This window comes from Pseudonocardia aurantiaca, assembly GCF_039526725.1.
Lineage (GTDB): Bacteria > Actinomycetota > Actinomycetes > Mycobacteriales > Pseudonocardiaceae > Pseudonocardia > Pseudonocardia aurantiaca.
In genome coordinates this window covers 447,459-505,129 of record NZ_BAAAJG010000008.1, presented here as the reverse complement: position 1 = coordinate 505,129, position 57,671 = coordinate 447,459, and the positions used below count along the sequence as shown (strand labels likewise).

At 72.7% G+C, this 57,671-nt stretch carries 50 protein-coding genes and 2 pseudogenes; 31 read left to right on the top strand and 21 right to left on the bottom strand.

What is annotated here, in order from left to right; genetic code table 11:
- Window positions 1-160 precede the first annotated feature (160 nt).
- Window positions 161-1,087, top strand: coding sequence for a heme o synthase (locus ABD143_RS12275; protein ID WP_343977350.1), 927 nt, complete (start codon window positions 161-163; stop codon window positions 1,085-1,087).
- Between the two features lie 188 nt (window positions 1,088-1,275).
- On the opposite strand, the gene fdhA is transcribed toward ABD143_RS12275, so the two are convergent.
- Window positions 1,276-2,496 carry a formaldehyde dehydrogenase, glutathione-independent gene (gene fdhA, locus ABD143_RS12270; RefSeq protein ID WP_343975925.1) on the bottom strand — a complete coding sequence of 407 codons (1,221 nt, stop codon included), beginning with the start codon at window positions 2,494-2,496 and terminating at the stop codon, window positions 1,276-1,278.
- A 188-nt stretch (window positions 2,497-2,684) separates the two neighbouring features.
- Window positions 2,685-4,739, bottom strand: a complete 2,055-nt coding sequence (locus tag ABD143_RS12265; RefSeq protein ID WP_343975922.1) for a S9 family peptidase — start codon at window positions 4,737-4,739, stop codon at window positions 2,685-2,687.
- Window positions 4,740-4,843: 104 nt separating this feature from the next.
- On the opposite strand from ABD143_RS12265, the gene ABD143_RS12260 reads away from it, so the two are divergent.
- The 3 genes from ABD143_RS12260 to ABD143_RS12250 all read left to right on the top strand — a co-directional run bounded on the left by ABD143_RS12260 (window position 4,844) and on the right by ABD143_RS12250 (window position 8,531).
- A complete protein-coding gene (locus ABD143_RS12260; protein ID WP_343975919.1) occupies window positions 4,844-5,896 on the top strand; it encodes an iron ABC transporter substrate-binding protein in 1,053 nt (350 codons plus the stop codon).
- Between the two features lie 107 nt (window positions 5,897-6,003).
- Complete coding sequence (locus tag ABD143_RS12255) at window positions 6,004-7,491, top strand: ABC transporter permease (RefSeq protein ID WP_343975916.1); 1,488 nt, start codon at window positions 6,004-6,006, stop codon at window positions 7,489-7,491.
- Complete coding sequence (locus tag ABD143_RS12250) at window positions 7,488-8,531, top strand: ABC transporter ATP-binding protein (RefSeq protein WP_343975914.1); 1,044 nt, start codon at window positions 7,488-7,490, stop codon at window positions 8,529-8,531. The genes ABD143_RS12255 and ABD143_RS12250 overlap by 4 nt, the downstream gene beginning before the upstream one ends.
- A gap of 19 nt (window positions 8,532-8,550) precedes the next feature.
- Here ABD143_RS12250 and ABD143_RS12245 read toward each other — a convergent pair whose 3' ends face one another.
- Together ABD143_RS12245 and ABD143_RS12240 are read right to left on the bottom strand one after the other, a co-directional pair.
- Window positions 8,551-9,522, bottom strand: a complete 972-nt coding sequence (locus ABD143_RS12245) for a quinone oxidoreductase family protein (RefSeq protein ID WP_343975912.1) — start codon at window positions 9,520-9,522, stop codon at window positions 8,551-8,553.
- A gap of 27 nt (window positions 9,523-9,549) precedes the next feature.
- Window positions 9,550-10,518, bottom strand: a complete 969-nt coding sequence (locus tag ABD143_RS12240; RefSeq protein WP_343975910.1) for a COX15/CtaA family protein — start codon at window positions 10,516-10,518, stop codon at window positions 9,550-9,552.
- 150 nt (window positions 10,519-10,668) lie between these two features.
- Between ABD143_RS12240 and ctaD the strand changes: the two genes are divergently transcribed.
- Window positions 10,669-12,423 (top strand): aa3-type cytochrome oxidase subunit I, encoded by a 1,755-nt coding sequence (gene ctaD / locus ABD143_RS12235; protein WP_343975907.1) that lies wholly within the window; start codon window positions 10,669-10,671, stop codon window positions 12,421-12,423.
- 65 nt (window positions 12,424-12,488) lie between these two features.
- Here ctaD and ABD143_RS12230 read toward each other — a convergent pair whose 3' ends face one another.
- The 3 genes from ABD143_RS12230 to mptB are packed head-to-tail and all read right to left on the bottom strand — an operon-like array spanning window position 12,489 to window position 15,834.
- Window positions 12,489-13,268 carry an ABC transporter permease gene (locus ABD143_RS12230; protein WP_343975904.1) on the bottom strand — a complete coding sequence of 260 codons (780 nt, stop codon included), beginning with the start codon at window positions 13,266-13,268 and terminating at the stop codon, window positions 12,489-12,491.
- Complete coding sequence (locus tag ABD143_RS12225; protein WP_343975901.1) at window positions 13,265-14,191, bottom strand: ABC transporter ATP-binding protein; 927 nt, start codon at window positions 14,189-14,191, stop codon at window positions 13,265-13,267. Before ABD143_RS12225 ends, ABD143_RS12230 begins: the two co-directional genes overlap by 4 nt.
- A gap of 11 nt (window positions 14,192-14,202) precedes the next feature.
- The gene (mptB, locus tag ABD143_RS12220) at window positions 14,203-15,834 is read right to left on the bottom strand and encodes a polyprenol phosphomannose-dependent alpha 1,6 mannosyltransferase MptB (protein WP_343975898.1); all 1,632 of its coding nucleotides are present in this window, start codon (window positions 15,832-15,834) and stop codon (window positions 14,203-14,205) included.
- 352 nt (window positions 15,835-16,186) lie between these two features.
- On the opposite strand from mptB, the gene ABD143_RS12215 reads away from it, so the two are divergent.
- From ABD143_RS12215 to ABD143_RS12185, 7 genes are all read left to right on the top strand, one after another.
- Window positions 16,187-16,927 (top strand): helix-turn-helix transcriptional regulator, encoded by a 741-nt coding sequence (locus ABD143_RS12215; RefSeq protein WP_379659725.1) that lies wholly within the window; start codon window positions 16,187-16,189, stop codon window positions 16,925-16,927.
- On the top strand, window positions 16,927-18,354 hold the full coding sequence (gene sufB / locus ABD143_RS12210) for a Fe-S cluster assembly protein SufB (protein WP_343975895.1): 1,428 nt from the start codon (window positions 16,927-16,929) through the stop codon (window positions 18,352-18,354). The genes ABD143_RS12215 and sufB overlap by 1 nt, the downstream gene beginning before the upstream one ends.
- Complete coding sequence (sufD, locus tag ABD143_RS12205) at window positions 18,351-19,553, top strand: Fe-S cluster assembly protein SufD (protein ID WP_343975892.1); 1,203 nt, start codon at window positions 18,351-18,353, stop codon at window positions 19,551-19,553. The genes sufB and sufD overlap by 4 nt, the downstream gene beginning before the upstream one ends.
- Window positions 19,554-19,581: 28 nt before the next feature.
- Window positions 19,582-20,352 carry a Fe-S cluster assembly ATPase SufC gene (gene sufC / locus ABD143_RS12200; protein WP_343975889.1) on the top strand — a complete coding sequence of 257 codons (771 nt, stop codon included), beginning with the start codon at window positions 19,582-19,584 and terminating at the stop codon, window positions 20,350-20,352.
- Window positions 20,352-21,644, top strand: a complete 1,293-nt coding sequence (locus ABD143_RS12195; protein WP_343975886.1) for a cysteine desulfurase — start codon at window positions 20,352-20,354, stop codon at window positions 21,642-21,644. The genes sufC and ABD143_RS12195 overlap by 1 nt, the downstream gene beginning before the upstream one ends.
- Window positions 21,645-21,646: 2 nt before the next feature.
- Window positions 21,647-22,132: a Fe-S cluster assembly sulfur transfer protein SufU gene (gene sufU / locus ABD143_RS12190; protein ID WP_343975883.1), complete on the top strand. Its 486-nt coding sequence runs from the start codon at window positions 21,647-21,649 to the stop codon at window positions 22,130-22,132.
- Window positions 22,133-22,239: 107 nt separating this feature from the next.
- Window positions 22,240-22,581, top strand: coding sequence for a metal-sulfur cluster assembly factor (locus ABD143_RS12185; protein WP_343977344.1), 342 nt, complete (start codon window positions 22,240-22,242; stop codon window positions 22,579-22,581).
- A 78-nt stretch (window positions 22,582-22,659) separates the two neighbouring features.
- On the opposite strand, the gene ABD143_RS12180 is transcribed toward ABD143_RS12185, so the two are convergent.
- The 6 genes from ABD143_RS12180 to ABD143_RS12155 all read right to left on the bottom strand — a co-directional run bounded on the left by ABD143_RS12180 (window position 22,660) and on the right by ABD143_RS12155 (window position 27,957).
- A complete protein-coding gene (locus ABD143_RS12180) occupies window positions 22,660-23,973 on the bottom strand; it encodes a serine hydrolase domain-containing protein (protein WP_343975880.1) in 1,314 nt (437 codons plus the stop codon).
- A gap of 238 nt (window positions 23,974-24,211) precedes the next feature.
- On the bottom strand, window positions 24,212-24,358 hold the full coding sequence (locus tag ABD143_RS12175; protein ID WP_343975877.1) for a WYL domain-containing protein: 147 nt from the start codon (window positions 24,356-24,358) through the stop codon (window positions 24,212-24,214).
- A gap of 38 nt (window positions 24,359-24,396) precedes the next feature.
- A complete protein-coding gene (locus ABD143_RS12170) occupies window positions 24,397-25,236 on the bottom strand; it encodes an arylamine N-acetyltransferase family protein (protein WP_343975874.1) in 840 nt (279 codons plus the stop codon).
- A 33-nt stretch (window positions 25,237-25,269) separates the two neighbouring features.
- A complete protein-coding gene (locus ABD143_RS12165; protein WP_343975871.1) occupies window positions 25,270-26,259 on the bottom strand; it encodes an adenylate/guanylate cyclase domain-containing protein in 990 nt (329 codons plus the stop codon).
- Window positions 26,260-26,261: 2 nt separating this feature from the next.
- The gene (locus ABD143_RS12160) at window positions 26,262-26,711 is read right to left on the bottom strand and encodes a universal stress protein (RefSeq protein ID WP_343975868.1); all 450 of its coding nucleotides are present in this window, start codon (window positions 26,709-26,711) and stop codon (window positions 26,262-26,264) included.
- A gap of 61 nt (window positions 26,712-26,772) precedes the next feature.
- Window positions 26,773-27,957, bottom strand: coding sequence for a lycopene cyclase family protein (locus tag ABD143_RS12155; protein WP_343975865.1), 1,185 nt, complete (start codon window positions 27,955-27,957; stop codon window positions 26,773-26,775).
- Between the two features lie 107 nt (window positions 27,958-28,064).
- On the opposite strand from ABD143_RS12155, the gene ABD143_RS12150 reads away from it, so the two are divergent.
- Entirely contained in the window at window positions 28,065-29,585 is a 1,521-nt protein-coding gene (locus ABD143_RS12150; RefSeq protein ID WP_343975862.1) for a deoxyguanosinetriphosphate triphosphohydrolase family protein, read from the top strand.
- 87 nt (window positions 29,586-29,672) lie between these two features.
- Here ABD143_RS12150 and ABD143_RS12145 read toward each other — a convergent pair whose 3' ends face one another.
- Complete coding sequence (locus ABD143_RS12145; protein WP_343975859.1) at window positions 29,673-30,497, bottom strand: SDR family oxidoreductase; 825 nt, start codon at window positions 30,495-30,497, stop codon at window positions 29,673-29,675.
- Between the two features lie 124 nt (window positions 30,498-30,621).
- Here ABD143_RS12145 and ABD143_RS12140 point away from each other — a divergent pair, with 124 nt between their 5' ends.
- The 5 genes from ABD143_RS12140 (at window position 30,622) to ABD143_RS12120 (ending at window position 36,095) form a co-directional block, all read left to right on the top strand.
- A complete protein-coding gene (locus tag ABD143_RS12140) occupies window positions 30,622-32,244 on the top strand; it encodes an ABC-F family ATP-binding cassette domain-containing protein (RefSeq protein ID WP_343975856.1) in 1,623 nt (540 codons plus the stop codon).
- A gap of 320 nt (window positions 32,245-32,564) precedes the next feature.
- Window positions 32,565-32,774 carry a helix-turn-helix domain-containing protein gene (locus ABD143_RS12135; protein ID WP_075942968.1) on the top strand — a complete coding sequence of 70 codons (210 nt, stop codon included), beginning with the start codon at window positions 32,565-32,567 and terminating at the stop codon, window positions 32,772-32,774.
- A 40-nt stretch (window positions 32,775-32,814) separates the two neighbouring features.
- The gene (locus ABD143_RS12130; protein ID WP_343975853.1) at window positions 32,815-33,618 is read left to right on the top strand and encodes an enoyl-CoA hydratase/isomerase family protein; all 804 of its coding nucleotides are present in this window, start codon (window positions 32,815-32,817) and stop codon (window positions 33,616-33,618) included.
- 155 nt (window positions 33,619-33,773) lie between these two features.
- Window positions 33,774-35,741, top strand: coding sequence for an ABC transporter ATP-binding protein (locus ABD143_RS12125; RefSeq protein WP_379659727.1), 1,968 nt, complete (start codon window positions 33,774-33,776; stop codon window positions 35,739-35,741).
- Window positions 35,742-35,876: 135 nt separating this feature from the next.
- Window positions 35,877-36,095, top strand: a complete 219-nt coding sequence (locus ABD143_RS12120; protein ID WP_343975850.1) for a hypothetical protein — start codon at window positions 35,877-35,879, stop codon at window positions 36,093-36,095.
- A gap of 22 nt (window positions 36,096-36,117) precedes the next feature.
- Here the strand turns inward: ABD143_RS12120 and ABD143_RS12115 are convergent, their stop codons facing one another.
- A complete protein-coding gene (locus ABD143_RS12115; RefSeq protein ID WP_343975847.1) occupies window positions 36,118-36,690 on the bottom strand; it encodes a TetR/AcrR family transcriptional regulator in 573 nt (190 codons plus the stop codon).
- A 145-nt stretch (window positions 36,691-36,835) separates the two neighbouring features.
- Between ABD143_RS12115 and egtA the strand changes: the two genes are divergently transcribed.
- The 5 genes from egtA to ABD143_RS12090 all read left to right on the top strand — a co-directional run bounded on the left by egtA (window position 36,836) and on the right by ABD143_RS12090 (window position 42,941).
- Window positions 36,836-38,170, top strand: a complete 1,335-nt coding sequence (gene egtA, locus ABD143_RS12110) for an ergothioneine biosynthesis glutamate--cysteine ligase EgtA (protein ID WP_343977338.1) — start codon at window positions 36,836-36,838, stop codon at window positions 38,168-38,170.
- Entirely contained in the window at window positions 38,167-39,519 is a 1,353-nt protein-coding gene (gene egtB / locus ABD143_RS12105; protein ID WP_343975844.1) for an ergothioneine biosynthesis protein EgtB, read from the top strand. Before egtA ends, egtB begins: the two co-directional genes overlap by 4 nt.
- Window positions 39,520-39,526: 7 nt before the next feature.
- Entirely contained in the window at window positions 39,527-40,285 is a 759-nt protein-coding gene (egtC, locus tag ABD143_RS12100; protein WP_343975840.1) for an ergothioneine biosynthesis protein EgtC, read from the top strand.
- On the top strand, window positions 40,282-41,253 hold the full coding sequence (egtD, locus tag ABD143_RS12095) for an L-histidine N(alpha)-methyltransferase (protein WP_343975837.1): 972 nt from the start codon (window positions 40,282-40,284) through the stop codon (window positions 41,251-41,253). Before egtC ends, egtD begins: the two co-directional genes overlap by 4 nt.
- 233 nt (window positions 41,254-41,486) lie before the next feature.
- Window positions 41,487-42,941, top strand: a complete 1,455-nt coding sequence (locus ABD143_RS12090; RefSeq protein WP_343975834.1) for an MFS transporter — start codon at window positions 41,487-41,489, stop codon at window positions 42,939-42,941.
- Window positions 42,942-42,976: 35 nt separating this feature from the next.
- Here the strand turns inward: ABD143_RS12090 and ABD143_RS12085 are convergent, their stop codons facing one another.
- Both ABD143_RS12085 and ABD143_RS12080 read right to left on the bottom strand, forming a co-directional pair.
- A complete protein-coding gene (locus ABD143_RS12085) occupies window positions 42,977-43,402 on the bottom strand; it encodes a hypothetical protein (protein WP_343975831.1) in 426 nt (141 codons plus the stop codon).
- Window positions 43,403-43,756: 354 nt separating this feature from the next.
- The gene (locus ABD143_RS12080; RefSeq protein WP_343975828.1) at window positions 43,757-46,567 is read right to left on the bottom strand and encodes an aconitate hydratase; all 2,811 of its coding nucleotides are present in this window, start codon (window positions 46,565-46,567) and stop codon (window positions 43,757-43,759) included.
- A 532-nt stretch (window positions 46,568-47,099) separates the two neighbouring features.
- Here ABD143_RS12080 and ABD143_RS12075 point away from each other — a divergent pair.
- From ABD143_RS12075 to ABD143_RS12045, 7 genes are all read left to right on the top strand, one after another.
- Window positions 47,100-48,362 carry a C40 family peptidase gene (locus ABD143_RS12075; RefSeq protein WP_343975825.1) on the top strand — a complete coding sequence of 421 codons (1,263 nt, stop codon included), beginning with the start codon at window positions 47,100-47,102 and terminating at the stop codon, window positions 48,360-48,362.
- A 435-nt stretch (window positions 48,363-48,797) separates the two neighbouring features.
- On the top strand, window positions 48,798-49,868 hold the full coding sequence (locus tag ABD143_RS12070) for an AAA family ATPase (protein WP_379659729.1): 1,071 nt from the start codon (window positions 48,798-48,800) through the stop codon (window positions 49,866-49,868).
- Between the two features lie 56 nt (window positions 49,869-49,924).
- Window positions 49,925-50,806 (top strand): DUF58 domain-containing protein, encoded by an 882-nt coding sequence (locus ABD143_RS12065; RefSeq protein ID WP_343977335.1) that lies wholly within the window; start codon window positions 49,925-49,927, stop codon window positions 50,804-50,806.
- Window positions 50,803-51,792: a VWA domain-containing protein gene (locus ABD143_RS12060; protein ID WP_343975821.1), complete on the top strand. Its 990-nt coding sequence runs from the start codon at window positions 50,803-50,805 to the stop codon at window positions 51,790-51,792. The genes ABD143_RS12065 and ABD143_RS12060 overlap by 4 nt, the downstream gene beginning before the upstream one ends.
- A 173-nt stretch (window positions 51,793-51,965) precedes the next feature.
- Window positions 51,966-52,676 (top strand): 3-oxoacyl-ACP reductase FabG, encoded by a 711-nt coding sequence (gene fabG / locus ABD143_RS12055; RefSeq protein ID WP_343975818.1) that lies wholly within the window; start codon window positions 51,966-51,968, stop codon window positions 52,674-52,676.
- Between the two features lie 31 nt (window positions 52,677-52,707).
- The gene (gene fabI, locus ABD143_RS12050; protein ID WP_343975815.1) at window positions 52,708-53,484 is read left to right on the top strand and encodes an enoyl-ACP reductase FabI; all 777 of its coding nucleotides are present in this window, start codon (window positions 52,708-52,710) and stop codon (window positions 53,482-53,484) included.
- A complete protein-coding gene (locus tag ABD143_RS12045; protein WP_343975812.1) occupies window positions 53,456-54,538 on the top strand; it encodes a ferrochelatase in 1,083 nt (360 codons plus the stop codon). The genes fabI and ABD143_RS12045 overlap by 29 nt, the downstream gene beginning before the upstream one ends.
- Here ABD143_RS12045 and ABD143_RS38190 read toward each other — a convergent pair.
- The 4 genes and pseudogenes from ABD143_RS38190 to ABD143_RS12030 form a co-directional block, all read right to left on the bottom strand.
- Window positions 54,474-54,632 (bottom strand): annotated as a pseudogene (locus ABD143_RS38190) (hypothetical protein); the annotation flags it as partial. The gene ABD143_RS12045 and the pseudogene ABD143_RS38190 sit on opposite strands and share 65 nt — an antisense overlap.
- Window positions 54,633-54,713: 81 nt before the next feature.
- Window positions 54,714-55,145, bottom strand: a complete 432-nt coding sequence (locus tag ABD143_RS12040) for a DUF6069 family protein (protein WP_343975809.1) — start codon at window positions 55,143-55,145, stop codon at window positions 54,714-54,716.
- A gap of 73 nt (window positions 55,146-55,218) precedes the next feature.
- Entirely contained in the window at window positions 55,219-55,557 is a 339-nt protein-coding gene (locus ABD143_RS12035) for a dihydrofolate reductase family protein (protein WP_343975806.1), read from the bottom strand.
- Window positions 55,558-55,798: 241 nt separating this feature from the next.
- Window positions 55,799-57,019: a tyrosine-type recombinase/integrase gene (locus ABD143_RS12030; protein ID WP_343975803.1), complete on the bottom strand. Its 1,221-nt coding sequence runs from the start codon at window positions 57,017-57,019 to the stop codon at window positions 55,799-55,801.
- Window positions 57,020-57,168: 149 nt separating this feature from the next.
- Between ABD143_RS12030 and ABD143_RS12025 the strand changes: the two are divergent.
- Window positions 57,169-57,671, top strand: a pseudogene (locus ABD143_RS12025) (response regulator receiver protein); the annotation flags it as partial.

Genomic DNA, 57,671 nt, shown 5'->3' with positions numbered 1-57,671 from the left:
GCATTCGCACCCGTCTACCCGGGAGCGTGGCGCGGCATGCCCCGGGCTATCATCGACAAGCCGTAGAACTCGGGGCCGAACTCCTGTTCGTCCGGGTCCACCACCACGCGGAGAGAGGTCGCCGGTGAGCTTGCCCGTGTCCCAGCAGGGGGCCGCTGAGCTGCCTCCCGCTCCGGGCGGTCTCCGCGCGGTTCTGCACCGGGCGCGCGGCACCGTGCAGGCCTATCTCGGGCTGACCAAGACGCGGATCATCGAGCAGCTGCTCGTGGTCACCGTGCCCGCCATGTTCCTCGCCGAGCGCGGGGTGCCGTCGGTGTTCCTGATCGCGGCCACGCTGCTCGGTGGCGCGATGGCCGCGGCCAGCGCCCACGCCCTCAACTGCGTGGTGGACGCCGACATCGACGCGGTCATGAAGCGCACCGCCAGGCGCCCGCTCGCCAGGGGGCAAGTACCCACGCGCAACGCGCTGATCTTCGGGCTGGTGCTGGGGGCGCTCTCGGCGGTCTGGTTGGGGCTCACCACCAACTGGCTCGCTGCCGGGCTCTCGGTGGCCGCCATCGCCTTCTACGTCCTCGTGTACACCCTGCTGCTCAAGCGCCGCACGTCGCAGAACATCGTGTGGGGCGGCGCGGCCGGCTGCATGCCGGTGGTGATCGGCTGGGCCGCGGTCACGGGCTCGGTGGAGTGGCCCGCGTTCGTGATGTTCGGTGTGATCTTCTTCTGGACGCCGCCGCACTTCTGGGCGCTCGCCATGCGCTATCGCGACGACTACGCGGCGGCCGGCGTGCCGATGCTCCCCGTGGTGGCCCCGCCCGCGCACGTGTCGCGGCGCATCCTCGTCTACTCCTGGGTGATGGCCGGCTGGTCGCTGCTGCTCGTGCCGGCCACCTCGTGGATCTACGCGGCCGTGGCCGCCCTCGGCGGGGCCTGGTTCGTGTTCCAGGCCCACCGGCTGCACCGCGGGGTGCTGGCTGGGGTCGAGACCAGGCCGATGCGGCTGTTCCACCTGTCGAACATGTACCTCTGCGGCCTCTTCGCCGCCATCGCGGTCGACGCGGCGATCGGCCTGCCGGTCCTGCTCCCCTGACTGCCCGCGGGGCGGAACGCGTGAAGGCGGCCGTGGCGGCCGCCGGTCGCCCTACCCGCGCCGGATCTCGTGGCGGCGGTGCGCTACGACCCCGTGGGCGGACCTGAGACGGACGCGGCCCCCATGACGGAACCGGCCACCGGTGGTACCGGTGGCCGGTTCCGTCATCGGAGCCGCGATCGGACTCGCTACGACGCCTGCGGGATCATCCCGTTCGGGTCCAGCACGTACTTGCGCGCCGCACCCTGGTCGAACTCCTGGTAGCCGCGCGGGGCGTCTTCCAGTGGGATCACGGTGGCGTTGACCGCGTCGGCGATGTGGGCCTTGTCGTGGAGGATGGCCATCATCAGCTGCCGGTTGTACTTGAGCACCGGGCACTGACCCGTGGTGAAGGAGTGGCTCTTCGCCCAGCCGAGTCCCAGCCGGACCTTGAGCGTGCCCGTCTTGGCGTCCGCGTCCGGCGCCCCCGGGTCACCGGTGACGTAGAGGCCGGGGATGCCGAGCTTGCCGCCCGCGCGCGTGATGGCCATGATCGAGTTGAGCACGGCGGCCGGAGCTTCGTCCGCGCCCTTCCCGTGCCCGCTGGCCTCGAAGCCCACGGCGTCGACGGCGGAGTCCACCTCGGGCGTCCCGAGAATCTGTGCGATCTGGTCCTCGATTGACGCGTCCAGCGTGATGTCCACCGTCTCGCAGCCGAACGAGCGTGCCTGCGCGAGCCGGTCGGGGATGCGGTCCCCGACGATGACCACGGCAGCGCCGAGCAGCTGCGACGAGTACGCCGCCGCGAGCCCGACGGGGCCGGCGCCTGCGACGTAGACGGTCGACCCGGTCGTCACGCCTGCGGTGTACGCGCCGTGGTACCCGGTGGGGAAGATGTCCGACAGCATCGTGAGATCGAGAACCTTCTCCAGTGCCTGCTCCCGGTCGGGGATCTTCAGCAGGTTGAAGTCGGCGAACGGAACCATCACGTACTGCGCCTGGCCGCCCTCCCAGCCGCCCATGTCGACGTAGCCGTAGGCCGATCCCGCCCGGGCCGGGTTGACGTTGAGGCAGACGCCGGTCTGGCCCTCCTTACAGTTGCGGCAGCGGCCACAGGCGATGTTGAACGGGACCGAGCAGATGTCGCCGATGTCGTGGAACTGGACATCCTCGCCCTTCTCGACGATCTCGCCCATGATCTCGTGGCCGAGCGTCTGGCCGGGCGGCGCCGTGGTGCGACCGCGGACCATGTGCTGGTCGGAACCGCAGATGTTCGTCGCGATGTTGCGCAGGATCACGCCGTGCACGGCCTTCTGGGTCATCCCCTTCGCCTTGGCGACGTCGGCCGGCACCTCGAGCTTCGGTGCGTCGTGGTCCTCGACCTCTACGACGCCGGGCTCCTTGTAGACGACGATCTTGTTGCCACCCATGCGCTCCTCCTCGTATCTCACGTTCCGGCGTACTCGCGTGCGGAGGTGGGCGCAAGGCCGGTCCTCTGGCCGAACGGGTGAGTTGTCGCCCTGATCTGCGACATCGCGGCCTGAGGCGCACGGCCCGGAGCCGGACGAGCGCGGTACGTGCCCGCGCCCTTGGCCAGCGGTGACTGCACTGGGCGGCGCTAGCGCAGCAGGTCGGGTGTCTCCCAGTCCTTGCCCAGCACGTGGTGGTCGAGGAACGCCGTGACCGTCTGGTACCAGACCACCGCGTTCTGGGGGGTGAGGATCCAGTGGTTCTCGTCGGGGTAGTAGAGGAACTTGTGCGGCAGCTCGGCGAGGTCGCCCTCGTGCCGGGACACGAGGTCCCACCACAGCCGCAGGGCCTCTCCGATCGGCACCCGGTAGTCCTTGTCGCCGTGGATCACCAGCATCGGCGTGCTGATCGCGTCGGCCGACGCGTGCGGGGTGTTCCGGGCGGCCATCTCCGCCGTCATCTCCCGCAGCCAGTAGAACGCGGCGTCGGTGGTGGGCCCGAACTGGTCGAGCGCCCACAGGCTCGCGTGCGTGACGATCGCGCGGAACCGGTCGGTGTGCCCGGCGATCCAGTTGGCCATGTACCCGCCGAACGAGCCGCCCATCGCCGCGGTGCGGTCGGCGTCGATGTCCGGGCGGGCGACGGCGGCATCGGTGACCGCCATGAGGTCGGTGAACGGGGCGTCACCCCACTCGCCCCAGCCACGCGCGACGAAGTCGAGCCCGTAGCCGGTGGACAGGGCCGGGTCGGGCAGCAGCACCGCGTACCCGCGGGCGGCCAGGAGCCACGGGTTCCACCGCCACTGCCAGGCGTTCCAGCTGCCCAGGGGGCCGCCGTGCACCCACAGCAGCAGCGGGGCGGGGGAGTTCTCGGACGTGCCCTCCGGCAGCACGAGCCACGCGCGCAGCGGTGAGCCGTCGACGGCGGTCGCGTGCACCTCGGTGAGCCTGCCCGGCAGGGCGGGCGGGTCGGCCGGACCACGCAGCAGCACGGGCTGCTGGCCCGCAGCGGTGGCGTCGAGCCGTACGGGTGCGGGCGGGGCGTCGACTGCGCTGCGCAGCGCGTAGACGTGCGCGCCGTCCGGGCTCACCACCACATCGCTGTACGCCCCGTCGTCGCCGGTCAGGCGAGTGACCGTGGCCTCGGTGGGGCCGTCGGCGAGATCGATGCGGAAGACCGGGCATCGGCCCTCGTCGTCGGCGGTGACGATGAGCGCCGACCCGTCCGGGGTCCAGCGGGCCCCGTTGGGCCAGCGGTCCCACCCCGGGGCAACCACGCTGGGCTCGCCGCCGGTGATCGGAACCACGACGAGCCGCGAGTCCGGCGGGGTGGTCGGGGAGGTGCGCAGCTCCTGCCAGAACGCCACCTGCGTGCCGTCCGGGCTGATGACCGGGCCGCCGAACTCGAGGTCCGGGTCGTCGGCGAGCACCGTGCGCTCCCCGCTCTCGACGTCGATGGCCACCAGCGTCGCGCGGCTGGAGCCGCCGGGCTCGGACACCCGCCAGCCGGTCACGACCGTGCGCCCGTCCGGGGTGATGTCGTAGCCCGCCTCGACGAGCGCGCCGCCCGGCGCCGGGGTGAGGTCGCGCCACTCGACGGTCCCGTCCGCCACCCCGTCCGCCGGCACGTCGCCGACGACCAGCCGGGGCTCGTCAGGTCCGAGGTCGTGGTCCCAGAACCGCACCGGGTAGCCGCTGTGCAGGATCCCGCTGACCTTCTTCTCCCGCCGCGCCTTGCGCCGGGCCTCGTCGTCCGCGGCCGTGACGGCGCCCGGGAGCGTCATCGACATGGCGAGGACGCCTCGGGCGCTGCGCGCGGTGACGGGGCCTGCGACGCCGCCCGGCCGCGACCCCACGACGTGCGCCTCGCCGCCCGCCGGGAGCCGCCAGAGCGCGGCGGGATCGCCCGGCTGCTGCTCGGAGCGGTCGGGGTCGGGGCGCGCTGAGGTGAACAGGAGGTCCCCGTCCGCGGTGAAGGCGGGGGAGGACTCGCCGGTCGCACCGCGGGTGAGCCGCCGGGCAGGCCGCTCGCCGCTCGGGTCGACATCCCAGAGCGCGGGGCGCAGCCGGGTGCGTTCCGGGTTCAGCGTCGCCGCCGTCGTGACGAGGCGGGTGCCGTCAGGGGAGAGCGCGAGCCCGGCGACGCGGGGCAGCGCGACGTAGTCCTGCAGGTCGTGGAAATCGGTGTTCGGGGTCTCCGTCACCTCAGTTGTCTAGCACGCGCCCATCACCGGACTCGTGATGTCTATCGCTCTTGAGAAACTCTTTACGAAGGATAGGCTCAGCTCTTACTCACTGAGGAGGCCCTATGACCGGACGACGCGCCACGACGAGAGCCCGCTGGGCCGGACTGGTGACAGCCGTGTCGGCGCTGGTGCTCGCGGGCTGCGGAGGCGCGCCCGCGCCCCAGCAGCCCGCGGCGGAGCCCGGCCCGGTGACCATCTACTCCGGCCGCAGCGAGGAGCTCGTCGGCCCACTGCTCGCACAGCTGGAGACGGCGCTGGGCACTGACGTCGAGGTGCGCTACGGCAGCACCGGCGAGATGTCGGCGCAGCTGCTGGAGGAGGGCCCGAACTCCCCGGCCGACGTCTTCTTCGGGCAGGACGCCGGCGCGCTGGGCGCGTTGAGCTCGGCGGGGCTGCTCGCGCCGCTCCCGGCCGATGTCGTCGCCCCGCTCCCAGAGCGCTACCGGGCGGCCGACGCCACGTGGGTGGCGACCTCCGCCCGCGCCCGCGTCGTCGCCTACAACCCCGGACTCGTGCCGGAGGCCGACCTGCCCAGCGGCGTCGACGACCTGCTCGCGCCCCGCTGGAAGGGCCGGCTCGGGTACGCGCCGTCCAACGCGTCGTGGCTGTCATTCGTCACGGGCCTGCGCCTGGTGCGGGGCGAGGACGGGGCGCGGCAGTGGCTCACGGCGTTCGCCGCTCAGCAGCCCCAGCGCTTCGACGGCAACGGCCCGATCCTCGACGCCGTGGCCGCCGGCACCGTCGACGCCGGGCTCGTCAACCACTACTACCTCTACGAGAAGACCGCCGAGGTCGACCCGGCCACCTACTCCGTGCGCAACCACTACGTGCCGAACGACCCGCTCGGGCTGGTCAACGTGGCCGGTGCGGGGGTCGTCGCGGCGAGTGACAACCAGCAGACCGCGCAGCGTGCCGTCGCGTTCCTGCTCTCGCCGCAGGCGCAGCAGTACCTCGTGGACCAGACCGGCGAGTACCCGGTGGTCGACGGGATCGCGCCGACCCGCGCCTACGAGCTCGTCTCGCTGGGCTCGCTGGCCCCGCCGGACGTCGACCTGGCCGACCTCGCCTCGCTCGAGCAGACCGAGGCGATGCTGCAGCAGGTCGGGCTGCTCTGAGCGTCCCTTCGATCGCCACGGCCCGGCGCCCCCGCGCGGCGCGCCACCGCCGGGGGGCGCCGGCGTTCCTGGTCGCCTGGGCGGTTCCCGCGGCCGTCGTCGCACTCGTGCCGCTGGTGTACCTCGTGGTCCGCGCCCTGGACTCGGGCTTTCCGGCGTTCTTCACCGTGCTCACGCGGCCCCGGACCGCCGAGCTGCTGGCCCGCAGCGCGGGGCTCGCCGCCGCGGTGACGGCCGCGTGCGTCGTCGTCGGCGTGCTGGCGGCGTGGCTGGTCGTGCGTACGAACCTGCCGGGCAGGCGGCCGGCAGCGGTGCTCCTGGCGCTGCCGCTGGCCGTCCCGTCCTACGTCGCCGGCTTCACCTGGATCTCGGAGGCGCCGGCGACGGCGGGGTTCTGGGGAGCGTTCGGCGTGCTCGCGTCGGTGAGCTACCCGTACGTGATGCTGCCCGTGGCAGCGGCGCTGCGGGCGGCCGACGGCGGCCTTGAGGAGGTGGCCCGCTCGCTGGGGTACGGCCGCGCGCGGGTGTTCGCCGGGGTGACCCTGCGCCAGGTGTGGCCCGCGGCGACCGCGGGGGGACTCCTCGTGGCGCTGTACGTGCTCAGCGACTTCGGGGCGGTGTCCCTGATGCGGTACGACACGTTCACGCTGGGCATCTACACGAGCTACCGCGGCACGTTCAACCGGACGCCTGCCGCCGTGCTCGGGTGCGTGCTCGTGGCGCTCGCCGCCCTCGTGACGTGGGTCGAGGCGCGGGCGCGGGGACGGGCGGCCCGGCGCGTCGGGCGTGGGGTGGGGCGGGCGCCCGCGGTCGTGCGGCTGGGCTGGACGCGCCCGTTCTGGGCGGCGGGCACGCTCGCGGTACTCGCTGTGTCGCTGGGCGTTCCGGCCTACAGCCTCACGCACTGGATGGTCGTGGGCTCCTCGCTCGGCGTCGATCTCCCCGACCTCGCCGCGGCCGCCGCCGTGACCCTGCAGGTAGCCGGGCTCGGCGCGGTCGTGACCACCCTGCTCGCGGTGCCGGTCGGCGTGCTCGCCGCCCGCCACCGCGGGTGGGGGACCGCCGCGTTGGAGAACGCGGCGTACGCGGGGCACGCGCTGCCGGGCATCACGGTGGGGCTGGCCCTGGTGTTCCTCGGGGCGCGGCTGCTGCCCGGGCTGTACCAGCAGGTCCCCCTGCTCCTCGCGGGGTACGCCGTGCTCTTCCTCCCGCTCGCCGTGGGCGCCGTGCGCACCGCGGTGGCCGCCGCCCCGCCGGAGCTGGAGGAGGTGTCCCGGTCGCTGGGCCGCGGCCGGGCCGCGACAACGGCAGCCGTCACGCTGCCGCTCGCCGCGCCGGGCCTCGCCGCGGGTGCCGCGCTCGTCTTCCTGACGATCGCGAAGGAGCTCCCCGTCACCCTGATGCTCCGGCCCACCGGCGTCGACACCCTCGCCGTGCGGCTGTGGAGCCACACCGGCGCCGGGCAGTTCGCTGCGGCGGCGCCCTACGCGATCGCGCTCGTGATCCTCGCGGCCGTGCCCGCGCTGGTGCTCAACCGCGTGCTGCGTGGATCCACGACATTGCGATCCGCAGACAATTCCGGAGGTGGTCCGTGACGTCCTCATCCGCGCTGCGCGTCCGGGGGGTCGTGGCCGGATACCCAGGCCATCCCGTCCTCCATGACGTCCACCTGGACGTGCCGGTGGGCTCGCTGCTCGCCGTGCTCGGCGGGTCCGGCTCGGGCAAGACCACCTTCCTGCGCACGATCGCGGGCTTCCACCCGGTCGAGGCGGGCACCGTCGAGCTCGCGGGCAGGCTCGTGGCGGGCGATGGCGTGGACGTCCCGGCAGAGCGCCGCCGCGTCGGGCTGGTGCCGCAGGACGGGGCGCTGTTCGGGCACCTCACGGTGGCGGGCAACGTCGCGTTCGGGCTCGACCGGGCCGCTCGAAGAGGGCCGCGGGTCGGCGAGGTCCTGGAGCTGGTGGGCCTCGCCGGGTTCGAGCGGCGGATGCCGGCCGAGCTGTCCGGGGGGCAGCAGCAGCGGGTCGCGCTGGCGCGGGCGCTCGCGCCCCGCCCGGCCCTCGTGCTCCTCGACGAGCCGTTCACCGCGCTCGATGCGGGCCTGCGCGCCGAGGTCCGCGAGCAGGTGCGGGCCGCCCTGCGCGCCGCGGGGGCGAGTGCGGTGCTCGTGACGCACGACCAGCAGGAGGCCCTCGGCTGCGCCGACCTCGTGGCTGTGCTCCGGGACGGCCGCGTGGTGCAGTCCGGCCCGCCGCGCACGCTCTACGACGAACCCGTGGACGTGGGCGTGGGCACGTTCCTCGGCGAGGCAGTCGTGCTCCCGGCGACGGCACGCGCCGGGTGCGCGGCCACCGTGCTCGGCCGGTTCCCGGTGAGCGGGGCGGACGGGCCGGGTCACGTCCTGCTGCGGCCGGAGCAGCTGCGGATCGGCCCGCCCGGCGACGCGCCTTCCGGGCCCGTCGCCACCGTGGCGGAGGTGGTCTTCCACGGCCACGACACCACCGTGCTGCTCGCCCTCGACGGCGCGCGCGACGGCATGCTCGTGCGCTGCCGCACCGCCGACCGGAACACGCACGGGGTGGGGGAGCGCGTCGGTGTGGCGGTGCGGGGGGACGCCCGCTTCTACCCGGCCTGAGCTCCCGGCCCGGCGGCGCTCAGGGCAGCAGGAGCAGCTTTCCCGTGGTGCGGCGGGACTGGAGGTCCTCGTGCGCCGCGCGCGCGTCGGCGAGCGGGTAGCGCCCGCCGATCCGGACGTCGAGCGTGCCCGCGGCGACCTCGCCGTAGACGGCCGCGGCCCGGGCTGCCAGCTCGGCCGGGGTGACGATGTGGTCGAAGAGCTTCGGCCGCGTGAGGAACACCGAGCCCGCGGCGTTGAGCCGCTGCGGGTCCACCGGCGGCACCGGCCCGCTCGACGCGCCGAAGAGCACGAGCAACCCGCGGCGGCGCAACGCGGCGAGGCTCGCGTCGAACGTCGTGCGGCCCACGCTGTCGTACGCCACGGCCACACCGGCGCCGCCGGTCAGCTCCCGCACCGCGGCCGCCAGGTCGGACACCTCCGTGTAGCGGATGACCTCGGCGGCACCGGCGGCCCGTGCCAGCTTCTCCTTCTCGGCCGTCGACACGGTGGCGATCACCCGCGCGCCCTTCGCCGCCGCGAGCTGGGTGAGCAGCAGGCCGACCCCGCCTGCGGCGGCGTGCACGAGGATCTCCTCCCCAGGCCGCAGCGCGTGGGTGTCGTTGACCAGGAAGTGGGCGGTCATGCCCTGCAACAGCGCGCCCACCGCGGCCTCGTCCGACACCCCGTCCGGCACGGGCACGGCCTTCTCGGCAGGCACCGCGGCGCGTTCGGCGCAGCTGCCCAGTGACTCGGCCCACGCCACCCGATCACCCACGCTGTAGCCGGTGACGCCCTCGCCGACGGCCCGCACCCGGCCGACGCCCTCGAGCCCTGGGACGTAGGGCATCTGCATGGAGTAGGTGCCGTCGCGCTGGTAGGTGTCGATGTAGTTGACGCCCGCCGCGGCGACGTCGACGACGAGTTGCCCGGGCCCCGGTTCCGGGTCGGGGAGTTCAACGGGGGTCAGGACGTCGGGGCCACCGGGCTCGGAGATCTGGATTGCACGCACAGCCAGATTTTGCCCTCGCGTACCCGATCACGCCCGTTCGGCCAGCGCGGGCTCCGGCGCCGGGGCGGCCGCGGGCACCGCGAGGTGCGGGCGCTCCGTGAGACCTGCCCACAGCGCGGCGGCGGCGACGGTGGCCAGCCCCGCGCCCAGCACGTGCAGCGACACGAGCACCTCCGGCACGCCGAGCGCGTACTGCACGCCGCCGAGCGCGCCTTGGGCCAGCACGACCGCGACGAGCACCAGGTAGCGCCGCCACACGCCCGCCGGCGCGGCGACGGCGCGCAACATGAAACCCAGCCCGACCAGGAGGCCGAGGTAGGCGAAGAGGATGTCGGCGTGCAGCTGCGCCACCGACGCCATGTTGACGTCCAGGCGCGGGGTGGCGGCGTCGCCCGCGTGCGGTCCGCTGGCCGTGACGAACGTGCCGGCCACGAGCAGCGCGGCGAGCACCGCCGTGCTCGTGGCCACGAGCCCCCGGACCGGGCCGCCCACGAGCCGCCGCGGTGGGGCGTCGCCGTCGCCGGCTGCCGCCACGAGCTGCATCGCGAGCCAGACCAGCACCATCGAGACGGCGAAGTGCACCGCGACGCTCCACCAAACGAGCCCGAGCCGGACCACCATCCCGCCGATCACGGCCTGCGCGACCACCCCGAGCGGCTGCACCAGCGCGAGGGCCGTCAGCCGCCTGCGGCGGGGACGGGTGGTGAGCGCGGCGACCAGGCACGCGCCCGCGGCGAGCACCACGACGAACGTGAGCATCCGGTTGCTGAACTCGATCCACTGCGTGATCGGCTCGACCTCGGGGTGCGGGGTGGGTACGAGGCTCCCCGGGAAGCACTCCGGCCAGGTGGGGCAACCGAGACCGGAACCGGTGACCCGCACGACGGAACCGGTGACCGCGATCCCGCCCTGCGCGACGACGGCCGCGATGGCGAGCGCCCGCATCAGCGACGGCGGCGCGGCGGGCAGGCGGTGCAGGAACGCGGGTTGAGCCACCTGGCCATGGTAGGGACCTGGCTCGACCCCGCTTCCGTCACCCGGACGGACGATGACAAGGAGGGCGGACAGCGACGAAGGGGGGCTGACAGCGCGTCCCGATCCTCCTACCGTCCCTCAGATACGGGCCGTGCCACGAAGGAGGCACCCATGACCGCCGTTTCACCGAAGCCGATCACCTCGCGGCCGTACCCGGTGCGACGGACGGGCAAGGGCTCGATGTTCGTGCGGATGCTGGGGACCACCGACCCCAAGGACATCGCGATCCTCTACCTGGTGACGTCGTTCGGGTTCTTCATGGCCGGCGGGTTGATGGCGCTGTTGATGCGCGCCGAGCTGGCGCGGCCGGGCATCCAGTTCCTGTCCAACGAGCAGTACAACCAGCTTTTCACCCAGCACGGCACGATCATGCTGTTGCTGTACGCCACGCCGATCCTGTTCGGGTTCGCGAACTACATCGTCCCGCTACAGATCGGGTCGCCGGACGTGGCGTTCCCGCGGCTGAACGCGTTCTCGTACTGGCTCTTCCTCTTCGGCGGGCTCACCGTGCTCTCCGGGTTCCTCACGCCGGGCGGCGCCTCTGACTTCGGCTGGTTCGCGTATGCACCGCTGCACAGCGCCGAGTTCTCGCCCGGCGTCAGCGGCAGCCTGTGGGCCGCCGGGCTGATCGTCTCCGGACTCGGGACGATTCTCGGTGCGGTCAACTTCACCACCACGATCGTCTGCATGCGCGCCCCCGGCATGACGATGTTCCGGATGCCGATCTTCTGCTGGAACATCCTCGCCACCGCGATCCTCATCCTGATCGCGTTCCCGGTGCTGACCGCGGGGCTCTTCGCGATGCTGGCCGACCGGCACCTGGGCACCCACGCGTTCGACCCGGCCAACGGCGGCGCCATCCTGTGGCAGCACCTGTTCTGGTACTTCGGGCATCCCGAGGTCTACATCGTGGCGCTGCCGTTCTTCGGCATCGTCACCGAGATCATCCCGGTGTTCAGCCGGAAGCCGCTGTTCGGCTACAAGGGGATGGTCTTCGCGACGATCGCCATCACCGCCCTGTCGGTTGTGGTGTGGGCCCACCACATGTACGCCACGGGCGCGGTGCTGCTGGCGTTCTTCTCGCTGACCACGTTCCTCATCGCGGTGCCGACGGGGATCAAGTTCGTGAACTGGATCGGCACGATGTGGCGGGGGAAGCTCACGTTCGAGACCCCGATGCTCTTCAGCATCGGGTTCCTGGCCACCTTCGTGTTCGGCGGCCTCACGGGTGTCCTGCTGGCGTCTCCACCGCTGGACTTCAACGTCTCGGACACCTACTTCGTGGTGGCGCACTTCCACTACGTGCTGTTCGGCACGATCGTGTTCGCCACCTATGCCGGCATCTACTTCTGGTTCCCGAAGATGACCGGCCGGATGATGGACGAGACGCTGGGCAAGGTGCACTTCTGGCTGACGTTCGTCGGCTTCCACATGACGTTCCTGGTGCAGCACTGGCTGGGCAACGAGGGCATGCCGCGCCGCTACGTCGACTACCTCCCGACCGACGGGTTCACGGTGCTGAACTCGATCTCCTCGATCGGGGCGTTCGTGCTGGGCGCGTCGACGCTGCCGTTCGTCTGGAACGTCTTCAAGAGCTACCGCTTCGGGCGGGTCGTGACGGTCGACGATCCGTGGGGCTTCGGGAACTCGCTGGAGTGGGCCACGAGCTGCCCGCCGCCGCGGCACAACTTCACGGAGCTGCCGCGGATCCGGTCGGAGCGTCCGGCGTTCGAGCTGCACTACCCGCACCTGGTGGAGCGCTTCCGCGAGGAGGCGCACGTCGGGCAGCGGGCCGGCGCCTCCGAGCAGATCGCGCAGCAGGTCGGGCCGGAGGACCCGCCCGAGGCGGACCCGCGCTCCCGCTGACCAGGCCCTCGTTCAGGGCCCGGCGCAGGTGCCCGCCGGCTGACCGCCGCTCGCCGAGGCGCCGCTCAGCGCAGGCGCACGGTCCGGACCGCCAGCGCGGTGGCCGCGGCCGTCCAGCCCAGGAGCACGAGCACGTACCCGACACTCGGCGGCTCCCCGGTCGTCAGCGCGGCCCGCAGTCCTTCCGCGAGCGCCCCCGAGGGGAGGGCGGCGGCGACCGCCGCCAGCGGCCCGGGGAGCTGGTCCAGCGGGATGACGATCCCGCCCGCGAGCAGCAGCACGAACCACACGAGGTTGGCGACGGCGAGTGTGATCTCCGCCCGCAGCGAGCCGCCCAGCAGGATGCCGAGCGACCCGAACGCCGCGCACCCGAGCAGCACCAGCAGGACCGCCCACCCGACGCCCGCCGGGGCGGGACGCCAGCCGAGCGCGAAGGCGATCGCGGCCAGCACCACGATCTGGATCGCCACCACCCCGAGCACGGCCACCAGCCGCCCCGCCACCAGCAGCCAGCGGGGGAGCGCGGTGGCCGCGAGCCTGCGCACCACCCCGTAGCGGCGGTCGAAGCCGAGTGCGATGGCCTGCCCGGTGAACGCCGTGGACATCACGGCCAGCGCGAGGATGCCCGGCGCCACCGCGGCGACCCGCGGCTCGGGCAGCGGCACCACCCGCAGCACCGCGAGCCCGACGAGCAGCACCGCCGGGATCAGCAGCGTGAGCAGCACCTGTTCGCCGTTGCGCAGCGCGAGCCGCATCTCGGTGCCGGCCTGGGCGGCGAGCATCCGGCCGGGGGAGCCCGGCCCCGGCTGCGGCGTGAAGGTGCCGTCCGGGAACGTGCCGCTCATGACCGCAGCTCCCGTCCGGTCAGGTCGAGGAACACGTCCTCGAGGCTGCGCCGCGCCACCTGCACGTCGTCGGCGAGGGCGCCCTGGCCCGCGCACCACGTGGTGATCGTGGACAGCACTGTGGGGTCGATGCGGCCCTGCACGACGTACCGGCCCGCGACCGGTTCGGCGGCGCCGTAACCGGCGGGCAGCACGGCGGCGAGGCCGTCGACGTCCATGCCGGGGCGGGCGCGGAACCGCAGCTCCTGCCCTCCGCTGGCGGCGGTGAGCGCCGCAGGCGAGCCCTGTGCCACCACACGTCCGTGGTCGACGATCACGACGTGGTCGGCCAGCGCCTCGGCCTCCTCCATCAAGTGCGTGGTGAGCAGCACGGACACCCCGTCGCGGCGCAGCGCCGCCACCAGCTCCCACACCAGCCGCCGGGCCTGCGGGTCCATCCCGGCCGTCGGCTCGTCGAGGAAGACCAGCTCGGGGCGCCCGACCACCGCGCAGGCGAGCGCGAGCCGCTGCTGCTGGCCCCCGGACAGGCGCTTGTACGGCGTGCGTGCGCAGGCGGTGAGCCCGAGCACGGACAGGAGCCACTCGGGGTCGAGCGGGTGCGCCGAGCACGCCGCCACCACCCGCAGCATCTCGGCCGCCCGCACACCCGGGTAGGCCCCGCCGCCCTGCGGCATCACCCCGATGCGGGCGCGCAGCGCGTCGGGTGCGTCGGTGGGGTCGGTGCCGAGCACCCGGACCTCGCCCTCGTCGGCGCGCAGGAAGCCCTCGCAGACCTCCATGGTGGTGGTCTTCCCGGCGCCGTTAGGCCCCAGCAGAGCGAGCACGGACGCAGCCGGCAGCTCCAAGTCGAGTCCATCGACCGCGGTGGTGCGTCCGTAGCGCTTCACCAGCCCGCGGACAGCGACGGCGGGCGCGGTCCTCACGGCTGGGGATTCTAGTGAGCGGTCGATGGTGGTGCGGGGACCGGCGCCCGTCCGGGGAGCGCGTCGATGTCGGGACCGGTCTGTCCGGCGAGCTGGCGGCGCAGGACCAGCAGCACGAGCACGAGGATGACGATCGCGGCGATGATCGCCATCGGCAGCTGGAATGCCCGGAACTGGAAGTCGGCCCCGGTCGGCGGGACGACGAGGGCGAGCACGCCAGAGGCCGCGAGCGCCAACCGCCGGTACTTGGGGAGCCCCTTCGTCGCGGCGAGCGGGATGGCGGCCCAGAGCAGGTACCAGGGGTGCACGATCGGCCCGAGCAGCACGACGGCGCCGAGCGCGGTGCCCATGCCGGTGATCGCGTCGACGCGGCCCCGCAGCACTGCCAGCAGCAGCATCCCGGCCACGACCGCGGATGCGGCGAGCCCGATCCCGCGGGTCAGCGCGAGCACCGAGTCGGTGTGGTCGCCCAGGCCGCCGAGGATGCCGATCTGCCCGCCCAACAGGCCCAGGTCGGTGGACACCGACAGCCAGCTGCGTATCAGCCCCGGCGTGTCCAGCGTGGTCGCCCAGCCCAGCCCCAAACCGGTCGCCAGGTCGAGCAGCCCGTAACAGAGGACCGTGATGGCGGCGAGCAGACCGGCGGCGATCGCAACGTCGCGGACGCGCCCCCCGCGCCGGCGCGCCCACTCCATGCCGAGGAACCCCAGCGCGAGCAGTGCCGGCACCTTGATCGCCGACCCCGCGACGATGAGCAGCCCGCCGGTGAGGAAATGGATGTCGAGTAGCCGGTCGCCGGCGCGCAGCCCGATCTCCATGCCCGCGAGCATCAGCCCGAGCATCAAGGCCTCGTTGTGGATGCCGCTGACCAGGTGGAACAGCACCAGCGGGTTGGCGGCGCCGAGCCAGAGCGCGAGGCCGGGCTCGAGCCCGCAGCGCCGGGCGAGCCGGGGTATGGCCCAGATGATGAGCGCGAGGCCGCACAGCGCGAGCACGCGGTGGGCGAAGATGCCGAGCACGACGTCGTTGCCGCTGATCGCGGTGATCCCGCGGCCCATGAGCAGGAACAGCGGTCCGTACGGGGCGGGAGTGTCCCGCCAGATCGTCGGGATGCTGCGGGTGAGCGGGTCGTCGACGCCGAGTGCCTCGGCCGGGCCCAGGACATAGGGGTCGAGGTGGCGGGCGAGGATCGCGCTCTGGGCGAGGTAGCTGTAGACGTCGCGGGAGAACAGTGGCGGCGCGATGGCCAGCGGGATGGCCCACATCACGCCCGTCCTGGCCAGCTGGGCGCGGGTGGGGGCCGGCGGGACGGCGCCGTTGTTGCGCAGCATCTTGCCGATCCAGAGCCACGCGAGCACCAGCATGCCGATCCCGGCGTAGGTGACCGCGATGGCGATGGTCGCGTTGCGGCTGGGCAGGCCCAGCAGGCGCAGCCCGAAGACCGGGTTCGGGACGGGGAGCGCGCCTGCGCCGAGCCCGCCCGCGGCCATCAGGAGTGTGCCCATGAGGCCCAGCCGACGAGCGACGCGGCTCGGGTCGCGCTGCACCGATTGCCCGGCGGGCACCGCCAATTGCCCGGCGGGCGCCGCGGGGGGAGCCTCGTCCACCTCCGGGCGCGCGGAATCCAGCTCCCGGGCGACCATGGCAGAAGACTAGGCCGTGGCCTGTGAAACGTGCGCGAGGGCCTTCTCCTGGTGCCTTCCGCGTACCTCCGGGTTCCTGGAAAGCCACATTCCGACGCGCGCGAACGCAGCACATCTGCGACGTCCGACGTCCCTGTCACTGATCGCCTGTCACTGATCGCGTTCTGTCACGCTGAGCGAGCCTGCCGGCCGTGCCGCCGGGGGTGGTCGAGGTGACGAGGCCTGTTGTCGCACCCCTGGCCCCGGGTAGTGACTCACGGCCGGAGAGCGGACCGGGTGGGGCAGGGTGAGCGTGGTCACCCCGTCGGGGTGGCGCTTTGCCGTCGCGGCGGAAATAGGCAAGACTGGTGTTGTGAAAACCGCTGGGCCTGCCGACCTGGTCGACGTGCGTCCCCTCGAGGGCGCGTCGACCGGTGACGGGCGCACGCGCGAAGCCGTCGCCCGCCTGCTCATGGAGCAGGGTCCGGTCACCGCCGCCGCGGTGGCCACGGCGCTGGCGCTGTCGGGTCCGGCGGTACGCCGCCACCTCGACGCGCTCATCGCCGACGGTGAGGCCGAGGTCCGCGACGCTCCCCGGCGGGGTCGCCGCGGTCGCGGCCGTCCGGCGCGGGAGTACCTGCTCACCGACGCCGGCCGGGCGCGCTTCGGCCACGGCTACGACGAGCTCGCCGTCGCAGCGCTGCAGTTCCTCTCCGAGCACGTTGGCGAGTCTGCGGTGCGCGAGTTCGCGCGCAGCCGGGTCGACGACCTGCTCGCCGGGGCACAGCAGGTACGCGCGGCCGACGGCCCGGACGCGCGGGCGTCGGCGCTCGCTAGCCTGCTCACCGATCGCGGCTACGCAGCGCAGGCCCGCGAGGCGGGCACCGGTGTGCAGCTCTGCCAGCACCACTGCCCCGTGGCTCACGTGGCAGCGGCGTTCCCCGAGCTGTGCGAGGCCGAGACCCAGGCCTTCGCGGCGCTGCTGGGCACGCACGTGCAGCGGCTGGCCACCATCGCGCGCGGGGACTCCGCGTGCACCACCCACGTCCCGCTGGACGCTCCCGAAATCCGGCGGCACGACACCACCACGATCCCGACAGGGAGGCAGTCCTAATGACGACCACTCCTGAGGCACTCACCCAGGAGGAGACGCTCGCGACGCTCGGCCGCTACGACTTCGGCTGGGCCGATCCCGACGTCGCAGGCGCCTCCGCCCGGCGTGGCCTGTCGGCCGACGTCGTCGCCGACATCTCCGCGCTGAAGAACGAGCCCAAGTGGATGCTGGACTTCCGGCTGAAGGCTCTGGAGCTGTTCGACCGCAAGCCGATGCCACGCTGGGGCGCCGACCTCTCGGGCATTGACTTCGACAACATCAAGTACTTCGTGCGCTCCACGGAGAAGCAGGCGTCGTCGTGGGAGGAGCTCCCGGAAGACATCAAGAACACCTACGACAGGCTGGGCATCCCGGAGGCGGAGAAGGCCCGGCTGGTCGCGGGTGTGGCCGCGCAGTACGAGTCGGAGGTCGTCTACCACCAGATCCGCGAGGACCTGGAGGAGCAGGGCGTCATCTTCCTGGACACCGACACGGGCCTGCGTGAGCACCCGGAGCTCTTCCAGGAGTACTTCGGCTCGGTCATCCCCGCAGGCGACAACAAGTTCTCGGCACTCAACTCGGCCGTCTGGTCGGGCGGGTCGTTCATCTACGTGCCGAAGGGCGTGCACGTCGACATCCCGCTGCAGGCCTACTTCCGGATCAACACCGAGAACATGGGCCAGTTCGAGCGCACGCTGATCATCGTCGACGAGGGTGCCTACGTGCACTACGTCGAGGGCTGCACTGCGCCGATCTACAAGTCCGACTCGCTGCACTCGGCCGTGGTCGAGATCGTGGTGAAGAAGGGCGGGCGCTGCCGCTACACCACCATCCAGAACTGGTCGAACAACGTCTACAACCTGGTGACCAAGCGGGCCAAGGCCGAAGAGGGCGCCACCATGGAGTGGGTCGACGGCAACCTGGGCTCCAAGGTCACCATGAAGTACCCGGCTGTCTGGCTGATGGGCGAGCACGCCAAGGGTGAGGTGCTCTCGATCGCGTTCGCGGGCGAGGGCCAGCACCAGGACGCGGGGGCGAAGATGGTGCACCTCGCACCGCACACGTCCTCGACGATCATCTCGAAGTCGGTGGCGCGCGGCGGTGGCCGCACGTCCTACCGCGGCCTCGTGCAGGTCAACCCGCGCGCGCACCACAGCCGGTCCACGGTGAAGTGCGACGCGCTGCTGGTCGACACGATCAGCCGCTCCGACACCTACCCGTACGTCGACGTGCGCAACGACGACGTCTCGATGGGCCACGAGGCCACGGTCTCGAAGGTGAGCGGCGACCAGCTCTTCTACCTGATGAGCCGCGGTCTCACCGAGGACGAGGCCATGGCGATGGTCGTGCGCGGGTTCGTCGAGCCCATCGCGCGCGAGCTGCCCATGGAGTATGCGCTGGAGCTGAACCGGCTGATCGAGCTGCAGATGGAGGGTTCCGTCGGATGACCGTCCCCGACACGGCACCCGAGGTCGCAGGCCTCGCGCCGGAGCTGGCTGGGGCCAAGAAGGGGCAGGGTGAGGTGCCGATCGCTTCGGCGAGCGAGCGCTTCACCTCCTACGACGTCGAGGCCTTCGAGGTCCCCGGTGGCCGCGAGGAGAACTGGCGCTTCACCCCCATGCGGCGGCTGCGCGGCCTGCACAACGGCACGGCCCGCTTCGATGGCACCGCATCCGTCTCGGTGTCCGAGGCGGAGGGGGTCACGGTCGAGACCGTCGGCCGCGACGACTCCCGGATCGGCGAGGGCGGCGTGCCGGCCGACCGCGTGGCCGCTGCCGCTTGGTCGGCGTTCGGCAAGGCCACCCTCGTCACGCTGAGCGGCACGCCCGCCCCGGTCACGGTCACCGTCACCGGCCCGGGGGAGGGCGCCACCGCCGCCGGGCACCTGCAGCTGCGCACGGCGCCGCACACGGAGGCCACGGTCGTCGTCGAGCACCGGGGCTCCGGCGCGCTCGCTGACAACCTGGAGGTCGTGCTCGGCGACGGCTCGCGGCTCACGCTCGTCGTCACCGAGGAGTGGGCCGACGACGCCGTGCACGTCAACGCGCAGCACCTGTCGATCGGCCGGGACGCCACGCTTCGGGCCACCTCGGTGGCACTCGGCGGCGACCTGGTGCGGATCAGCCCCACCGTCAAGTACCGCGGGCCAGGCGGCGACGCCGAGCTCGCCGGGCTGGGCTTCGCCGACGCCGGGCAGCACCTCGAGCAGCGACTGCTGGTCGATCACGCGGTGCCCAACTGCACGTCGAACGTGGTCTACAAGAACGCCCTGCAGGGTGTGAAGGGCACGCCGGACGCGCACACCGTGTGGATCGGCGACGTCCTGATCCGCGCGGCGGCCGAGAACACGCAGACGTTCGAGCTGAACCGCAACCTGGTGCTCACCCAGCACGCGCGCGCCGACTCGGTGCCGAACCTGGAGATCGAGACCGGCGAGATCGCCGGCGCCGGGCACGCGAGCGCCACCGGCCGGTTCGACGACGAGCAGCTGTTCTACCTGCAGAGCCGCGGCATCCCCTCGGACGTCGCGCGCCGGCTGGTCGTCCGCGGCTTCTTCGGCGAGATCCTGTCCCGCATCACCCTGCCCGAGCTGCGGGAACGGCTCGAGTCGGCCATCGAGGCCGAGCTCGCCGTGACCGGCATCTGACGCACCCACCACGGAGAACGCACACCACATGTCCACTCTGGAGATCAAGGACCTGCACGTCTCGGTGGCCACCGACGACGGCGCCAAGGAGATCCTCAAGGGCGTCGACCTCACCGTCCGGGCCGGCGAGACCCACGCGATCATGGGGCCTAACGGCTCCGGCAAGTCCACGCTCGCCTACGCGATCGCGGGGCACCCGAAGTACGAGATCACGTCGGGCACCGTCACTCTTGACGGCTTGGACGTCCTCGCGATGACCGTCGACGAGCGTGCCCGCGCCGGCCTGTTCCTCGCCATGCAGTACCCGGTCGAGGTTCCAGGCGTCTCGATGGCCAACTTCCTGCGGTCGGCGGCCACCGCCGTGCGCGGGGAGGCGCCGAAGCTGCGCACCTGGGTCAAGGAGGTCAAGGGCGCGATGAGCGACCTCGACATCGACCCGGACTTCGCCGAGCGCTCGGTCAACGAGGGCTTCTCCGGCGGTGAGAAGAAGCGCCACGAGGTGCTGCAGCTCGCCCTGCTCAAGCCGAAGATCGCGGTGCTCGACGAGACCGACTCCGGCCTCGACGTCGACGCGCTGCGCGTGGTGAGCGAGGGCGTCAACCGCTACCGCGAGGGCGGCGAGACCGGCGTTCTGCTGATCACGCACTACACGCGCATCCTCAACCACATCCGGCCCGACGTCGTGCACGTCTTCGCCGGGGGGCGCATCGTCGAGTCCGGCGGTCCTGAGCTGGCCGACGAGCTCGAGAAGAGCGGTTACGTGCGCTTCACGGGCGGCAAGGCCGAGGCCGCGGTCTGATGACCGCGGTGCAGGCTCCCGGCGTCGCGGGAGTGGACGTTGCGAAGGTGCGGGCGGACTTCCCGATCCTCTCCCGCACCGTGCGCGACGGGCGGCCCCTGGTCTACCTGGACTCCGGGGCCACCTCGCAGCGGCCGCGGCCGGTGCTCGACGCGGAGCGGGCGTTCCTCGAGCAGCACAACGCGGCCGTGCACCGCGGCGCGCACCAGCTCGCCGAGGAGGCCACCGACGCCTACGAGTCGGCGCGGGCGCGCATCGCGGCGTTCGTCGGGGCCGACCCCGGTGAGGTGGTGTTCACCAAGAACGCCACCGAGGGCATCAACCTCGTCGCGTACGCGATGGGCAACTCCTCGGTCCGCACGGGCCTCGGGCCGGAGTCCGAGCGGTTCGCGCTCGGTCCCGGCGACGAGATCGTGATCACCGAGCTGGAGCACCACGCCAACCTCGTGCCGTGGCAGGAGCTGTGCCGGCGCACCGGCGCCACCCTGCGCTGGTACCGCGTCACCGCCGACGGTCGGCTCGACCTCGACTCGATCGAGCTGTCCGAGCGCACCAAGCTGGTGGCGTTCGCCCATCAGTCCAACGTGCTCGGCACGGTGCTGCCGGTCGCGGAGCTGGTGCGCCGGGCCAAGGCCGTCGGGGCGCTCACCCTGCTCGACGCCTGCCAGTCCGTGCCGCACATGCCGGTGCACCTGACGCAGCTCGGCGTCGACTTCGCTGCGTTCTCCGGGCACAAGATGCTCGGCCCGTCGGGTATCGGTGTGCTGTACGGGCGTGCCGAGCTGCTGGCCGCGATGCCGCCGTTCCTCACGGGTGGGTCGATGATCGAGCTGGTGCGGATGGAGGGGTCCACCTACGCCCCACCGCCGCAGCGGTTCGAGGCCGGGGTCCCGATGACGTCGCAGGCCGTGGGCCTCGGCGCGGCCGTCGACTACCTCGGCGGCATCGGGATGGACGCCGTGCACGCCCATGAGATGGAGCTCGTCCGGCTCACGCTCGCGGGCCTCGCCGAGGTGCCGGGAGTGCGGGTCATCGGCCCGACCGACCTGGCAGACCGCGGTGGCGCGGTCGCGTTCGTCGTCGATGGGGTCCACGCCCACGACGTCGGGCAGGTGCTCGACGACCACGGGGTCGCCGTGCGGGTCGGGCACCACTGCGCGTGGCCGCTGCACCGGCGCTTCGGGGTGGCCGCCACCGTGCGTGCGTCGTTCCACGTGTACAACACACCGGACGAGATCGCGGCCCTGATCAGCGGGGTGCGCGCCGCACGCGACTTCTTCGGGGTGGGCTAGCCGTGCAGCTGCAACAGATGTACCAGGAGATCATCCTGGACCACTACCGGTCGCCGCACGGCGCCGGGCTGAGGGATCCGTTCGACGCCGAGTCGTTCCAGATCAACCCCACCTGCGGCGACGAGATCACGCTGCGGGTCAAGCTCGACAACGACAAGATCACCGACGTCTCCTACGAGACGCTCGGCTGCTCGATCAGCCAGGCGTCGGCGTCCGTGCTCACCGACCTGGTCGTCGGCCGATCCGTCGAGGAGTCGATGGAGGTGCTCGCGGCGTTCCAGGAGATGGCCCAGGGTCGCGGGCAGGTCGAGCCGGACGAGGACGTGCTGGGCGACGGGGTCGCGTTCGCCGGGGTGGCGCGCTACCCGGCGCGCGTGAAGTGCGCCCTGCTGGGGTGGATGGCGTTCAAGGACGCCGTGGCGAGGAGCGCGCCCGGCGAGGGCCCGGCGAGCGTCGGTACCGTGCAAGCGAAGGAGGCAGCGTCATGAGCGAGACCACCGAGACCACCGAGACCCGCACCAACGCCGGCAGCGACACCGGTAGCGACACCGGTAGCGACATCGGCAGCGAAGAGGTCGTGCGCGGCGCGGCCGGGATGCCGGAGCCGCCGGCGCAGCAGGCCGGTGAGCCCTCGCTCGAGGACCTCGAGGAGGCCATGCGCGACGTGGTCGACCCCGAGCTGGGCATCAACGTCGTCGACCTCGGGCTGGTGTACGGCATCCAGGCCGAGAAGGGTGTAGCCACGATCGACATGACCCTCACGTCGGCGGCGTGCCCGCTCACCGACGTGATCGAGGAGCAGGCCCGCGGCGCGCTCATCGGCCCCGGCCTCGTCGAGGACATCAAGATCAACTGGGTCTGGATGCCGCCGTGGGGCCCGGACAAGATCACCGAGGACGGCCGCGAGCAGCTGCGCGCCCTGGGCTTCCGCGTCTGACCTGATCGCACGCACGACTCCACGAACGGCGCTCCCGTCCGGTGCTTCCGGACGAGAGCGCCTACATGTGTCGGCCGCTCAGCTGTAGAGCGCGCCCATGACTGCCTTCGCCAGCTCGACGGCTGGCGGGTCGCCGTTGACGGCCGGTGCTGGGGTGGCCCAGGTGACGATCGTGATCCGCCGGGCCGGGTCGTAGCCCATGAACGAGTTGTAGCCGGGCAGCTCACCGGTGTGCCCGTAGACGGAGGGACCGAACCGGGCAAGCGCGAGGCCGTACGCCGCGCTTCCGGGGTCAGCGCCGCTCGGCTGGAGGCTGTCGAGGCGCTGCCGCTGCATGTCCGCGTTCAGCATCCCGCCGCCGACCAGAGCCTGGACCCACCGCGCGAGGTCCTCGGCGGTCGAGGTCCCCGAACCGGCAGTCCATGCCCACGACGGGTTGGCGCCGGTGACGTCCATCGGCGTGATCTCGCCCGCCTTCGCCGCCGCCTGCACGTCGTCGGGCAGCACCGGGCTGTACATCGTGCCGAGGTTGGTGCCGTAGGTGTAGCCGCGCGCATACGGGGCCGGCATGGCGTTCGAGCTGAGGTCCGGAAGCTCGGTGCCCTTCATGCCCAGTGGGGCGAACAACCGGTTCTGGAACTCCTCCGCGACGGGGGTGCCGGTGAGCTGCTCGATGATCAGGCCGAGCAGCACCGTGTTGGTGTTGGAGTAGTAGAAGGTCGTGCCCGGCTCGGCGACCGGAGGCATTGCGAACGCCTTCGCCAGCAGCTCCTCGGGCTTCCACGCCTGCGTCGGGTAGATGTCGCCGCGGTTGTTGAGGTCGACGTCCAGCGTGTAGTTCGCGAGGCCGCTCCGCATCTCGAGCAGGTTGGCGATCGTGATGCGGTCGCCGCCGGGGACCTCGGGGCGGTACTTCGACACCGGGTCGGCGAGCGCGATCTTCCCCTCCTGGACGAGCTGCAGGATCACCGTTCCGGTCCAGGTCTTCGTGTTGCTGCCGACCCGGACGTGGTCGCCCACCTGCACCGGGTCGTTGCCGAGGCGGGTGCGGGAGCCCGTCACCCACGTCCAGTCGCCCAGCTCCGGTGACCGCACGAGTACGACGCCGCCGGTGACGAGCAGATCCTCGGCAATCCGTTCCAGCTCCGGCCGCAGCGTGGCGGCGTACCCGGGCGCCGTCCCGAGCGAGGCCGCCCCGGGCGACGCCGTCCCGGGCGACGCCGCCCCTGGTGACGTCCCTGTACCGGCCGGCACCGTGCACGCCGCCGCGGCCGTGAGCGCCGCAACCGCGACGAGTGACGTGGCCGCCCGCCGGATGACGGTGCGGGTTCGACGGTCTGTGGTCGCTGGTCGGGGCGTCGTCGTTCGGGGCGTCGTCGTTCGGGGCGTCATGGTGCCTCCGCGGTGGACGGGCGCAGCCCGCCGCTCGGGCGACGGGCGCAGGACCCGTGGGGATTGCGGGTTCGTCCCGTTCATGAGGCCCGTTACTCGGCAGGCCGCCGCACCCGCCCGCGGGCCGGGCGTCGGGCATCAGCCTCGAACGGCTCGCGCGGTCGATCCGCGCCGCCGAGGGGGTAGGACTACCGCGGGCGTTCGGTTGGGGTGGGAGCTCAGCCGCCCGCCGCGCGGGTCACTCGGCGCGGGACGACACTAGGTACCAGCGGCGGCCCGCGGTGACGAGCCCGTGCGGCTCGACGTGGCGCGGGCCCTCGCCGCCGTCCGCGGTGGTGTACCGCATCCGCACCGGTTCCCGGTTCGCGATGGCTGCCGCGAGCACGGTGAGGCGCGCCGGGTCGATGCGCGCCAGGCGCCCGATCAGAACAGTCGCGCGAGCGCCGTCTCCAGGTCGGGCAGGCCGGAGGTGTCGAGCAGGAACTGCTCCTCCAGCGCTCGCCGGATGTCGGCGGGCGTTGACAGCGTGCGGCGCTCGGTGGGGCCGCCGAGGTGGTGCACGGCGAGGTTCGTGCCACCCAGCGCGTACCGGCGGTCGGCCGCTGGGCGGGCGGCCATGATCCCGCTCAGGAAGTGCGAGGCCGGGTGGTTGCCGAGGTACCAGTTGCTCAGCTCGTAGTCGACGGGGAGCTGCGGGGTGAGGTCGAAGCGGTAGAGCGGGCGCCACTCCCCGCCCACCAGCGCCTGCATCACGTAGCCGGGCCCGGCCGGTCCTGCGACCTCCTGCAGCCGGAACGGCTCGTGCGGGGTGTCCTGCTCGACATCGGGCTCCAGCGCGAGCACGCCCGTGAGCGTCAGCCCTCCGAACCCGACGTCGACGAGGTGCGGGCCCTCCGGCAGGTCGACGCGCAGGAGCATGTGCCCGCGGGGGGTGAGCGGCGCGTCTGCAGGGCGCCCCCACATGACCCGGGCGGCGAGGCCGGTGGTGGCGTACCCGAGAGCGTCGAGCGCGCCGCGGAGCAGGAGGTTCTGCTCGAAGCACCAGCCGCCGCGGCCGCCGTGAACGAGCTTCCCGGCCAGGCCGTCGGGGTCGAGGCGCACCTCCCGCCGGGTGAACGGGTCGAGGTTCTCGAACGCGATGGAGCGGGCGTGCGCGGCGACGATCGTGCGGAGCGTCGGCAGGTCGGGGGTGGTGGCGTCGGCCGCGCCGATCCGGTCGAGGTAGTCGGTCAGGCGGACGTCGGCGGCGGTGGCGGTGGTCATGGTCCCATCTTGGGAGCTGGACCCGCCTCTAGGTCAAGAACCGGTTTCGAGCCGCCACGGGTGGAGGTTCCGGTAGCCGCGCACGGCGACGGGCCGCAGCGGCCGCAGCGCGAACCCCGGATCGGCCTGCAGGGCCTCGGCGACGGTGCGGTCGACGAGCACCGAGTCGGGGCGGGCGTGGGCGGTGAGCCGGGAGGCGATGTTGACGACCTCGCCGTAGACGTCGCCGTACCGCGCGAGTACCGGCCCCGCCGCGAGCCCGATCCGCAGCTGCGGCAGCGCGGGTTCGGTGCGAACGCGGTCGCGCAGCGTCAGCGCGATCCGCGCGCCGTCGGCGATCTCGTCGGCGACGAACAGCACCTCGTCGCCCACGGTCTTGACGACCCGCCCGTGACCGTCGGCGATCACGTCGGTCGTGGCCGCCTCGAACCGCTCGATCATCTCGCTCAGCTCGCCCGTCGAGCGTTTCCGGGTGGTGTGGGTGAACCCGACCATGTCCGCGAACCCGACGACCAGCGGCCACGTGTCGGAGTCCTCGGGCGCGCTCGTCACGAAGAGCCGCTGGATCGTCGCCGCGAGGTGCCGGCGCCAGACGTAGGTCTGCAGCTCCTCGAACGCGGGGACGACTGCGGCGGCGAGCTCCAGCGACCGCTCCGGCGCGCCGGGCCCGCTCTCGCTCTCGCCCTCCGTCTGGCTCTCGACGACCCGCCGCACCATGCCGACCTGCCACTCCGCGAGCCGAGCCATCGACTGCGCGACGGCCCGCGCCACCGCCTCGCGGACCTCCGGCGCCAGCACACCCGCGTCACCGAGGCTCGCCATCAGCCGGGCCGCGTCCACGTCCCGCTGGGTGAAGACCACCTCTTCGTCGCCCACCTTGGGGAACCCGAGCGCCCGCCACAGCCCGTGGGCCTCCTCGGGGGCGAGGCCTGCCGCCTCGGCCACCTGCAGGCGCGTGAAGCGCCGCGGTGCGCCGAGCACCAGTTCCTCGAGCGACTCGTCGAGCGGGTGGCTCGCGGTCACCGTCAGATGGTGTGGACGATCAGCACGTCCACCCCGGCCCGGCGGGCGACATCGGAGGGCACCGAGCCGAGCAGCCGGCCGCTCAGCGTGTTGAGCCCCCGGTTGCCGACGACGAGCAGGTCGGCGCCCGCGTCCTGCACCGCCTTGCGCAGCACGTCGACGGGCGCGCCGTCGACGGCGATCGTGCGGATCTTGCGCGCGCCTGCGCCAGCGGCGCGCTCCTCCGCCGAGCGGAGCGTCTCCTCGGCGGGCGTCCAGCCGCGCACGAGGTAGGCCTCGTCCTTCAGCGCGTCCTCGGCTTCCGCGGTGTCCTCGCGGCTGGCGGGGGTGTAGGCGCAGACGATCACGAGTTCGGCGCTGCTGTCGGCTGCCACGGCGGCGGCGCGGTCCACGGCGGCGAACGACGTGGCGGAGCCGTCGGTGCCGACGACGATGGTGCGGTAGGCGGACATGTGCCCTCCCGGCGTCGGGGAACGTGGCTGAAGGTTACCGGTGGTAGCAGCAGGGCGCCGGTCAGGCCCTCGGCGCGGCGGGTGGGAGCAGCGCGGGGAGGACGAGCCGCCTGCGCAGTCGCCCGTCCGCTGCCGCGAACAGCGCTCCCATGGTCGCCGCCGTCGCGCGCAGATCCGAGCGTGCGGTCAGATAGGCCCGGCGGCGGCGTTCGGGAAGGCTGAAGAACACCTCGAAGAAATCTGGCACCTCGTCGGGCGGCATCCGCAGCAGCGCCTCCAGCCCGATGCGCCGGAACCGGTGCACCGCCCGGGCGCCCCGCGGCCAGACGGCCGCGCGGGCGGCCGCGAGCGCAGCGTCCGGACCGGCGAGGAGCCTGCGGGCGACCGCGTCCGCCACCGCCGGGGCGAGCGTGAGCGCGGTGGCCACGCTGAACCCGGTGGCGGGGTGCACCAGCGGCGCGGCGGCGCCGAAGCCGAGCACCCCCGGCACGTCGTGGCGCGGCGAGTCGACCGGGAACCGCACCTTCTCGGCGCGCGCGTCCGCCGGGGGCGTGATCCCGTGGGCGGCGAGGCGGGCGAGCAGCCGCCGGCGTAGCGCCGGCTGGTCGAGCCCGGGACGGCGGGCGAGCGAGGTCTCTTCCAGCAGCACCTCGCCGCCCCCGAGCGGGACACCGTAGAGGAACGTTGGCCAGCCCCGTTCGCCGTGGTCCTGGCGCCAGTCCATGAACAGCGCCGCACCCGGCTCGACGAGGGCGGCGGCGTCCCGTTCGGGCACGACCACCCCGTACGCCGTCTGCTCGGCCGCGCACCGGGGGGACGGGCCGGAGAACAGCGGCTGGCGGTGCCCACCGGCGTCGACGACAACCGCGGCGCGCACCTGCGTGCCGTCCGCGAGCCGCACCGCGCCCCCGCCGAACCCGACCGCCCGCCCGGCACGAACGTCCACGTCGGCCAGCCCGGCGTCCAGGTGCGCGCGCAGCGCCGGGACGTCCAGCACCGCGTACTCCCAGCCGAGCCGGTGCTCGGTGCGGGCGACCGCACGGCCGGCGGCGGTGGCGGCCAGGAGGTTGCAGGGGAGCTGCGGCGGCAGCTCGGCGGCCCAGCATCCGTAGGTGATCCGCCACGGCGCGTCGGGGGTGGGGTCGACCAGCGTGGTGCGCAGCCCACGGTGCGCGGCGGCCGCGGCGAGAGCCCGCCCGGCAGGCCCACCGCCGACGACGAGCAGCTCCGGATCGGCACGACGCACACGCCGGTTCTACCCGCTGGCGCACCCGGAGTTCAGGAAAGCCACATTGCGGAACTCCTGGGACCTGATGCGGCTTCGCTGAACCCTGTGGGGGATAGCCTCCCGCTGTGCTCGATCACGGCGCCCGGGCGGCGCGGCGCTCGCCGGTGGAGGAGAGCGGAGCCGGTCTCGCCAACAGCCCGTTCCGTGTCGACCGCGACCGGATCGCCGCGTCGCCGTTCTTCGCCCGGCTCGCGGGTGTCACGCAGGTGGTGAGCCCGACCGGCAACGGGCTCCTGCTGCACAACCGGCTCACCCACAGCCTCCAGGTCGCGCAGGTCGCCAGGGCCCTCGCCGAGCGCCTGTGCGGCGACCCGGCCACCGCCGCCCAGCTCGACGCGCTCGGCGGCCTCGACGCGGACGTCGTCGAGGCCGCGGCGCTGGCGCACGACCTCGGCCACCCCCCGTTCGGGCACCTGGGGGAGCAGGTGCTCGACCGGCTCGGCCGGGGTCTGGGGCTCGCCGACGGGTTCGAGGGCAACGCGCAGACCTTCCGCATCGTCACCACCACCGACCTACACGGCCCCGGCCGCAACGGGCTCGACCTCACCGCGGCCGTCCGCGCCGCGGTGCTCAAGTACCCGTGGGCGCGCCTCGGCCACCCCGACCCGCACCCGAGCAAGGCGGCGCTGCCGCCGCGCGGTGCCGGGCCGCTGCCCGGTGCCCCTGACGCCGGCTCGGCCAAGTTCTGCAGCTACCTCACCGAGCTCGACGACCTGGTGGCGAGCCGGGCGCCGTTCGCCGGGGCCGTCGGGCCGTGGCAGCAGACGGTGGAGGCCGCGGTGATGGACACCGCCGACGACATCGCCTACGCCATCCACGACCTAGAGGACTTCCACCGCGTCGGGGTGCTGCAGCAGCCGGGCGTCGCGGCCGAGCTGGGCGGCTGGCTCCGCGACCGCACGGGCCTCGCGGCGGCCGATCCCGCTGCCCTCGGGTCCCTACGCCCCGGCGCCGACCTCGAGTGGCTGCGCAGGCGGTTGCGCGACAAGGACTCGTGGGCGTTCTCCGACGAGGCCTTCGCCGCGGCCGTCGCCGTGGTGCGGGGGGAGCTGGTGGACGGGCTGCTCGCCGTGCCGTTCGACGGGTCGATGGCCGCCGAGCGCGCGGTGGCCGAGTTCTCCGCGCGCTGGACCGCGCGGCTCGTGGGGGGCGTGCGGGTGCTGGCCGACCCGCCGGTGCGCGCCGCGCCCGTGCTGTTGGCCGAGGCGCCGTGGCACGAGGTGGCGGTGCTCAAGTTCGTGCACCACCGGTTCGTGCTGCAGCGCGCGGACCTCGCCTCCTACCAGCGTGGGCAGGCGACCGTGCTCAGCGGGCTGGTCGGCGCGCTCGCCGACTGGCTCACCGACGATGACGAGCCCGTGCGCCTGCCGCCCCGACTGCACGACCTCGTCGCCCTCGCGCACGAGGAGTACCGCTCCCTCGCCGCCGACGGGCTGCTCGGCCCGGATCCGGACGTTGACGCGTTGGCGCGGGCCCGGGCCGTGCTCGACTACGTGGCCTCGCTGACCGACGGTCAGGCCGCCGCGCTGCTCGACGTGCTCACCGGCCGCTCGGCCCGGCTGTGGACCGACGCCGTGGTGCTGTGAGAAGGCGGTGCTCCAGGAGCTCCTAGAGGAGCGCCCTGAACAACTCGGCCAAACTGCGCGCTACGGGCGGGGTTGTTCAGGACCCTCCTATGCGCTGCCGAGCGAGCCGGTGGAGAGGATGCCGCCGTCCACCCGCACGGTCTCGCCGGTGATCCACGAGGCGGCGTCGGAGACGAGGAACCCGACGAGCGCGGCGACGTCCTCCGGGGTGCCCAGCCGCTTCATCGGGTAGGCGGCGCTGACCTTGTCCTCTCCCTCGGCGTAGAGGGCGGTGGCGAACTTCGTCTTGACGACGGCCGGGGCGACGGCGTTGACCCGGATCTTCGGCCCGAGCTGCCACGCGAGCTCCTCGGTGAGCCGGATCAGCGCCGCCTTGGACGCCCCGTACGCCGGGATCACCCCGGTCGAGCGGATGCCGGCCACCGACGCCAGGTTGACGACGGCGCCGCCGTGCTCGCCCATCCACGCCCGGTAGGCCAGCTGCACGAACCCGAGCGCGGCGACCACGTTGGTGTCGAACGTCTTGCGGACGGCGCCGAGGTCGGCGTCCATGAGGAACCCGTAGGTCGGGTTGATGCCGGTGTTGTTGACCAGGATCCCGAGGCTCCCGAACCGCTCGACGGTCTTCGTCACGGCCTCCTCGCGCGCGTCGTCCGAGCCCGCGTTGCCGGGCACCGCGAGCACCCGGGAGGTGTCGCCGCCCGCGGCGTCCGAGGCGAGCTTGTCTGCGGCGACGGCCAGCTCGTCGGGCTTGCGGGCGGTGATCGTGACCGACGCGCCTCGGCCCAGCAGCTCGGCGGCGATCGCGAAGCCGATGCCGCGGCTGGCGCCCGTGACGAGTGCGGCCCGGCCGGCGAGGTCGGCGGAAGGCGAAGCGGGACGGGGGCCAGGGTCCGCGGTGACGTCGGTCATGGGGGGACCATACTTCCCGAATCGCGTGGCGCAGCCCGGTACGCTGGAGCGGTGATCCGGATCGGGTAGGGGCTGCCGCGGCCCATCCCACGTCAACCCGCCGGACCCCTCTTGGAGCTCCCTCTTGATCACCGCCACCGACCTGGAACTGCGCGCTGGGTCCCGGATCTTGTTGTCCGGGGCCAACCTGCGCGTACAGCCGGGCGACCGCATCGGTCTCGTCGGGCGCAACGGCGCCGGCAAGACCACGTCGATGCGCGTGCTGGCGGGCGAGGGCGAGCCCTACGGCGGCGGGGTGCTGGTCAACAGCCCGGTCGGCTACCTCCCGCAGGACCCTCGCGAGGGCGACCTGCGTGTCTCGGCGAAGGACCGGGTGCTGTCGGCCCGCGGTCTCGACGAGATGCTGCGCGAGATGGAGAAGGCCCAGACCGCGATGGCCGAGCTGGTCGACGGCGCACAGAACGAGAAGGCCGTGCGCGCCTACGGGCGCATCGAGGAGCGGTTCTCCGCGCTCGGTGGGTACGCGGCCGAGAGCGAGGCCGCGCGGATCTGCGCTCACCTCGGGCTTCCCGACCGTGTGCTGAACCAGTCGATCGCCACGCTGTCCGGCGGGCAGCGGCGCCGGGTCGAGCTCGCCCGCATCCTCTTCGCGGCCTCCGACGGCGGCTCGCAGAGCGCCACCACCCTCCTGCTCGACGAGCCCACCAACCACCTCGACGCCGACTCGATCACGTGGCTGCGCTCGTTCCTGTCGGCCCACGAGGGCGGGCTCGTCGTGATCAGCCACGACACCGAGCTGCTTGCGGCCGTGGTCAACAAGGTGTGGTTCCTCGACGCCACGCGCGGCGAGGTCGACAGCTACAACATGGACTGGCGCCGCTACCAGGAGGCGCGGGCCACCGACGAGAAGCGGCGCCGCCGCGAGCGCGCCAATGCCGAGAAGAAGGCGGCGGCCCTGCAGACGCAGGCGGCGAAGATGGGAGCGAAGGCCACCAAGGCCGTCGCGGCGAAGAACATGGCGCGCCGGGCCGACCAGCTGCTCGCGGGGCTCGAGCCCACCCGCAAGCAGGACCGGGTCGCCCGCATCCGCTTCCCCGACCCCGCCCCGTGCGGGCGCACGCCGCTGACCGCCGAGGGCCTGTCCAAGGCGTTCGGCTCGCTCGAGGTGTTCACCGGCGTGGACCTCGCCGTCGACCGCGGCACGAAGGTCGTCGTGCTGGGGCTCAACGGCGCAGGCAAGACCACGCTGCTGCGCCTGCTCGCCGGCACCGAGTCCCCGGACGCCGGGCGGGTCGTGCCCGGCCACGGGCTGCGCACCGGCTACTTCGCCCAGGAGCACGACACCCTCGACATGGACGCCACGGTCTGGGAGAACGTCCGGCACGCCTCTCCGGACACCCCGGAGCAGCAGCTGCGCACGCTGCTGGGGGCGTTCATGTTCTCGGGCGAGCAGCTGGAGCAGCCCGCCGGCACGCTCTCCGGCGGCGAGCGCACTCGGCTCGCGCTGGCCGGCCTGGTGTCCAGTTCGGCCAACGTGCTGCTGCTCGACGAGCCCACCAACAACCTGGACCCCGCGAGCCGCGAGCAGGTGCTCGACGCTCTGCGGCAGTTCTCGGGTGCCGTCGTTCTGGTCACGCACGACCCCGGCGCCGTCGAGGCGCTCGACCCCGACAAGGTGATTGTCCTGCCCGACGGCACCGAGGACCACTGGTCGGCGGACTACCTCGAACTGGTGCAGCTGGCCTGATCGGGCGATTCGCGAATTCCGCACCTGCCACCCGATCGGCATGCCCCTCTCAGCATGTCGAGTGGATGTCCTCGACCTCGTCGTCACAGCCCGGCGCTAGATCGACTCCGGGAGTGAGAACCACGTGGCGACGGGGTGAAATCACGGTGAGAAACGGGTGGATATGATCACCCGTGTGCGTGGTCCTTTCGGCGGAACCGTTCACCGATCACCGAGTGGATCTCCTGGTCCCGGGTATTCCTGTGGACGATCATTGCGACACCGGGGGGGCCGGTAACGATCCGTCGGCGGGTTCGCGGGCGGGCGAAGGAGGAAAGGCCGTGGCCGACCTGAAGAAGGGTGCACGCATCACCGGCACCCAGCGCGACAAGCTCGCCACCGATCTGAAGAAGAAGTACGAGAAGGGTGCCAGCATCCGCGCGCTAGCGGAGCAGACCGGTCGCTCGTACGGATTCGTGCACCGGGTGCTGTCGGAGACGGGCGTGTCGCTGCGCGGGCGTGGTGGCGCCACGCGCACGAAGAAGAAGTAGCCGGCGAAGCGGCAGTCCTACCGCGGGGTAACCTGCCCGCGTGACGACATCGGCGGTCGACCCGGAGCTTCTCCTGCGCGGAGGGCTCGCGTTCGAGGTCGACGGGCCACGTGCGACGGTCACACTCGCCCGTCCCGAGGTTCTGAACGCGCAGACCCCTCTCACATGGGAGGCGCTCCGCGCGATCGGCGAGTCGCTACCCGACGAGGTGCGGGTGGTGGTCGTCCGCGGCGAGGGCAGGGCGTTCTCCGCCGGCCTCGACAAGCGGTTCTTCGCCGCGCAGGAGGTCGACGGATTGCCCGGGATCGCCGGGATCGCCGCGCTGTCCGACGACGACGCGGACGCCACCATCGCCGGGTTCCAGTCCGGCTTCTCCTGGCTGCGCCACCCTGCCCGCGTCACGGTGGCGGCAGTCCAGGGGCACGCGATCGGCGGCGGCTTCCAGCTCGCGCTCGCCTGCGACCTGCGGGTCGTCGCCGACGACGTGCAGTTCTGCATGGCGGAGACGAGCCTCGGCATCGTCCCGGACCTCGGCGGCACTTACCCGCTGGTGCACGCCGTGGGGTACGCGCGTGCCGTCGAGATCTGCCTGACCGGGCGCCGGGTGGGCGCGCAGGAGGCCGTGGCGTCCGGCCTTGCGCTGCGCTCGGTGCCCGTTGGCGAGCTCGACGCGGCCGTCGACGAGCTGGTCACGGGCTTGGTCTCGGCGCCGGCGAAGGCCGCTGCGGAGACGCTCGGCCTGCTGGCGGGTGTGGCCGACGGCGCCGACCCGGCCGATGCCCTCGCGGCCGAACGGGCAGCCCAGCTGCGTCGGCTGCGGTCCCTCGCGGCAGGCGAGGGCTAAGGAGCGCGCTCCTTGAGCTAAGAGCGCCTTGAACAACTACGCCGCTGCTATGGGCGGAGTTGTTCAGGATCGCTGGACGGCGCGGGCGGGAGTACACCGGGCGCCCCCGTTGTTGTTCACTCGCGGATGCAACGGTGTAAGTAAGGGGGCCGCCTGTGGACCGACCGATGGTGATGTTGCGCGGTGTGGCCCGCGCGGCCGACGCGCCCACGTCCGTCAAGAAGGGCACGATCCCGCGGATCTGGGCGTTCGCGCGCCCCTACCGGGGCTGGCTCCTCGCCTTCCTGCTGCTCACGGTCGTGTCGGCGACGGTCGGCGTGCTCACGCCGGTGCTCGCCGGCCGCGTGGTCAACGCGATCGTCGCGGGCGGGAACGTGTCGGCGGCCGCGGGCACTGTCATCGGGCTGGCGGGCGGGATCGCGGCACTCGCGGTGCTGGAAGCCGTCGTCGGGCTCGTGTCGCGGTGGTTCTCCTCGCGCATCGGTGAGGGTCTCATCGTCGACCTGCGCCGTGTCGTGTTCGAACACGTGCAGCGGATGCCGGTGGCGTTCTTCACGCGCACCCGCACGGGAGCGCTGGTGAGCAGGCTCAACAACGACGTGATCGGCGCCCAGTCGGCGATCACGTCGACACTCGCCGCCGTGTTGAGCAACGCGATCCAGCTCGCGCTCGCCCTCGGCGTGATGATCTCGCTGGCCTGGCAGGTCACGCTTCTCGCCCTCCTGCTGCTGCCGGTCTTCGTGCTCCCGGCCCGCCGGATGGGCCGCACCATCGCGGACCTGCGCCGGGAGTCGGCCGACCTCAACGCAGGCATGAGCACCCAGATGACCGAGCGGTTCTCCGCGCCCGGCGCCACGCTCGTGAAGCTCTTCGGCCGGCCCGACGAGGAGGTGCGGGAGTTCGGGGCGCGGGCCGAGCGGGTGCGCGACATCGGGGTGCGTACGGCGATGGTCTCGCGCGTCTTCGTCACGACGCTGTCGCTGGTCTCCGCGCTCGCCCAGGCGCTGGTCTACGGCCTCGGCGGCTACCTCGCCGTCACCGGCGCGATCGAGCCGGGCACGGTCGTCACCCTCGCGCTCCTGCTGACCAGGCTCTACACGCCGATGACGGCCCTGGCCAACGCGCGCGTCGACGTGATGACCGCGCTCGTGTCGTTCGAGCGCGTGTTCGAGGTGCTCGACCTGAAACCGATGATCACCGAGCGGCCCGATGCGCGGGGGCTGCCGGACGGGCCGGTGGACGTGCGGGTGCGCGACGTCCGGTTCGGCTACCCGAGCGCCGACCGGGTCTCGCTCGCCTCCCTCGAGGACGTCGCCGTGCTCGACGCCCGCAGCGGCGTCGAGGTGCTGCACGGCGTGGACCTGGAGGTCGGCGCCGGCCGGCTGGTGGCGCTCGTCGGCTCGTCCGGGGCCGGGAAGTCGACGCTGGCCTCGCTGGTGCCGAGGCTCTACGACGTGGACTCGGGTGCGGTGGAGCTCTCGGGTGTCGACGTGCGCGACCTGACCTTCGCCGCCGTGCGCGGGGCCGTCGGGGTCGTGACGCAGGATGGGCACCTGTTCCACGACACGATCCGGGCCAACCTGAGCTACGCCGCCCCGGACGCCACCGATGCCGAGATCGTCGATGCGCTACGGCGGGCGCGGCTGGGTGACCTGATCGACGCGCTGCCCGACGGCCTGGAGACGGTCGTGGGGGAGCGCGGGTACCGCCTCTCGGGCGGCGAGCGGCAACGGCTGACGATCGCGCGGCTGCTGCTGGCCCGGCCGCGCGTGGTGATCCTCGACGAGGCCACGGCGCACCTGGACTCCGAGTCGGAGGCCGCGGTGCAGGCGGCGCTGGCCGAGGCGCTGGAGGGGCGCACGGCGATCGTCATCGCGCACCGCCTGTCCACGGTGCGCGCGGCCGACCAGATCGCGGTGCTCGAGCACGGCCGGATAGTCGAGCGGGGCACGCACGACGAACTGCTCGCCGCGGACGGGCGGTACGCGACGCTGTACCGCACCCAGTTCGCCGCGGGCGACGCCGGTGGCGACGACACCGGCGACGCCGGCGGGGAGCAGGGCGTCGAGTGCGGCATCCCGGGCTGCACTGCCCGCCACCGCGAGGAGCACCTCGTCGGCTGAGCCGTGATTTCCCGGACGTGTCGGACGACATGTCCGGGTTGACCCGGCTGATGGGACGATGGGGTGAGGGTGGTCCGAGAGTCGACGCTGACCGCCGCACCCGCCCTGAATCGGCCGGGCTGGAGAAGACGCCACATGATCATGCTCTGCGAGCGCTGCTGCGCTCCCATCGGCGACTGGGAGCCGGTGCTCCGCCTCGCCCATCTCGGGGATGCGCTGCCCGACGGCAGCGTCCGCTGGGTGCACAGCTACGTGCACACCCGGCCCTGCGTCGCCGAGTGCGCCGGCCCACGCGAACGCCCGGACACCGGGTCGTGGGATCCGTCGCGGGGGATCGGCGGCTTCCGGCCCTAGGAGCGCCGGCTGGCTCGCCCCGTCAGCGGCGGCGCCGGACGGCTCCTTCGACGAGGTCCAGCACACCCTCCAGGTCGTCGGCCGGCAGGCCCGTCGCCAGGTGCGACACCAGCCCCTCCAGCATGAGCTCCAGGTAGCGGGCCAGCACCGGCACCGGCACGTCGTCGCGCAGGGCGCCGGCACGCGCCTGGCGTTCGAGCCGGGCTCGGGTGGCCGCCGTGAGGGCTTCGGCGTGGTTGCGCCAGCGGTCGCGGAAGCCGGGGTCGGTGCGACCGCGGCGGGCGATCTCCAGGAACGTGCCCGTCCAGCCGACGTCGATGGACTCCGGTGAGGCGAGCAGCTCCCGCATCACCTGCACGAGGCCCTGCTCGGCCACCAGGTCGGCCATGCGCTCGGTGTCCTGCTCGGCGAGGGCGAGGAAGAGGGCTTCCTTGTCGCGGAAGTGGTGGAAGATCGCGCCCCGGGAGAGCCCCGTGGACTGCTCCAGCCTGCGCACAGTGGCGCCCTCGTAGCCGTGGCGCGCGAAGCAGCCCCGGACCCCGTCGAGGATGCGTTGGCGCCGGGCGGCGAGCTCGTCGGTGCTGACGCGGGGCACCCGCTGAGAATAGCCGCGAAAAAGCCGGACGTACGGCTTGCGACGTCTATTCGTCCCATACGTGCTGCCAGGAGGTCCGGCGAGCCGTGGCGGCCCCGCGAGCGCAGGAAATTGTCGGAGCCCGGGGGTAGCGTTCGAGGGCGTGATGGACGACTGGGGCACTACTTCAGCCTCAGATCGCACCGGCGTCGCCGAGCTCGCTCCGGACCCGGGGCCGTCGGTGCTGCGCGACTGCGCTGACGCGGAGACGCACGTCGGGTCGATCTGTTTCAAGCACGGTCCTCCTCGGCTCCTCGGGACGGAGCTCGAATGGTTGTTGCACCGGCCCTCCGACCCTGCAACAGCGCCGGATGCCGCCACTCTCGCCGCGGCACTCGGCCCGCACGCCCCGGCGTCGCTCGACCCGGATTCGCCCGCCCGCCCGCTCCCTTCCGGCTCCACGGTCACCCTTGAGCCCGGCGGCCAGATCGAGCTGGCCAGCCCGCCACTGCCCGATCTCGAGCGTCTCCTGCGGGTCGTCCGCTCCGACACCGCAGCGCTGCACGGCATGCTCGCCGGCCATGGCCTGCACCCCTCGTCCCGCGCCGCCGACGCGGTCCGCCCGCCGCGGAGGGTGCTGGAGCTGCCGCGCTACCGCGCGATGGAGCAGTCCTTCGACCGCCGTGGCCCACAGGGGCGTAGTGCGATGTGCTCCACCGCGGCGGTCCAGGTCTGCGTCGACGCGGGCGATCCGAACGAGGTCGCCGGCCGGTGGGCCGCGGCCCACGCGCTCGGCCCAGTTCTCCTTGCGGCGTTCGCCAACTCGCCGGTACTGCACGGCAGACGCACCGGCTGGAAGTCCTCCCGCTGGGCGAGCTGGCAGAACGCTGATCCCGCCCGGTGCGCGCCGCCCCCGCTCGCCGACGCCGCGAGCAGCGATCCGGCTGCGGCGTGGGCTCGCCGAGTGGTGCACAGCCCGGTGCTCACCGTGCGCCGCGAACAGGAGTGGCTCGTGCCGAAGGGCGTCACGTTCGCCGACTGGATCGAGGGCGCTCTGCCCGAGCCGCCCACCATCGCCGACCTCGAGTACCACATCACCACGCTGTTCCCGCCCGTGCGCCCGCACGGCCACCTGGAGATCCGCTACGTCGACGCCCAGCCGGGCAGGCGGTGGGCACTGCCCGTCACGGTGTTGACCGCACTGCTGGCCGACCCCGCCGGCATCGACGGCGCGCTCGCCGCATGCGAGCCGGCGCAGCAGCGCTGGACGACCGCCGCCCGCCACGGGCTCGCCGACCGGGCGCTGGCCCGCGCCGCGGGCCAGGTGTTCGAGCTGGCACTGGGCCGGCTCGCCGGCGTCGGCGCCCCGGACTGGGTGGTCGCCGACCTCACCGACATGACCGAGCGACAGGTGCTGCGCGGGCGCTGCCCAGCCGACGAGGCCGACGGCCCCGCCGACGGAGCAGCCGATCCCGCGACACCGGAGGAGACAGGCACATGACGCTTGACCTTCACCCAGGCACGGAGGAGGAGCTGCGGGCTCGCGTGGCCGGCCTGCTCACCGAGTCCCGCGCCAGGAGCACCACACTCACCGAGGCCGTCGACGAGGCCGACCTCGTGGCCCAGCACTCGCCGCTGATGTCGCCGCTGGTCTGGGACCTCGCGCACATCGGCAGCCAGGAGGAGCTGTGGCTCGTGCGCGACGTCGGGGGCCGCGAGCCGCTGCGCCCGGAGATCGACGGCCTCTACGACGCGTTCCAGCACTCCCGCGCCAGCCGCGTCGAGCTGCCGCTGCTCACGCCGGCCGAGACCCGCACCTACGTCGCCGAGGTGCGGGAGAAGGCGTTCGACGCGCTGGAGCGCACCCCGCTGCGGGGCCGCAGGCTCGTGGAGCACGGGTTCGCGTTCGGCATGATCGTGCAGCACGAGCAGCAGCACGACGAGACGATGCTCGCCACCCATCAGCTGCGCGCGGGCGCACCCGTGCTGCGGGCACCCGCGCCGCCGCCCGGCACCAGGCCCGCCGCCCGTCAGGTGCTCGTGCCCGGCGGGCCGTTCACGATGGGCACCTCCACCGAGCCGTGGGCGCTCGACAACGAGCGGCCGGCCCACCCCGTCGACGTGCCGGCGTTCGTGATCGACACCGCCGCCGTCACCAACGCGGAGTACGCCGAGTTCGTCGAGGCGGGCGGCTACGACGAGCCGCGCTGGTGGAGCGAGGTGGGCTGGGGGCACCGGGTCTCGGCCGGGCTGGTTGCTCCGCAATTCTGGGAGCGCGACGGATCGGGCTCCTGGTACCGCAGGCGCTTCGGTGCGGTGGAGCCGCTCGCGGCCGACGAGCCGGTTGTGCACGTCTGCTTCCACGAGGCCGAGGCGTACGCCCGGTGGGCGGGCAAGCGCCTGCCCACGGAGGCCGAATGGGAGAAGGCGGCCCGGTTCGATCCGTGGTCCGGACGGTCGCGGCGTTACCCGTGGGGCGACGAGGAGCCGACGCCGGAGCACGCCAACCTGGGCCAGCGCCACCTGCAGCCCGCCGCCGCGGGCGCGTACCCGCTCGGGGCGTCTGCGCTGGGCGTTCAGCAGCTGATCGGCGACGTGTGGGAGTGGACCAGCTCGGGCTGGCACCCCTACCCGGGCTTCGAGGTCTTCCCGTACCCCGAGTACTCCCGGGTGTTCTTCGGTGGCGACTACCGGGTGCTGCGCGGCGGCTCGTTCGGCACCGCGCCTGCCGCCATCCGGGGCACGTTCCGCAACTGGGACCACCCGATCCGCAGGCAGATCTTCTCCGGCTTCCGTTGCGCCCGGGATGCCACCGCGGCCGAGGCCGGCGCGCCCTCAGGCAGGGTGTAGCCGGTACGTGTGCCGCCATCTGGCCTACGTCGGGCCGCCGGTGACGCTGGCGTCGCTGGTGCTCGAGCCGCCGCACTCGTTGCTGCGGCAGTCCTATGCCCCCGCCGACATGCGCGGCGGCGGCACCATCAATGCCGACGGCTTCGGCGCCGGCTGGTACCCCGAGCCGGGTGGCCCCGCGGCCCGCTACCGGAGCGCCGGTCCGATCTGGTCCGACGCCTCGTTCGCCGCGCTGGCCGCGGTCACGGGTAGCGGCGGGGTGCTCGCCGCCGTGCGCTCGGCCACGGTGGGAATGCCGGTCACCGACACGGCGGCCGCACCGTTCGCCGACGGACCCTGGCTGTTCAGCCACAACGGGGTGGTGCGCGGATGGCCGCAGTCGGTCGCCGCGGCGGCCGCGGCGCTGCCCGTCACCGACCTGCTCACCCTCGACGCGCCCACCGACTCCGCATTTCTGTGGGCGCTCGTGCGGCACCGGTTGCGCGGCGGCGCCGACCCGGCCGACGCGTTGGCCTCGGTCGTCACCGAGGTCGCGGCCGCGGCTCCGGAGTCGCGGCTCAACCTGCTGCTCACCAACGGCACGGCGATCTGGGCCACCGCCTGGTCGCACGCGCTCTCCGTGCGCACCGACGACAGCCACGCGCTCGTCGTCTCCGAGCCGATCGACCCCCATACAACCTGGACCGCGGTGCCCGACCGGCACCTCGTGACGGCCTGCCCGGGCCACCGGCGCTTCACCGCGCTCGCGACGACGGGAGAAGAATGACCACGCCCCTGCTCGACATCCACCTCACCGGTGCCGACGCCGACGCCGCACTCCGGGCCGATGCCCGGGCCGGCCTCGTCGCCGTGCCGAAGCGGCTGCCGCCGAAGTGGTTCTACGACGCGCGCGGGAGCGAGCTGTTCGAGGAGATCACCGAGCTGCCGGAGTACTTCCCCACGCGCACCGAGCGGGCGCTGCTGGAACGCAGCGCCGACTCGATCGCCGTGCTCTCCGGCGCCGACACGCTCGTGGAGCTGGGCTCCGGCTCGTCGGCGAAGACGCGCCTCCTGCTGGACGCGTTCCGGCGGGCGGGAAGCCTGCGCCGGTACGTGCCGCAGGACGTGAGCGAGACGGCGCTGCGGCCGGCGATGGATGCGCTGGCGGTCGAGTACCCGGGCCTCGAGCTGCACGGCGTAGTGGGCGACTTCACCGCGCATCTCGGGCGGCTGCCCGCGCGGGGGCGGCGGATCGTGGCGTTCCTCGGCGGCACGATCGGCAACCTGCTCCCGGCCGAGCGCGCCGAGTTCCTGACGGGGCTGCGCACGGCGCTGCGCCCCGGTGAGCAGTTCCTTCTCGGCACCGGCCTCGTCACCGACCCCGACCTGCTGGTGGCCGCCTACGACGACAGCGCGGGTGTCACGGCGGAGTTCAACCGCAACGTGCTGCGCGTGCTCAACCGGGAGCTCGGCGCCGACTTCGACATCGACGCGTTCGCGCACAAGGCGCTGTGGGACCCGGACCACGAGTGGATCGAGATGCGGCTGGTGGCCGGGCGCGCGATGACGGTCACGCTGCCCGCGGTGGACATGACGGTGCGGTTCGCGGCGGGGGAGGAGATGTGCACAGAGGTGTCGGCCAAGTTCCGGCTGCCCGGTGTGCGGGCACTCCTTGCCGACGCGGGCTTCGACACCATCCGCAGCTGGACCGACCAGCAGGAGCGCATGGCGCTGACCCTCGCCACAGCGGTGTGAGGGCGCCGGTCTGAGCGTGTGTGTGCCGGGGTCCGGCGCACTCCGCTCATGTGTCAACCAAAGATTGACGCCGACGATGGGGCAATGGATCGATGACCGCGAGGGGCGGGCCCGGGGGCCGCCGGGAATGTGAGCGGAAGCTCGCCCGCAGGCCGGGCGAGCGAGGGTCAGGGCGAAGAACTGCGTTGTAGCCTCGCTAATAGTTACTACTAGGCAACTATCGGAGCTTTTCGATGCCCGAGCTCTCACGCAGACGGCGCATGCTGATCCTCGTCATCTGCTGCTCCAGTCTGTTCATGGTCAGCCTGGACAACACGATCGTGAACCTCGCGCTGCCCTCGATTCAGCGCGAGCTCGGCTCGTCGCTCTCGGCGCTGCAGTGGACGGTGGACGCCTACACGCTGGTGATCGCGTGCCTGCTTTTGCTGTCCGGATCCACCGCCGACCGGATAGGCCGGCGCCGGGTGTTCCAGACAGGGCTTGTCCTGTTCGGCCTGGGCTCGCTGCTGTGCAGCGCCGCGCCCACGACGGGCGCGCTCATCGCGTGCCGTGCGCTGCAGGCCGTCGGCGGCTCCATGCTCAACCCCGTCGCGTTGTCCATCATCAGCAACACGTTCCTCGATCGCCGCGAGCGGGCGAAGGCCATCGGTGTGTGGGGTGCGGTCATCGGTGTGAGCATGGCCCTGGGCCCGGTCCTGGGCGGGGTGCTCGTGGACGGCGTCGGCTGGCGCTCGGTGTTCTGGATCAACGTGCCGGTCGCGGTGGCGGCCGTGGTGCTCTGCGCCAAGTTCGTGCCCGAGTCGAGGGCCGCCCGTGCCCGCCGCTTCGACCCGCTCGGCCAACTGCTCGTCGTCGTGCTGCTGGGCGGCCTGGTGTTCGGGATCATCGAAGGCCCGAACCTCGGGTGGACCTCGCCGGCGATCCTCGGCTGCTTCGCGGCCGCGCTGGTGGCAGGCGGGCTGCTGGTCAGGGTGGAGTCGCGGCTGTCCCAGCCGCTCGTCGACCCGCGGTTCTTCCGGAGCATCCCGTTCAGCGCCGCCACCCTCACGGCGGTGTGCGCGTTCGCCGCGCTGTCCGGGTTCCTGTTCCTCAACGCCCTCTACTTGCAGGACGTGCGCGGCTACACGCCGCTGCACGCCGGGCTTCTGACGCTGCCGATGGCAGTGATGGCCGGGGTGCTCCCGCCGGTGTCCGCCCGGCTGGTCAGCAGCCGAGGGGCACGTGTCTCGCTGCTGATCGCCGGCGCCGCTATCGCGGCGAGCGCGCTGCTACTCGCGCTGGTGCTGCGGGCCGACACCCCCATCGCCGTGATGCTGGTGGCCTACGTGCTGTTCGGTGTCGGCTTCGGGATGGTCAATGCCCCCATCACGAACACCGCGGTGGCCGGGATGCCGCTGTCTCAGTCCGGCGTGGCCGGTGCCGTCGCCTCCACCAGCAGGCAGACCGGTGCGGCGCTCGGGGTCGCGGTGCTCGGGTCGCTCGTGACCTCGAGCATCGCCGGACCGTTCGCCGCGGGCTTCGCCGGCGCCGCTCGCCCGGCGTGGCTGGTCATGATCGGGTGTGGGTTGGCGATCGTCGTGCTCGGCATCCTCGCAACCGGCAGGCGAGCGGTGGCGTCCGCGGCCCGGACAGCCGCGCTGTTCGACGAGTCCGCGACGGAGCGGGTTGCGGCGGCCGCGGCCCGCTGACCTGCACGCTGACCTGGGCGGCGGCGTGCTGCCGGTCAGCCGACGACGGCGGTGGCAAGCAGGGCGAGAGCGCCGCCGACCGCCACCGCCAGCACGGCCGGGCGGGTCCAACCGCGGTCGAGCAAGCGGCGGGCCGGCGTGGACACGGCGTATCCGGCGACCATGAACGGCAGGAGCAGCAGCGCCACCGGCGGCCCGCCGATCGCCGAGGCCGTGCCTCCGGCACCGGAGACCACCCCTGCCACGACGAGCGCGGGCGGGCTGGGCCGCGGCCGCCAGCGCAGGACCGAGAGCCCCGCGCAGACCAGCACCGTCACGGCGACGGCGGCAGCGAACCAGCGCGCAGGAAGCAGGGCCACGGCGAGCACCCTGAGGGCGATCCCGGGCAGCCTGCCGACCAGCGCCCACCCGACGCCCGCCAGGGCGGGGGCGGCCGGGACCCCTCCAGGCTCTGGGCACATACCCTCCAGGCTCTGCACACATATACGCGTCCAACCGCTCAGCCGCGCGCGGTGAGGTGCACAGGAGAGCTGTTTTATCTTGGCCAATTCGCTCTGATGTCCACCTGACGGCGGCCCCGGTGCGTATGTGTGTGCAGAGCCTGGTAGTGCGCGGGACTCCACCGCGGCGGACTGCAGGCTCTGCACACACATACGCGTCCAACCCGCCGCCGCGACTGGCGCAAGGAACGCCACCTTCCTTGCACGGGCGCAAGCAGAGCCGCTTTCTTTGCGTTGAGGATGGGGCCGCCCCGAACACGACCGAGCCCCGCTCACCGGTGGGTGAGCGGGGCTCGGCGGCGTTCGGGGCGGCGCTCAGCCGCGCAGCATCCCGCGCAGCACGTACTGCATGATCCCGCCGTTGCGGTAGTAGTCGGCCTCGCCGGGGGTGTCGATGCGCACGGTCGCGTCGAACTCGACCGTCTCGCCCGACTCCTTCGTGGCCGTCACGTGCACGGTGCGCGGCGTGGTGCCGTCGTTGAGCGCCGTCACGCCGCCGACGTCGAACGTCTCGGTGCCGTCGAGGTGCAGCGACGACGCCGACTCACCCTCCGGGAACTGCAGCGGCAGCACGCCCATGCCGATCAGGTTGGAGCGGTGGATGCGCTCGTAGCTCTCGACGATCACGGCCTTGACGCCGAGGAGCGCGGTGCCCTTCGCCGCCCAGTCACGGGAGGAACCGGAGCCGTACTCCTTGCCGCCGAGCACGACCAGCGGGGTGCCGTGGGCGGCGTAGTTCTGCGCGGCGTCGTAGATGAACGCCTGCGGTCCGCCCTCCTGCGTGAAGTCGCGGGTGTAGCCGCCGCTCACGCCGTCCAGCAACTGGTTGCGCAGCCGGATGTTGGCGAACGTGCCGCGGATCATCACCTCGTGGTTGCCGCGGCGGGAGCCGTAGGAGTTGAAGTCCTTCTTCTCCACACCGTGCTCGCGCAGGTACTGCCCGGCCGGGGTGTCCTCCTTGATGGAGCCGGCGGGGGAGATGTGGTCGGTGGTGACCGAGTCGCCGAGCAGCGCGAGCACCCGGGCGCCGGAGACGTCCGTGACCGGCGCCGGGTCGGGCTGCATGCCCTCGAAGTACGGGGGCTTGCGCACGTAGGTGGACTGCGGGTCCCACTCGAACGTGTCGCCCTCCGGCGTCGGCAGCGAGCGCCACCGCTCGTCACCGGCGAAGACGTCGGCATAGTCCTTGGTGAACATCTCCTGGCTGATCGTGTTGTCGATCGTCGTCTGGACGTCCTGCGCGGACGGCCAGATGTCACGCAGGTAGACGTCGTTGCCCTGGGGGTCCTGCCCGAGGGGCTGGTGTTCAAAGTCGAAGTCCATGGTGCCGGCCAGGGCGTAGGCGATGACCAGCGGCGGAGAGGCCAGGTAGTTCATCTTGACGTCGGGGTTGATCCGGCCCTCGAAGTTGCGGTTCCCCGAGAGCACGGAGACGACCGACAGGTCGGCCTCGTTGACGGCCGCGGAGATCTCCTCGGCCAGGGGCCCGGAGTTGCCGATGCAGGTGGTGCAGCCGTAACCGACGAGGTGGTAGCCCAGCTTCTCGAGGTACGGCCAGAGACCGGCCTTGTCGTAGTAGTCGGTGACGACCTTGGAGCCCGGCGCCATCGACGTCTTCACCCACGGCTTGACGGCGAGGCCCTTGGCGACGGCGTTCTTGGCCAGCAGCGCCGCGCCGAGCATGACCGACGGGTTGGAGGTGTTGGTGCACGACGTGATCGAGGCGATGACGACGGCGCCGTGGTCGAGCACGAACTCGCCGCGGTCCGCGGACTTCACGACGATGGGCTTCGACGGGCGTCCCTCACTGCCGTTCGCGGCGGAGAACACGACCGGCGCGGCGTCCTCGTCGGCGAAGCTCAGCGCGGGGGCGTCGCTGGCCGGGAACGACTCCCGGCCCGCCTCGTCCACGCCGCTGTGCGCAGGCGGCTCGGCGACGGCGTCGTCGGTGTAGTCGTGCACGGTCTTGCGGAACGACGGCTTGGCGTCGGAGAGCTCGATGCGGTCCTGCGGGCGCTTCGGCCCGGCGATGGACGGAACGACCGTGGAGAGGTCCAGCTCGAGCGTCTCGGAGTAGGTGGCCTCGCGGGCCGGGTCATGCCAGAGACCCTGCTCCTTGGCGTATGCCTCGACCAGCTCGATCTGCGCGTCCGAGCGGCCGGTGAGCTTGAGGTAGCGGAGGGTCTCGTCGTCGATCGGGAAGATCGCCGCCGTCGAACCGAACTCGGGGCTCATGTTGCCGATCGTGGCGCGGTTGGCCAGCGGCACTGCGCTCACGCCCTCGCCGTAGAACTCGACGAACTTGCCGACCACCCCGTGGCGGCGCAGCATCTCGGTGATCGTCAGGACGACGTCGGTGGCGGTGGCGCCCGCCGGGATCTCCCCGGTGAGCCTGAACCCGACCACGCGGGGGATGAGCATCGAGACGGGCTGGCCGAGCATGGCCGCCTCGGCCTCGATGCCGCCGACGCCCCAGCCCAGCACACCCAGGCCGTTGACCATCGTGGTGTGCGAGTCGGTGCCGACGAGCGTGTCCGGGTAGGCCTGGCCGTTCCTGGTCATGACCACCCGCGCGAGGTGCTCGATGTTGACCTGGTGCACGATCCCGGTGCCGGGCGGCACGACCTTGAACTCGTCGAACGCTCCCTGGCCCCACCGCAGGAACTGGTAGCGCTCCTTGTTGCGCCCGTACTCGAAGTCGACGTTGCGCTCGAAGGCGTCGGGCCTGCCGAAGACGTCGATGATCACCGAGTGGTCGATCACGAGCTCGGCCGGAGCGAGCGGGTTGACCTTCGCCGGGTCGCCGCCCAGCTCGGTGACGGCCTCGCGCATGGTCGCGAGGTCCACGACGCACGGCACGCCGGTGAAGTCCTGCATGACGACGCGCGCGGGGGAGAACTGGATCTCGGTGTCCGGCTGGGCCGCGGGGTCCCACCCGGCGAGCGCACGGACGTGGTCCGCGGTGACGTTGGCACCGTCCTCCGTGCGGAGCAGGTTCTCCAGCAGCACCTTGAGGCTGAACGGGAGGCGCTCCGCTCCTTCGACGGCGGACAGCCGGAAGATCTCGTGCTCGGCACCGCCTGCCTGGATGGTGCCTTTCGCTCCGAAGCTGTCGGTGCTGGCCACGGTCGTGTCCTTCCTGGCGGTGGTGGGCGCTCGGACGCCTGTGTGAGTTGCGGGAGTCTCGCGCACCGCCACGTCCGCGACACAGCGAACCCCGCACGCCAAACAGTACGCTTGTCCTGCTAGCTGGTCGAGGCAGGGCAGCACGCGACCAGGGCGGCACGCGACCAACCGGAGCAACTCGCGCAGCCCGGGTTGACGGCCGCGACGTCACGACCGGGCCCGTCCCCGGTGGCGGTCAGGTCGTGGTGATCCCGGTTCGCGGGTTACCGGGCGTTCAACTGCGTGCCCGGTTACCTCACGGACCGTGATGGGGCCACTCGGAACGCCCGATGCGGTGCAAGTTCGTTTCCGTTGCGGGTGTGGCGAGTGTGACCAGACGGTTTTCGGTGGCACAGTGCCATCGCTCGCGTGATCAGCGACGGGGATGGAGGTCGTTCTCGTGCGGTGTCGACGCGCCCTCGGCAGGCGGCCCGCGCCGCGCCGGCGTGCCCAGGGGTGGACCGGTCGATCTGTCGCTCTGGCGGTGCTCCTGGTGCTCCTGAGCGGAACGGCCACCGCGCTGGCCCAGCCGCCCCCTCCCCCGCCGAATCCGAGTGACGACGAGCTGCGGCACAGCCGGCAGTCCGTCGACGCGCGGGCGAGCGAGGTGGCCGCGCTGACGACGCAGCTCGCCGAGCTGGACAGTCGCGTGGACGACCTCCAGGTCGAGCTCGCGGTGCAGCGTGAGTCGGCCGAGGCCGCGATGGTCGACCTCCAGGTGGCGCAAGAGGCGGCCGAGGCGGCCGCCCGGCGCGCGGCAGCGGCCCGCGTCGAGACCGACGCCGCCACCGTCGCGATCGACCAGGCGAGGGCGCGGCTCGACGAGTTCGTGGCCGCGACCTACCAGCAGGGGTTCGACACCGGCCCGCTCGGGCTCCTGACGGAGTCCGCGAGCCCGGAGGACCTGGTCGCGCGGGCCGAGTTCAACAACCTCATCGTCCAGACGCAGGCGAGCGCGCAGGAGTCGCTGGAAAAGGCGCGCGTCGAGAAGGCGAACGCCGACTCCGCTGCCCGTCAGGCCCGGGACGAGGCGCGCGACCGCGAGACGGAGGCGGCCGCGGCGAAGGCGGTGGCCGACCAGGCGTACGCCGGGGCGGCCGACGCGGCCCGGCAGCAGGTCGAGCTGCTGACTGCGGTCGAGGCGGAGCGGGCCGACGTGCAGCGCAGGCTCGACGCGGCCGAGGCGGCCGACGACGGCCTGCGGGTCCAGCGCAGCCGGTTCGACGAGTGGCAGCGCCGGATCGCCGAGGAGGCGGCGGCGGGGCAGCGTGCCGAACGGGACGCCGCCACGGCGCGGCTCGCGCTTCCCCGGCAGGGCAGTGAGACCGGGGCTGTGCGGGGCAGCGCGGCGGTGCAGCGCGTGATCGATCGGGCGATGTCGCAGGTCGGCGTGCAGTACGTATGGGGTGGCGGCACCGGTCGCGGCCCCAGCACCGGCATTCCGGATGTATTCGGATCCCCCCTCGACCGCATCGGCTTCGACTGCTCGGGGCTCATGCTCTACGCCTTCAACGGAGCGGGGGTGGCCCTCCCGCGGGTCGCTCGCAGTCAGTTCAACGCCGGCCGCAAGGTGCCGTTGTCCGACATGCGGCCGGGGGACATGGTGTTCTACCAGAACGGGAGCGCCCCGATCCATCACGTGGCGATGTACATCGGCAACGGCAAGATGATCGAGGCCCCGTACACCGGCGCGAACGTGCGGGTGGTACCGCTACGCACGAAAGGCCTGCTGCCAGAGGCCACCCGGGTTCTCTGAGCCCCCTTGGAACGGGGGGCTCAGACGCGCTTCGCAAACTCAGGTGTCAACGAAACATTGACACCTCCAAAACGACATCGAATCGACGACACCTCCTGGCCGAGACGAATGAAGCTGCGGGCCGGTCGCCGGGCAGGGGGGAGCGGAGCCCGGTGCTAGCGGGAGAACGCCGGGCGGGACCAGGCCGGCCGCTGTCGAGGGCCGGAACGCCCCGCCGGCGGCCTCGGCGCGCTGGGCCTACCCGACATCCCGCGCCGCGGCCCCGGAGTCAGTCGCTGGCAACCTTCGTTGTCAATCAATCATTGACGCAACGATTCGCCAACGAATCGAAGACACAACCGTCAGCCTCAACGGAGCCGCCGCTCAGAACCCCGTCCGCCGGCAGCACGCCCGAGAGCGGGGGATCGGGACCCGTTCACCGGCGTCTCACCTGGCATGGGGTGGGATGGCACCGTGAGCGAGTCCGTTCCTACCCCGGCCCGGGAAGGCGAGCGCCTCGAGCGCGTCGTCTTCGAGATCAAGCGCGTGATCGTCGGTCAGGACCGGCTGGTCGAGCGGATGCTCGTCGGGCTCCTGGCCCGCGGCCACCTCCTGCTGGAGGGGGTGCCGGGCGTCGCGAAGACGCTGGCGGTCGAGACGGTCGCCAAGGTCGTCGGCGGCACGTTCGCCCGCCTGCAGTTCACACCCGACCTGGTGCCCGCCGACATCCTCGGCACGCGCATCTACCGGCAGGGCCGCGAGGAGTTCGACGTCGAGCTCGGGCCGGTGGTCGCCAACTTCGTGCTCGCCGACGAGATCAACCGCGCTCCGGCGAAGGTGCAGTCGGCGATGCTCGAGGTGATGGCCGAGCGGCACCTGTCGATCGGCGGGAAGAGCTTCCCGATGCCCGACCCGTTCCTCGTGCTGGCGACGCAGAACCCGATCGAGAACGAAGGCGTCTACCCGCTGCCAGAGGCGCAGCGCGACCGGTTCCTCTTCAAGATCATCGTGGAGTACCCGGGTGTGGAGGAGGAGCGGGAGATCGTCTACCGGATGGGCACCGAGCCGCCCGTCGCGCAGCAGGTGATCGACCCGGGCGAGCTATCGCGACTGCAGACGGTGGCGTCGCGGGTGTTCGTGCACCACGCGCTCGTCGACTACGTGGTGCGGCTGGTGGTCGCCACGCGCACGCCCGCCGAGCACGGGCTCTCCGACATCGCCGGCTGGGTGTCCTACGGCGCCTCGCCGCGCGCCACGCTCGGGATCGTCGCGGCGGCGCGAGCGCTCGCGCTGGTGCGCGGTCGCGACTACGTGCTGCCGCAGGACGTGCTGGACGTGACGCCGGACGTGCTGCGCCACCGGCTGGTGCTTTCCTACGACGCCGTGGCCGACAACGTCCCGATGGACCACATCATCTCCCGGGTGCTCGCCACGGTGCCGTTGCCGCAGGTCAGTGCGCGGCCGCAGAACGGGCCGGCGCACGACCAGACCCCGCCGCCCTACACCTCGGCGGGCGCTCCCGCGTGAATCCGGCCAGCGCCTCGCGGACGCCCACCGCGCCGCCCTCGTTCCGCGACGGGCGGATGGAGGCGGCGCTGCGCACGCTCGAGCTGGCCGTCCGCGGGCGGCTGGACGGGCTGCTGCAGGGCAACCACCTCGGCCTCGTCCCGGGGCCGGGCAGCGAGCCGGGGGAGGCTCGGCTCTACCAGCCCGGCGACGACGTGCGCCGGATGGACTGGGCGGTCACCGCCCGCACCACCGAGCCGCACGTGCGGCAGAGCGTCGCGGACCGGGAGCTGGAGACGTGGGTCGTGCTCGACCTGTCCCCGAGCCTGGACTTCGGCACGGCGTCCTGCGAGAAGCGCGACCTCGCCATCGCGGCGCTCGCCGCCGTCACGCACCTGACGCGCGGGGGAGGCAACCGGATCGGCGTGCTCGTCGCGACCGGGGAGCAGACCGTGCGCATCCCGGCGCGGGGTGGGCTGGTGCACGCGCAGGGCATGCTGCGGCGGGTGGCCCGCACCCCGCGGGCGCCGGAGGGAACCCGGGGCGACCTGAAGGGTGCGGTCGAGCAGCTACGCAGGCCGCCGCGGCGGCGCGGGCTCGCGGTGGTGATCTCCGACTTCTTGGGTGAGCCGGACTGGGAGCGCCCGCTGCGCGCGCTGTCGACGCGCCACAACCTCGTCGCCGTGGAGGTCCTCGACCCGCGCGAGCTCGAGCTGCCCGACGTCGGCACGGTGGTGCTGGCGGACCCGGAGACCGGACGCCAGCGCGAGGTGACCATCACCCCGCTGATGGCCCGCGAGTTCGCTGCCGCGGCGGCGGAGCACCGCGAACAGGTGGCAACCGTGCTCCGCCGCTGCGGCGCCGCGCACCTGACACTGCGTACGGACTCCGACTGGATCGCCGACGTCGTGCGGTTCGTGCTCGCCCGCAAGCGGGCGTGGTCGGGGGGTGGCCGATGACCTTCTCGCATCCATGGTGGCTGTTGCTGCTGGTGGTGGTCGCCGTGCTCGCGGGCGGCTACGTCGTGCTGCTGCGCAGGCGCCGCCGCGACACCGTGCGGTTCACCAACCTGGAGCTGCTCGACCGCGTCGCGCCGAAGCGTCCGGGCTGGCCGCGGCACGTACCGGCGGCGGCGCTGATCGGCGCGCTCGCGGTGCTGACCATCGCGCTGGCCGGCCCGATGGCCGACGCGCGGGTGCCGCGCAACCGCGCCACGGTGGTGCTGGTGATCGACGTGTCCCTCTCCATGCAGGCCACCGACGTGCAACCGAGCCGGCTCGCTGCCGCGCAGGCCGCGGCGAAGGCGTTCGCCGATCAGCTCACGCCCGGGATCAACCTCGGTCTCGTGTCGTTCGCAGGCACGGCGGCTGTGCTCGTGTCGCCGACCGCGGATCGGGATCCCGTGAAGCGGGCCGTCGACGGGCTGCGGCTGTCGGAGTCCACGGCGACCGGTGAGGCGATCTTCGCGGCGATGCAGTCGGTGGAGACGTTCTCCCAGGCCATCGCGGGGGCGGCGAGCGAGGGCCCGCCGCCTGCCCGGATCGTGCTGATGAGCGACGGCAAGCAGACCGTGCCCGGCGGCGTGATGCCGGAGGACGAGCCGCGGGGCTCGTTCACGGCGGCACGCGCGGCGCACGCGGCGGGAATCCCGGTGTCCACGATCTCGTTCGGCACCGACTACGGCACCATCGAGATCAACCCGGGGGAGCGCACCCCGGTCGCCGTCGACGACGCCTCGATGCGGACGATCGCGGACCTGTCCGGCGGGCAGTTCTTCACCGCCGCGACGGAGGACGAGCTGCGCCAGGTCTATGCGCAGCTGGGCGAACAGATCGGGTACGAGGTCCGCCGCGTCGACACGAGCAGACCGTGGCTCGCCGGCGGCGCCCTCCTGCTGGTGGCGGGCGTCGGCACGGGCCTGGCCATGGGCCGACGCTTCCCCTGACCCCGCAGCTCGCACACCCGAATCCAGCGACTCGCTCGCATTGTCCCAGCGACTCGCAGGTACCCACCCGCGAGTCGCTGGATTGCGGTGCGCGAGTCGCTGGATTGCGGCGTGCGAGTTACGGTCGGCGGGGCGTGGTCGCCGGGGTTGCGCTGGGCCCATAGGGTGGCCGCGTGGGACGCAGCGTGCTGGTGACGGGTGGCAACCGCGGGATCGGGCTGGCGATCGCGAAGGCGTTCGCGGCGCAGGGGGACCAGGTGGCGGTGACCCACCGCAGCGGCGCGGAGGGACTGCCCGGTGAGCTCCTCCCGGTGCAGTGCGACGTCACCGACGCCGCAGCCGTCGACGCCGCGTTCAGCGAGGTCGAGGACAAGCACGGGCCCGTGCAGGTGCTCGTCTCCAACGCGGGGATGAACGACGACACCCTGCTCATGCGCATGTCGGAGGACTCCTTCACCCGCGTCATCGACGCCAACCTCACCGCCGCCTACCGCGTGGCGAAGCGGGCGTCGCGTGGGATGCTCCGCGCCAAGAGCGGCCGGATGATCTTCATCTCCAGCGTCGTCGGCCTGACCGGGTCAGCCGGTCAGGTGAACTATGCGGCGTCGAAGGCGGGTCTGGTCGGGCTCTCCCGCTCGATCGCGCGGGAGCTCGGCTCGCGGGGGATCACCGCGAACGTCGTGGCGCCGGGCTTCGTCGACACCGACATGACCCGCGCCCTGCCCGACGCCCGCCGCGCCGAGATCCTCAGCCAGGTGCCGCTCGGCCGCTACGCCGACCCGGACGAGATCGCCTCGGCTGTCACATGGCTGGGTTCCGACGCCGCGGGGTATGTCACGGGTGCCGTGATCCCCGTCGACGGCGGCCTCGGCATGGGCCACTAGCACGCACGTGACGGATTCAGGAAAGGCTTCCATGGGACTGCTCGAGGGCAAACGGCTGCTCATCACCGGCGTCATCACCGACGCCTCGCTCGCGTTCCATGTCGCGAAGGTCGCGCAGGAGCAGGGCGCGCAGGTCGTGCTCACCGGGTTCGGCCGAATGCGGCTGGTGGAACGGATCGCGCAGCGGCTGCCGCAGCCCGCCCCGGTCATCGAGCTGGACGTCACCGACGAGAGCCAGCTCGACACCCTCGTCGACCGGCTCACCCCGCACCTCGGGGACGAGCCGCGCCTGGACGGGGTGCTGCATTCGATCGGGTTCGCGCCCGCGTCCTGCCTGGGCGAGGGGTCGTTCCTGAAGGCTCCGTGGGAGGACGTCGCAACGACGATCCACGTGAGCGCCTACTCGTTCAAGGCGCTCGCAGTGGCGGTGCTGCCGCTGCTGCAGCCCGGCGCGTCGATCGTCGGGATGGACTTCGACAACCGCCAGGCCTGGCCGGCCTACGACTGGATGGGCGTCGCGAAGTCCACGCTGGAGTCCGTCACCCGCTACCTCGCGCGCGACCTCGGCCCGAAGGGCGTCCGCGTCAACCTCTGCGCGGCCGGCCCGGTGAAGACTATGGCCGCGAGGTCGATCCCCGGCTTCGCCGCTTTCGAGGATGCCTGGGACGGTCGAGCGCCGCTGGGCTGGGACGTCACCGACCCCGTGCCGGTCGCGAAGACGGTCTGCGCGCTGCTCTCGGACTGGCTGCCCGCCACCACCGGCTCGATGGTGTGGGCCGATGGCGGTTTCCACGCGATCGGGGTGTGATCTGGGGGTGCACGAGTCGTTCGACGCCCTGCTTGTCCTCTCCTTCGGTGGGCCGGAAGCACCCGAGCACGTCCGCCCGTTCCTGGAGAACGTGGTGCGCGGGCGGGGCGTCCCGCCGGAACGGCTTGACGCGGTCGAGGCGCACTACCAGCACTTCGGCGGGGTCAGCCCGCTCAACGCCCGCAACCGCGATCTGATCGCCGCGGTGCGGGAGCGCATCGAGGTGCCGGTGTACTTCGGCAACCGCAACTGGCACCCGATGGTCGAGGACACCGTCGCGGAGATGACCCGCGACGGGGTGCGCCGCGCGCTCGTGTTCGCCACCAGCGCCTACGGGGGTTACTCGGCGTGCCGCCAGTACCTGGAGGACATCTCCCGCGCCCGAAAGGCCGTCGGCAGCGCGGCCCCGGACCTCGTGAAGCTGCGCCAGTTCTTCGACCACCCGGACTTCGTGGCGGCCAACGTGGACGCCGTCCGGGCGGCCCGGGCCACTCTGCCCTCCGACGTGCGCGATTCCGCGCGGCTCGTGTTCACGGCGCACTCGGTGCCCGTGGGGGCCGACGCGGCGGGCGGACCTCCGGAGGAGGGCGGGCACCGCTACTCCAGGCAGGTGGCCGAGGCCGCCCGGCTCGTGGCGGCGGAGCTCGGGGAGACGGAGTACGACGTCGTGTGGCAGTCCCGGTCGGGGCCGCCGCGGGTGCCGTGGCTGGAGCCGGACATCGTCGACCACATCGACGCGCTGCACGCCCGCGGTGTGCCGGGCGTTGTCGTGTCGCCGGTCGGGTTCGTGTCCGACCACGTCGAGGTGATCTGGGACCTCGACACCGAGGCCCGTGAGCGGGCCGAGGAGCACGGTATGGCGTTCGCCCGCGCAGCGACGGCGGGCCCGGACCCCCGGTTCGCCGACATGGTCGCCGAGCTCGTCGCCGAGCACCTCCACGAGTTCGCGCCCCGCTCGCTCGGCTCCGTCCCCGCAGGGGGCTGCCCCGTCAACGGCGCCCCGTGCGCCATCGACTGCTGCGTCCCCGCCCGGCGGCCGACCCGGCCGGAGTAGCCGGCGGGCTCTTCCGGTCGAGAGAGACCACGGTCAGCACGTCGCCGGGGCGCACGTAGTCGAACATGCGGGTCAGCTCGGGCCGGTCGGTGTTCTTGCCGGACGAACGTTACCGAACGGTTCCTGTCCCGGTCGGAAAGACGGCGCCCATGATCTCGCGTGCCAGTTCCGGCCCCTACTTGCGGGCGTTCGTCGAGGTCGCCCGGAACACCGGAATGAGCACTGCGGCGACCGCGACGTGCGCGAGCGCGAGCACGACCTTGGTCCCGCCCGACGCCTCGATGGTGAACAGCGGGAAGAACGACACGGCCAGAACCACCAGCGCCACGACCGTCCAGATCAGGCGGGCGCGGGGGGTCACGCGCTCCAGCAGGGCCAGCAGCGCCCAGCCCAGCAGGGAGAAGAACAGCGCGAACATGATGATCGCGCTCGCCCCGAGGTCCTGCGGCTCCTGCCCCTCGGCCTTAATGATCATGTCGTTGCCGAGCAACGGCTCGCCCACCACCCAGACCAGGACGGCCGCCACGACGGCCCCCACCACCGCGAGAGTCCGATTGCGCCGGCGCGTTCCGGCACTGATCTCCCGTACATCACTCTGAATCGTCACGTCTACTCCTTAAGCAGATTCATAGTTCACGAACTGTGCTGGGTGCTCGCCGTCGCCGTGGTGACGCTCGCGGTCACGGCCTGACCGGCCGGTACCGCACACTCAGCTCGGCCGTGGGGTCGCCGTCGCCGACCCGGTGGAGGTAGTGCGGCCGGCCACCGGGGAGGTCCAGCAGCCGGATGCCCTCGCCGAGCAGCACGGGCGCGATGTGCAGGTCGATCTCGTCGAGCAGGCCGCGTTCGAGAAGCTGCCCACCGATCGTCGGCGACAGCACCTCGACGTTCCCGCCGCCGGCCGCGGCCAGCGCGATCCGCACCGCCTCTGCCACGTCACAGTCGAGGAACGTGACGCCGTCGGCGGGCTCGGCACAGAGCACCTTGCCGTTCGCGGTCTGCGGTTCAGTGTCGTTCACTGCTGTCTCCTCTGCCGGCTGATTGCCTCGTGCGGTACTGAGACGGCATCCACCGCGAAACCTCATCGGTCCAGGGTGGGTGGGAGGTTGAACGACGGGAACAGGGCCGGCTCGTGGAACGCGACGATCTCGGTTATCCGGCCGTCGCGGACCTGCAGCACGCCGATGCCGAACGGCAGGGTCCGGGGCAGTCAGACCAAGATCAATTCCTAGGTCCTTAGCGTTGTTTTTTCGCTGGAAACTACGGGCGGCCGGGTGGGCGGGCGTTGTCGTGCGCCTCCTCGGTCGCCACCTCGATGGCTCGGGCGACCAGGTCCGCGGCGGTGCTGGCCCGGGTGCGCCTGCCGCGGTCGTAGTGCTGGGTGGTGGCGATCGTCGCGTGCCCGACGTCGGCCTGGACGTGCTGGATGCGTGCGTCCTGTTCCAGCGCGATCGTGACGTACGCATGGCGCAGCGCGTGCGGGTGGACGTGATCGGCCGCTCCGTCGAGGGCGGGGCCCGCGGTCGCCGCGATCCGGCGGAGCAGCGTGTAGAGGTCGAAGCGGGAGCAGCGCCCGCCGGTGCGGGTGGCGATGAGGGGTGCCGCGCCGCCCGCGGTCTGCCCGCGTGGGGCGGGGACCGCGGACTGCCCCACCCGGTCGCGCTCGACGAGGTACTCGGTGAGCGCGTCGCGGGCCAGGTCCGTCAGGTAGACCTCGCGGTGCAGCCCGCCCTTGCCCAGCACGCGCAGCACATCCTCGCCGCCCGTGCGGTACAGGCTGTCGCGGTCGAGCCCGGTGACCTCGGAGATCCGCAGCCCGAGCGTCAGCAGCGCCACCACGGCGACGGCGCGCGTGGCATAGAGCCGGGCGAGTGCCGGGCTGCGTGCCGACGGCAGCCGGGCGGCCGCGTCGAGCAGCGCCCGCAGCTGCGCCGCGGTGAGCCGCACGGTCGGTGAGGCGTCCCGGGCGCTGGAGGAGAGCCCGAGCCGGGAGCGGTTGAGCGCCGCGGGGTTCGCCGCGACGACCCCGGTCTCGGCGAGATGCCCGTAGAGCGCGGACAGCGTGGCGAGCATCCGTTGCCGGGTGCGCCGCCGCGCGCCGGCGGCGTCGAGCGCGTGCAGCCAGGCCTTGACGTGGGCGGCGCTCGCCTCGCGGGGGTCGAGCGTGCCGGCGGCGCACCAGCGGAACCAGGCGAGCGCGTGCAGGGGTCCGCGGGTGGCGGCGGGTGGGCGCGGCCCGGTGGTTGGCTCGGCCGGCTCGCGGCCCCCGACCGCGTCGGCCCACTCCACGGGCAGCCCGAGCGCGTAGGCGTAGGTGCGCCGGGTGCCGGCGTTCGCGTACTGGCCGAGCCAGTCGGCGAGCTGGGCCCGCAACCCGTCCGGATCGGCGACGCCGGGCCACTCCTCCGGGCCGGTCGCGCGGACGTCCGGCGGTGCTTCCCGGGGGAGCGATTCGAGCACGGCGAGGGCGTCGGCGGTCACCGGGGGAGGGTCCCAGTTTTCGGCGTGCCCGGAGCGCCGCCGCGCCGAGTGCCACCAACAAAACAGTGGTTTCGTTGGTGTCAGGTTCGGTTGAGAAAACATCGTGTCGGTTAATCGGTTTGAAACTGCGAACTGGTAGCGTCTCGATCATGATCGACGAGGCCGTGCGCTGCGGCTACAGCAAGTGCCGGGCCCAGCTGCCGCCGCCGGGCCCCCAAGGCGGGAGGCGCCGCTCGTTCTGCCGCGACACCCGCTGGCCCGGCGGCCGGACGTGCGGGCAGATGGCCCGAGCCGAGCGGGACGCGCTCGATGCGCTCGGCCTCGACTCTGGGCCCGCGACGTTCCGGCTCGACGCCGACCGGCTGCGTGAACACGTGGACGCGGTGCGGGTGCCGGTCACCGAGCTGGCGACCGCCCTCGACGCGGTCGCGGCCCGCCTCGACGAGGTGGAGGGCAGCGCGCTGGCAGCCGTCGAGGCCGCGCAGCGCGGCACCGCCGAGGCCGAGGCCGCCCGCGTCGAGGCGCAGCAGGCGAGGGAGCGCGCCGAGCGGGAGTCCCGGGAGGCGCGCGAGCGGGCGGAGCAGGCGGCGGAGGAGCGGTCGGCCGCCGTGGCGCGGGCCACGGCGGCGGCCCGGCAGGCGCTGGAGGCCAC

Bases quoted from the DNA above. Each gene is read 5' to 3' on its own strand.
- fdhA (WP_343975925.1), bottom strand. From the start codon at position 2,496: ATGGGTGGCAACAAGATCGTCGTCTACAAGGAGCCCGGCGTCGTAGAG.
- ABD143_RS12260 (WP_343975919.1), top strand. From the start codon at position 4,844: ATGACCGGACGACGCGCCACGACGAGAGCCCGCTGGGCCGGACTGGTG.
- ctaD (WP_343975907.1), top strand. From the start codon at position 10,669: ATGACCGCCGTTTCACCGAAGCCGATCACCTCGCGGCCGTACCCGGTG.
- ABD143_RS12230 (WP_343975904.1), bottom strand. From the start codon at position 13,268: ATGAGCGGCACGTTCCCGGACGGCACCTTCACGCCGCAGCCGGGGCCG.
- mptB (WP_343975898.1), bottom strand. From the start codon at position 15,834: ATGGTCGCCCGGGAGCTGGATTCCGCGCGCCCGGAGGTGGACGAGGCT.
- sufB (WP_343975895.1), top strand. From the start codon at position 16,927: ATGACGACCACTCCTGAGGCACTCACCCAGGAGGAGACGCTCGCGACG.
- sufD (WP_343975892.1), top strand. From the start codon at position 18,351: ATGACCGTCCCCGACACGGCACCCGAGGTCGCAGGCCTCGCGCCGGAG.
- sufC (WP_343975889.1), top strand. From the start codon at position 19,582: ATGTCCACTCTGGAGATCAAGGACCTGCACGTCTCGGTGGCCACCGAC.
- ABD143_RS12195 (WP_343975886.1), top strand. From the start codon at position 20,352: ATGACCGCGGTGCAGGCTCCCGGCGTCGCGGGAGTGGACGTTGCGAAG.
- ABD143_RS12185 (WP_343977344.1), top strand. From the start codon at position 22,240: ATGCCGGAGCCGCCGGCGCAGCAGGCCGGTGAGCCCTCGCTCGAGGAC.
- ABD143_RS12180 (WP_343975880.1), bottom strand. From the start codon at position 23,973: ATGACGCCCCGAACGACGACGCCCCGAACGACGACGCCCCGACCAGCG.
- ABD143_RS12170 (WP_343975874.1), bottom strand. From the start codon at position 25,236: ATGACCACCGCCACCGCCGCCGACGTCCGCCTGACCGACTACCTCGAC.
- ABD143_RS12160 (WP_343975868.1), bottom strand. From the start codon at position 26,711: ATGTCCGCCTACCGCACCATCGTCGTCGGCACCGACGGCTCCGCCACG.
- ABD143_RS12145 (WP_343975859.1), bottom strand. From the start codon at position 30,497: ATGACCGACGTCACCGCGGACCCTGGCCCCCGTCCCGCTTCGCCTTCC.
- ABD143_RS12120 (WP_343975850.1), top strand. From the start codon at position 35,877: ATGATCATGCTCTGCGAGCGCTGCTGCGCTCCCATCGGCGACTGGGAG.
- egtA (WP_343977338.1), top strand. From the start codon at position 36,836: ATGGACGACTGGGGCACTACTTCAGCCTCAGATCGCACCGGCGTCGCC.
- egtB (WP_343975844.1), top strand. From the start codon at position 38,167: ATGACGCTTGACCTTCACCCAGGCACGGAGGAGGAGCTGCGGGCTCGC.
- egtD (WP_343975837.1), top strand. From the start codon at position 40,282: ATGACCACGCCCCTGCTCGACATCCACCTCACCGGTGCCGACGCCGAC.
- ABD143_RS12090 (WP_343975834.1), top strand. From the start codon at position 41,487: ATGCCCGAGCTCTCACGCAGACGGCGCATGCTGATCCTCGTCATCTGC.
- ABD143_RS12085 (WP_343975831.1), bottom strand. From the start codon at position 43,402: ATGTGCCCAGAGCCTGGAGGGGTCCCGGCCGCCCCCGCCCTGGCGGGC.
- ABD143_RS12070 (WP_379659729.1), top strand. From the start codon at position 48,798: ATGGGGTGGGATGGCACCGTGAGCGAGTCCGTTCCTACCCCGGCCCGG.
- ABD143_RS12065 (WP_343977335.1), top strand. From the start codon at position 49,925: ATGGAGGCGGCGCTGCGCACGCTCGAGCTGGCCGTCCGCGGGCGGCTG.
- ABD143_RS12060 (WP_343975821.1), top strand. From the start codon at position 50,803: ATGACCTTCTCGCATCCATGGTGGCTGTTGCTGCTGGTGGTGGTCGCC.
- fabI (WP_343975815.1), top strand. From the start codon at position 52,708: ATGGGACTGCTCGAGGGCAAACGGCTGCTCATCACCGGCGTCATCACC.
- ABD143_RS12045 (WP_343975812.1), top strand. From the start codon at position 53,456: ATGGCGGTTTCCACGCGATCGGGGTGTGATCTGGGGGTGCACGAGTCG.